52 protein-coding genes, 1 tRNA gene, 1 riboswitch and 2 other annotated features (2 of these 56 running past the window's edge) are annotated in these 57,671 nt (G+C 44.2%); of the genes, 6 read left to right on the forward strand and 47 right to left on the reverse strand.

Annotation, left to right across the window (positions count from 1 at the left end):
• From mreC to valS, 8 genes are all read right to left on the reverse strand, one after another.
• Positions 1 to 215, reverse strand: the beginning of a protein-coding gene (gene mreC, locus WA325_RS05895; protein ID WP_010335163.1) for a rod shape-determining protein MreC. 658 nt of this gene lie to the left of the window's left edge; only the first 215 of its 873 coding nucleotides appear in the window; it begins with the start codon at positions 213 to 215; its stop codon lies beyond the left edge, outside the window.
• Between the two features lie 30 nt (positions 216 to 245).
• The gene (gene mreB, locus WA325_RS05900) at positions 246 to 1,259 is read right to left on the reverse strand and encodes a cell shape-determining protein MreB (RefSeq protein WP_010335164.1); all 1,014 of its coding nucleotides are present in this window, start codon (positions 1,257 to 1,259) and stop codon (positions 246 to 248) included.
• A 91-nt stretch (positions 1,260 to 1,350) separates the two neighbouring features.
• Positions 1,351 to 2,046, reverse strand: coding sequence for a RadC family protein (gene radC, locus WA325_RS05905; protein ID WP_024122357.1), 696 nt, complete (start codon positions 2,044 to 2,046; stop codon positions 1,351 to 1,353).
• A gap of 37 nt (positions 2,047 to 2,083) precedes the next feature.
• Positions 2,084 to 2,653 (reverse strand): Maf family nucleotide pyrophosphatase, encoded by a 570-nt coding sequence (locus WA325_RS05910; RefSeq protein ID WP_024122358.1) that lies wholly within the window; start codon positions 2,651 to 2,653, stop codon positions 2,084 to 2,086.
• Between the two features lie 151 nt (positions 2,654 to 2,804).
• Positions 2,805 to 3,803 (reverse strand): SPOR domain-containing protein, encoded by a 999-nt coding sequence (locus WA325_RS05915; RefSeq protein ID WP_105953484.1) that lies wholly within the window; start codon positions 3,801 to 3,803, stop codon positions 2,805 to 2,807.
• Positions 3,804 to 3,935: 132 nt separating this feature from the next.
• Positions 3,936 to 4,682: a prepilin peptidase gene (locus WA325_RS05920; protein ID WP_336183314.1), complete on the reverse strand. Its 747-nt coding sequence runs from the start codon at positions 4,680 to 4,682 to the stop codon at positions 3,936 to 3,938.
• A gap of 141 nt (positions 4,683 to 4,823) precedes the next feature.
• Positions 4,824 to 6,116 carry a bifunctional folylpolyglutamate synthase/dihydrofolate synthase gene (locus WA325_RS05925; RefSeq protein WP_336183315.1) on the reverse strand — a complete coding sequence of 431 codons (1,293 nt, stop codon included), beginning with the start codon at positions 6,114 to 6,116 and terminating at the stop codon, positions 4,824 to 4,826.
• Between the two features lie 59 nt (positions 6,117 to 6,175).
• Complete coding sequence (gene valS, locus WA325_RS05930) at positions 6,176 to 8,818, reverse strand: valine--tRNA ligase (protein ID WP_105990277.1); 2,643 nt, start codon at positions 8,816 to 8,818, stop codon at positions 6,176 to 6,178.
• Positions 8,819 to 8,877: 59 nt separating this feature from the next.
• Positions 8,878 to 9,100 (reverse strand) — a binding site (T-box leader).
• 166 nt (positions 9,101 to 9,266) lie between these two features.
• Here valS and WA325_RS05935 point away from each other — a divergent pair.
• On the forward strand, positions 9,267 to 9,458 hold the full coding sequence (locus WA325_RS05935) for a hypothetical protein (RefSeq protein ID WP_024122364.1): 192 nt from the start codon (positions 9,267 to 9,269) through the stop codon (positions 9,456 to 9,458).
• A 19-nt stretch (positions 9,459 to 9,477) separates the two neighbouring features.
• On the opposite strand, the gene cotN is transcribed toward WA325_RS05935, so the two are convergent.
• The 8 genes from cotN to hemA form a co-directional block, all read right to left on the reverse strand.
• Positions 9,478 to 10,503 (reverse strand): spore coat protein CotN, encoded by a 1,026-nt coding sequence (cotN, locus tag WA325_RS05940; protein WP_336183317.1) that lies wholly within the window; start codon positions 10,501 to 10,503, stop codon positions 9,478 to 9,480.
• A gap of 32 nt (positions 10,504 to 10,535) precedes the next feature.
• The gene (locus tag WA325_RS05945; RefSeq protein ID WP_336183318.1) at positions 10,536 to 12,743 is read right to left on the reverse strand and encodes a LysM peptidoglycan-binding domain-containing protein; all 2,208 of its coding nucleotides are present in this window, start codon (positions 12,741 to 12,743) and stop codon (positions 10,536 to 10,538) included.
• 134 nt (positions 12,744 to 12,877) lie between these two features.
• Positions 12,878 to 14,170 carry a glutamate-1-semialdehyde 2,1-aminomutase gene (gene hemL / locus WA325_RS05950; protein WP_227597953.1) on the reverse strand — a complete coding sequence of 431 codons (1,293 nt, stop codon included), beginning with the start codon at positions 14,168 to 14,170 and terminating at the stop codon, positions 12,878 to 12,880.
• Positions 14,171 to 14,199: 29 nt separating this feature from the next.
• A complete protein-coding gene (gene hemB, locus WA325_RS05955; RefSeq protein ID WP_024122369.1) occupies positions 14,200 to 15,174 on the reverse strand; it encodes a porphobilinogen synthase in 975 nt (324 codons plus the stop codon).
• Complete coding sequence (hemD, locus tag WA325_RS05960; protein ID WP_248337254.1) at positions 15,171 to 15,959, reverse strand: uroporphyrinogen-III synthase; 789 nt, start codon at positions 15,957 to 15,959, stop codon at positions 15,171 to 15,173. The genes hemB and hemD overlap by 4 nt, the downstream gene beginning before the upstream one ends.
• Complete coding sequence (gene hemC, locus WA325_RS05965; protein WP_103671732.1) at positions 15,949 to 16,890, reverse strand: hydroxymethylbilane synthase; 942 nt, start codon at positions 16,888 to 16,890, stop codon at positions 15,949 to 15,951. Before hemC ends, hemD begins: the two co-directional genes overlap by 11 nt.
• A gap of 36 nt (positions 16,891 to 16,926) precedes the next feature.
• Positions 16,927 to 17,757, reverse strand: a complete 831-nt coding sequence (locus WA325_RS05970) for a cytochrome c biogenesis protein (RefSeq protein WP_010335178.1) — start codon at positions 17,755 to 17,757, stop codon at positions 16,927 to 16,929.
• A gap of 7 nt (positions 17,758 to 17,764) precedes the next feature.
• On the reverse strand, positions 17,765 to 19,132 hold the full coding sequence (hemA, locus tag WA325_RS05975) for a glutamyl-tRNA reductase (RefSeq protein ID WP_044156696.1): 1,368 nt from the start codon (positions 19,130 to 19,132) through the stop codon (positions 17,765 to 17,767).
• A gap of 230 nt (positions 19,133 to 19,362) precedes the next feature.
• Here hemA and WA325_RS05980 point away from each other — a divergent pair, with 230 nt between their 5' ends.
• Entirely contained in the window at positions 19,363 to 19,860 is a 498-nt protein-coding gene (locus tag WA325_RS05980; protein ID WP_105953476.1) for a hypothetical protein, read from the forward strand.
• Positions 19,861 to 19,883: 23 nt separating this feature from the next.
• On the opposite strand, the gene yihA is transcribed toward WA325_RS05980, so the two are convergent.
• From yihA to ilvB, 13 genes are all read right to left on the reverse strand, one after another.
• Complete coding sequence (gene yihA / locus WA325_RS05985; RefSeq protein WP_010335181.1) at positions 19,884 to 20,471, reverse strand: ribosome biogenesis GTP-binding protein YihA/YsxC; 588 nt, start codon at positions 20,469 to 20,471, stop codon at positions 19,884 to 19,886.
• On the reverse strand, positions 20,468 to 22,792 hold the full coding sequence (gene lon, locus WA325_RS05990; RefSeq protein ID WP_105953475.1) for an endopeptidase La: 2,325 nt from the start codon (positions 22,790 to 22,792) through the stop codon (positions 20,468 to 20,470). Before lon ends, yihA begins: the two co-directional genes overlap by 4 nt.
• 179 nt (positions 22,793 to 22,971) lie before the next feature.
• A complete protein-coding gene (gene lonB, locus WA325_RS05995; protein ID WP_105953474.1) occupies positions 22,972 to 24,630 on the reverse strand; it encodes an ATP-dependent protease LonB in 1,659 nt (552 codons plus the stop codon).
• Positions 24,631 to 24,782: 152 nt separating this feature from the next.
• Positions 24,783 to 26,045 (reverse strand): ATP-dependent protease ATP-binding subunit ClpX, encoded by a 1,263-nt coding sequence (gene clpX / locus WA325_RS06000; protein WP_024122377.1) that lies wholly within the window; start codon positions 26,043 to 26,045, stop codon positions 24,783 to 24,785.
• Between the two features lie 271 nt (positions 26,046 to 26,316).
• Positions 26,317 to 27,591 carry a trigger factor gene (tig, locus tag WA325_RS06005; protein WP_059293478.1) on the reverse strand — a complete coding sequence of 425 codons (1,275 nt, stop codon included), beginning with the start codon at positions 27,589 to 27,591 and terminating at the stop codon, positions 26,317 to 26,319.
• Positions 27,592 to 27,818: 227 nt separating this feature from the next.
• A complete protein-coding gene (gene ddcA / locus WA325_RS06010; RefSeq protein WP_024122379.1) occupies positions 27,819 to 28,823 on the reverse strand; it encodes a DNA damage checkpoint antagonist DdcA in 1,005 nt (334 codons plus the stop codon).
• Between the two features lie 121 nt (positions 28,824 to 28,944).
• Positions 28,945 to 29,544: a 3-isopropylmalate dehydratase small subunit gene (gene leuD / locus WA325_RS06015; RefSeq protein WP_101861315.1), complete on the reverse strand. Its 600-nt coding sequence runs from the start codon at positions 29,542 to 29,544 to the stop codon at positions 28,945 to 28,947.
• A gap of 12 nt (positions 29,545 to 29,556) precedes the next feature.
• Positions 29,557 to 30,975: a 3-isopropylmalate dehydratase large subunit gene (gene leuC / locus WA325_RS06020; RefSeq protein WP_044154095.1), complete on the reverse strand. Its 1,419-nt coding sequence runs from the start codon at positions 30,973 to 30,975 to the stop codon at positions 29,557 to 29,559.
• Positions 30,976 to 31,026: 51 nt separating this feature from the next.
• A complete protein-coding gene (gene leuB / locus WA325_RS06025) occupies positions 31,027 to 32,124 on the reverse strand; it encodes a 3-isopropylmalate dehydrogenase (protein WP_336183319.1) in 1,098 nt (365 codons plus the stop codon).
• Positions 32,125 to 32,144: 20 nt separating this feature from the next.
• On the reverse strand, positions 32,145 to 33,701 hold the full coding sequence (locus WA325_RS06030) for a 2-isopropylmalate synthase (RefSeq protein ID WP_336183320.1): 1,557 nt from the start codon (positions 33,699 to 33,701) through the stop codon (positions 32,145 to 32,147).
• The gene (gene ilvC, locus WA325_RS06035) at positions 33,688 to 34,716 is read right to left on the reverse strand and encodes a ketol-acid reductoisomerase (protein WP_024122384.1); all 1,029 of its coding nucleotides are present in this window, start codon (positions 34,714 to 34,716) and stop codon (positions 33,688 to 33,690) included. Before ilvC ends, WA325_RS06030 begins: the two co-directional genes overlap by 14 nt.
• 23 nt (positions 34,717 to 34,739) lie before the next feature.
• The gene (gene ilvN / locus WA325_RS06040; RefSeq protein WP_105953470.1) at positions 34,740 to 35,258 is read right to left on the reverse strand and encodes an acetolactate synthase small subunit; all 519 of its coding nucleotides are present in this window, start codon (positions 35,256 to 35,258) and stop codon (positions 34,740 to 34,742) included.
• Complete coding sequence (gene ilvB / locus WA325_RS06045) at positions 35,255 to 36,979, reverse strand: acetolactate synthase large subunit (RefSeq protein ID WP_105953469.1); 1,725 nt, start codon at positions 36,977 to 36,979, stop codon at positions 35,255 to 35,257. Before ilvB ends, ilvN begins: the two co-directional genes overlap by 4 nt.
• Before the next feature lie 121 nt (positions 36,980 to 37,100).
• Positions 37,101 to 37,350, reverse strand: a binding site (T-box leader).
• A 450-nt stretch (positions 37,351 to 37,800) separates the two neighbouring features.
• Between ilvB and cotQ the strand changes: the two genes are divergently transcribed.
• Positions 37,801 to 38,124 carry an inner spore coat protein CotQ gene (gene cotQ / locus WA325_RS06050; RefSeq protein ID WP_336183321.1) on the forward strand — a complete coding sequence of 108 codons (324 nt, stop codon included), beginning with the start codon at positions 37,801 to 37,803 and terminating at the stop codon, positions 38,122 to 38,124.
• Between the two features lie 170 nt (positions 38,125 to 38,294).
• Positions 38,295 to 38,750, forward strand: coding sequence for a GNAT family N-acetyltransferase (locus WA325_RS06055; RefSeq protein ID WP_105953468.1), 456 nt, complete (start codon positions 38,295 to 38,297; stop codon positions 38,748 to 38,750).
• A gap of 195 nt (positions 38,751 to 38,945) precedes the next feature.
• Here WA325_RS06055 and WA325_RS06060 read toward each other — a convergent pair whose 3' ends face one another.
• Positions 38,946 to 40,214, reverse strand: a complete 1,269-nt coding sequence (locus WA325_RS06060) for a Kelch repeat-containing protein (protein ID WP_105953467.1) — start codon at positions 40,212 to 40,214, stop codon at positions 38,946 to 38,948.
• A gap of 262 nt (positions 40,215 to 40,476) precedes the next feature.
• Here WA325_RS06060 and WA325_RS06065 point away from each other — a divergent pair, with 262 nt between their 5' ends.
• Positions 40,477 to 41,304, forward strand: coding sequence for a YsnF/AvaK domain-containing protein (locus WA325_RS06065; protein ID WP_336183322.1), 828 nt, complete (start codon positions 40,477 to 40,479; stop codon positions 41,302 to 41,304).
• 57 nt (positions 41,305 to 41,361) lie between these two features.
• On the opposite strand, the gene WA325_RS06070 is transcribed toward WA325_RS06065, so the two are convergent.
• The 12 genes from WA325_RS06070 to sdhC form a co-directional block, all read right to left on the reverse strand.
• Positions 41,362 to 41,435: transfer RNA gene (locus WA325_RS06070), tRNA-Arg, on the reverse strand.
• 130 nt (positions 41,436 to 41,565) lie between these two features.
• Positions 41,566 to 42,075 (reverse strand): YfcE family phosphodiesterase, encoded by a 510-nt coding sequence (locus WA325_RS06075; protein WP_024122391.1) that lies wholly within the window; start codon positions 42,073 to 42,075, stop codon positions 41,566 to 41,568.
• A gap of 14 nt (positions 42,076 to 42,089) precedes the next feature.
• A complete protein-coding gene (locus WA325_RS06080) occupies positions 42,090 to 42,686 on the reverse strand; it encodes an XTP/dITP diphosphatase (RefSeq protein WP_101863450.1) in 597 nt (198 codons plus the stop codon).
• A gap of 12 nt (positions 42,687 to 42,698) precedes the next feature.
• On the reverse strand, positions 42,699 to 43,436 hold the full coding sequence (rph, locus tag WA325_RS06085; RefSeq protein ID WP_044154054.1) for a ribonuclease PH: 738 nt from the start codon (positions 43,434 to 43,436) through the stop codon (positions 42,699 to 42,701).
• 110 nt (positions 43,437 to 43,546) lie between these two features.
• Positions 43,547 to 44,647, reverse strand: coding sequence for a GerMN domain-containing protein (locus tag WA325_RS06090; protein ID WP_024122394.1), 1,101 nt, complete (start codon positions 44,645 to 44,647; stop codon positions 43,547 to 43,549).
• Positions 44,648 to 44,762: 115 nt separating this feature from the next.
• Positions 44,763 to 45,581 carry a glutamate racemase gene (racE, locus tag WA325_RS06095; RefSeq protein WP_105953464.1) on the reverse strand — a complete coding sequence of 273 codons (819 nt, stop codon included), beginning with the start codon at positions 45,579 to 45,581 and terminating at the stop codon, positions 44,763 to 44,765.
• Positions 45,582 to 45,588: 7 nt separating this feature from the next.
• Positions 45,589 to 46,029 carry a MarR family winged helix-turn-helix transcriptional regulator gene (locus tag WA325_RS06100; RefSeq protein WP_003222521.1) on the reverse strand — a complete coding sequence of 147 codons (441 nt, stop codon included), beginning with the start codon at positions 46,027 to 46,029 and terminating at the stop codon, positions 45,589 to 45,591.
• Between the two features lie 239 nt (positions 46,030 to 46,268).
• Positions 46,269 to 46,493, reverse strand: a complete 225-nt coding sequence (gerE, locus tag WA325_RS06105) for a spore germination transcription factor GerE (RefSeq protein WP_003184172.1) — start codon at positions 46,491 to 46,493, stop codon at positions 46,269 to 46,271.
• A gap of 115 nt (positions 46,494 to 46,608) precedes the next feature.
• Entirely contained in the window at positions 46,609 to 47,052 is a 444-nt protein-coding gene (locus WA325_RS06110; protein ID WP_105953463.1) for an acyl-CoA thioesterase, read from the reverse strand.
• Positions 47,053 to 47,111: 59 nt separating this feature from the next.
• Positions 47,112 to 47,873 carry a succinate dehydrogenase iron-sulfur subunit gene (sdhB, locus tag WA325_RS06115; RefSeq protein WP_024122397.1) on the reverse strand — a complete coding sequence of 254 codons (762 nt, stop codon included), beginning with the start codon at positions 47,871 to 47,873 and terminating at the stop codon, positions 47,112 to 47,114.
• A gap of 2 nt (positions 47,874 to 47,875) precedes the next feature.
• Positions 47,876 to 49,636 carry a succinate dehydrogenase flavoprotein subunit gene (gene sdhA, locus WA325_RS06120; protein ID WP_105953462.1) on the reverse strand — a complete coding sequence of 587 codons (1,761 nt, stop codon included), beginning with the start codon at positions 49,634 to 49,636 and terminating at the stop codon, positions 47,876 to 47,878.
• A gap of 33 nt (positions 49,637 to 49,669) precedes the next feature.
• The gene (sdhC, locus tag WA325_RS06125; RefSeq protein ID WP_003237652.1) at positions 49,670 to 50,278 is read right to left on the reverse strand and encodes a succinate dehydrogenase cytochrome B558; all 609 of its coding nucleotides are present in this window, start codon (positions 50,276 to 50,278) and stop codon (positions 49,670 to 49,672) included.
• 292 nt (positions 50,279 to 50,570) lie between these two features.
• Here sdhC and WA325_RS06130 point away from each other — a divergent pair, with 292 nt between their 5' ends.
• Positions 50,571 to 51,017, forward strand: coding sequence for a YslB family protein (locus WA325_RS06130; RefSeq protein WP_059293467.1), 447 nt, complete (start codon positions 50,571 to 50,573; stop codon positions 51,015 to 51,017).
• Positions 51,018 to 51,061: 44 nt separating this feature from the next.
• On the opposite strand, the gene WA325_RS06135 is transcribed toward WA325_RS06130, so the two are convergent.
• The 5 genes from WA325_RS06135 to WA325_RS06155 form a co-directional block, all read right to left on the reverse strand.
• Positions 51,062 to 52,291 carry an aspartate kinase gene (locus WA325_RS06135; RefSeq protein WP_336183323.1) on the reverse strand — a complete coding sequence of 410 codons (1,230 nt, stop codon included), beginning with the start codon at positions 52,289 to 52,291 and terminating at the stop codon, positions 51,062 to 51,064.
• A 125-nt stretch (positions 52,292 to 52,416) separates the two neighbouring features.
• Positions 52,417 to 52,596, reverse strand: a riboswitch (Lysine riboswitch).
• 64 nt (positions 52,597 to 52,660) lie between these two features.
• Positions 52,661 to 54,433 carry an excinuclease ABC subunit UvrC gene (uvrC, locus tag WA325_RS06140; protein WP_336183324.1) on the reverse strand — a complete coding sequence of 591 codons (1,773 nt, stop codon included), beginning with the start codon at positions 54,431 to 54,433 and terminating at the stop codon, positions 52,661 to 52,663.
• A 135-nt stretch (positions 54,434 to 54,568) separates the two neighbouring features.
• Positions 54,569 to 54,883: a thioredoxin gene (gene trxA, locus WA325_RS06145; protein ID WP_003222500.1), complete on the reverse strand. Its 315-nt coding sequence runs from the start codon at positions 54,881 to 54,883 to the stop codon at positions 54,569 to 54,571.
• A 305-nt stretch (positions 54,884 to 55,188) separates the two neighbouring features.
• Positions 55,189 to 56,676, reverse strand: coding sequence for an alpha-N-arabinofuranosidase (locus WA325_RS06150; protein WP_227597988.1), 1,488 nt, complete (start codon positions 56,674 to 56,676; stop codon positions 55,189 to 55,191).
• A 204-nt stretch (positions 56,677 to 56,880) separates the two neighbouring features.
• A protein-coding gene (locus tag WA325_RS06155; RefSeq protein WP_305934557.1) for an electron transfer flavoprotein subunit alpha/FixB family protein crosses the window boundary here: on the reverse strand, positions 56,881 to 57,671 show its 3' portion. The gene runs 187 nt beyond the window's last position; the window shows 791 of its 978 coding nt (coding positions 188-978); its start codon lies off the right edge, out of view — the gene reads right to left on this strand; the stop codon is at positions 56,881 to 56,883.

A 57,671-nucleotide genomic window follows, 5' to 3' on the forward strand; every position in this document is an offset into this window, starting at 1 on the left:
TTTTCTTCGTATGTGTTTTTTAAATCACTAATGTTCTCAAATATCCCTGCAAAAAATTCGGCAGGCGTATGAAAAATGTTTTGAAATACTCCCGTCGTATCACCGATCAGTTTCTCAGGCCAGGTGGTATTACGGCCGTCCTTCAGCGAAAATCCAATCATAGCCACCAATATGATAATACACAGAAGTAATAGCATTAACCGTTTATTCGGCATCGTGTTACACCTCTTCTATTGAACTCCCGATTATCTTGTTTTTCCTTTGAAAAGATGGATGTGCTCCAGTGCTTTTCCTGTACCGATCGCTACACAATCAAGCGGGTCTTCAGCGATAAGGACCGGCATTTTTGTTTCTTCGCTGATGACTTTGTCCAGATTACGAAGAAGCGCTCCGCCGCCGGTTAACACAATACCTCTGTCCATGATATCTGCGGCAAGCTCAGGCGGTGTTTTTTCAAGTGTGCTTTTCACTGCCTCTACAATGGTTGACACAGTGTCACGCAAAGCATTAGAAATTTCTTTTCCAGTAATTTCGATCGTTTTCGGCAGACCTGTCAGCAAGTCACGGCCGCGGATTTCCATTTTATCGGATTCTTCTGCGGATTCAGCAGAGCCGATATCCATTTTAATCGCTTCAGCAGTGCGGTCCCCGATCATCAGGTTGTATGTTTTTCTGATGTAGTTGATAATCGCATCGTCCATTTCATCACCGGCAACGCGGATGGATTGAGATGTTACAATACCTCCGAGGGAAATAATCGCAACTTCTGTCGTTCCGCCCCCGATATCAACAACCATGCTACCAGTCGGTTCCCAAACCGGCAGATTGGCGCCGATAGCCGCAGCAAACGGTTCTTCGATCGGATACGCGTCACGCGCTCCTGCTTGTCTTGTCGCATCGATAACAGCACGCTCTTCAACCGCAGTAATGCCGGATGGCACACAAACCATCACATAAGGTTTTCTGGCAAACATGCCTTTATTTTTAATGGCTTGATTGATGTAATATTTCATCATGGTAGCCGTTGTTTCATAATCAGCGATAACGCCGTCTTTCATCGGGCGAAGAGCCACTACGTTTCCAGGAGTCCGTCCGATCATATTTTTCGCATCATTTCCGACAGCAACAATCGATTTCGTATCCGTTTGCAGAGCAACGACTGACGGCTCTCTCACAACAATTCCTTTACCTTTTACAAAAACAAGCGTATTCGCAGTTCCAAGATCTATACCAAGGTCTCTTGTACCAATTCCAAACATATGTATGTATCTTCCTTTCTTAAAGCAAAAATACCCTAAAGGGAAAAACTCATAAACTCTATTATAGCTTAATTCGACGAAAAAAAAAGTGTTACAAATATCCTTTTTCCTTTAAACTCACAAATTTTTTGTCGCCAATCACCAAATGGTCAAGCAGCTCGATGCCAATCAGGTTTCCGCATTCAAACAGCCGTCTTGTCACTTCAATATCTTCCCTGCTCGGCGTCGGATCCCCCGAAGGATGATTGTGGATACAAATAAAGGAAGCAGCAGATCGTTTGAACGCTTCTTTAAATACCTCCCTGGGGTGGACAATAGATGAATTCAGACTTCCGATAAAAACAGTGCGTTTATGGATGACTTGGTTTTTTGTATTTAAATATAAACAGACAAAATGCTCCTGGGTTAAAAAGCGCATATCCTCCATGACCAGGTTTGCGCCGTCTTCCGGGGAGCGGATTACAAAATGTTCTTCATTGGCTAGTTTATGAATACGGCTTCCCAGTTCAACTGCTGCCAGTATTTGCACAGCCTTCACCAGACCGATTCCCGGGATGCTGGACAGCTCCTCAACGGAAGCTTCTTTCAGCAGACGCAGCCCGTCAAACGAGCGCAGAAGCCTGTTTGAAAGGTTCATAACAGATTCGTTCTTTGTGCCTGTCCGCAATAAAATAGCCAAAAGTTCGTTGTTTGCTAAGTTCTCGGCTCCGACTTTCAGCAGCCGTTCTCTAGGTTTTTCTTTCTTTGGGAAATCTCTGAGTTTTAATGGCAGATCGTGTATGATCAAGCCCTCCTTTTCTTTCCCTTCCCGTTTATAAAAATCGTCAGGCTTCTACATCAAAATCCTTCAGAACTCTCATTGTTTTTGATATAGGGAGCCCTACGACTGAATAATAATCTCCGTCTATTTTTTTTACAAAAAGTGCGCCTTTTCCTTGGATTCCGTAAGCACCTGCTTTATCCATCGGCTCTTTCGTTTCAATATAAGTCCAAATATCTTCTTCACTGAGGGGCCAAAACACAACCTCTGTCTTATCATAGAACGTTTCGCTGTGATTTGCGGCTTGAATACTGACAGCGGTTATCACTGAATGACTACGGCCGGAAAGCCTGCGAAGCATTGCAGCGGCTTCTTCTTGATCTTGCGGTTTGCCAAGGCACTCACCGTCAAGACATACCATTGTATCAGCACCGATTACGATTGCGCCCGGATTGAGATCGGCCACAGCCTTAGCTTTTTGTTTTGCCAACCATTGGACGTTTTCTTCAGGTGAAAAGTTTCGATTTAATTTTTCCTCTACTTCACTGACAATAATGGTGTAGGGAATCTGAAGCAGATCGAGGAGTTCTTTTCTTCGCGGAGATTGTGATGCAAGTATAAGCGGCTTAGCCATGGTCGTCATCCTTTCAGGGTTTGCTTAAGAAAAAAAGATACTCATTTATCCTACCAAATCATGAGGCTCGCCACAATTTCAGAAAAATAACTTTTTCATGACAAAATAAAAAAAAGCCTGTCACTAAGGACGAAGGCTCAGGCACTTTCTATTATTTAATTACGGCTAAAAGCTGCTGCTGAGCCTTCCATCCGGCTTCAGCACTTGGGTCCTCTAATTCCTTTAACGCCTGCAAAACTGCTTTTTTCTCTCCCGTTTCAGCCGCTTCTGATTCACCGAGCGACTTTTCTATTTTTTTAACACTTGCTTTTGTGATATCTTCTCCGAGAATCGCCTTCGCAGAGAGCTCTGCTGTTTTCTTGAAAGAATCTGTCATATCCGACTCTATTGATAAGGATAATTCCTTGCCTCCCCAAGCTTCAAAATCGCTGTCGATCAAAAGCTGCCCTAACTGCTGTGATACAGCCTTATCATTTGCCAGTCCCGCAATGACATACGTGTACCCGTCATCCTTCGACAGGGAGACGGCGGAATATCCTTTTTCAGTCAGCTGTTCAGTTAACGTCTCCGCACCCTTTTCATTTGAAAACTTTCCTGCTTGAACTGCATATGTTTTATATGTACCTTCCGTTTGTGCCGCTTGTTTTTCTCCGCCGGTGCTTTGTTTCTCCGCAGATGTATCTCCTGCTTTTGCCGTCTGGCTGCCTAAAGAATCATCTAAGGAGGCTGGCGCCGACGCTTCTTTATTGCCTGATATATTCAATGCGAATAGCCCTAAGCCTGTGCCTAAAACCGCCGCAAAGGCAATTGTCGCCGCCACTCTTTTTACCGGCTTGGCCGACCCTGACTTTCCTTTTGAATAGAGCTTCGATTTCTTCTTTTGATAAGGCGGTACAACTTTGGGGTCATCTTTAAACACCTTATCCTCGTCTGAATCCCAGTTGAATTCATCTTCATCAGTATGTTCATGGGATGCCGCAACCTCCTGCTCCGCCTTTCTCTTTTCCTCCCAATTTGAAAACGTCATGTTTTTTTCTTGCTCTGTCTCCGGTGTCTCTTGTTCGTAAACTGTTTCTTCTTTTCCATTAATCGTCACCTTGAGGGCTTTTTCTTCCGCTTTACTGATTTTTTTTTGCTTCCTTTTTTTCAATTCTGCTTCCTCCCTTCATTTGTGTGACCGTTCTTGTGGCTTTTCATGCTACACACTTTAGCACAGGCGAAAAAAAAAAGAACAAGACTTTTGTCGTCTTGTCCAAAAAACGTTCGTCAAATTTTTCATCAGTCAGCCTAACGCCGTTTTGACATAAAAGGAAATGATAGAGTCACCGTATAAATAAGCGAAAATACTTCCTGCCGCAATTGCCGGGGCAAAGGGAATCGGCTGTTTTCTGGCCAACCTTCCGAACAGTACAGCGGCAGCTCCGTATAATGCGCCTATAAGAACAGAGAAGAAAAAAGCGGCAGCAAGCATTTTTACACCAAGCACAAGGCCAATAACGGCAAATAATTTAATATCCCCTCCCCCTATTCCTCCATGAGTGATGACGGCAATAAAGGCCAGTAAAAGAAAACCGGCAGCCGCGCCTATAAAGCCTTCATACCAAGAAAGAAGCGGAGAAATAATTCTGCCAGCCGCCAGAAAGGGAAGAAAGAATAGCAATATGCGATTTGGAATCAGCATAAAGTGAATATCTGTCACAGAAACAATAATTAGAAGAGATAGAAACACCAACGCAACAATCAGTTCCCAAGACAAACCGAAACGAAATCCCGCGGCTGCAAATAAACACGCTGTCGAGAGCTCTGCCGCCGGGTACATAAGAGAGAGCTTTTGGCCGCAGCTTTTGCAGTTGCCTTTTTGCAGAATAAAAGATAAAACAGGGATTAATTCCGTCGAGGTTAGGGTTCGACGGCAAAAGGAACATGCTGAACGCGGACTTATGATGGATATGTGCAAGGGGATACGGCATCCAACCGTATAATAAAATGAACCGAGGATAAGGCCGAGGACAAAAAGAATCGGAATCATAGACAACACACCTTTACTATCTTTAGGATTATGCTATGGATTGTAGCACAGCAAGCATATTGATCTATAATAAGCAATTTTAGATTTTGACAGAAAAAATCCCGGCAGAATATTATTATTGATTCTGCCGGGCCAAAGTCATTACAGCATTCTTTTTCGAATGTCAGAAATAAAATAAAGTGATCCCGTAATGAGTACGATATCATTTGAGCCTTTTTTGCTTTCTATTAATTTGATCACATGCTCCGGATCTTCATTCCAGCTTTTGCTGCTGATTTCACTAGCATCATACAGATCTTTCGCAAGAGAAGCACGCGGAAAATCAAAAGAAGCAAAATGAATCGAGTGCGCGATCGTTTCCAGTTTCTTAATCATGTCATGATACGGCTTATCCTTTAACGCACTGAACACCACACAAATGTCGGAATCCGGGAAACGCTGCTTCATCGTTTCAGTCAGCTTATCGATCCCTTCTTCATTATGGGCGCCGTCTAAATATACCGGCGGATGTTCCTGAACCAACTCTAATCTGCCCGGCCAAGCAGCCTTTACGAGCCCGCTTCTTAACGCAGCACCACTAATTTCAGCAATGTTTTCCCTGTTAAGCCACTCGGCAGCCAAAATGGACAATGCCGCATTTTGTCTTTGATGCGTACCGATGAGAGATGTTCGAATATCTTCATAACACGTTTCTCCGGTTTTTAAAGAAAACTGTTCTCCTGCAGGGAGAGCCTTTTCATTATAAATCCTGCTTGTATCATGCAATGACTGAAAAGGAGCAGATTTTCGTTCAGCTTCATGCCGGATTACCTGTAAGGCTTCCGGCTGGGTAACGGCTGTCACGATCGGAATGTCTTCTTTTATAATCCCGGCTTTTTCGCCTGCGATTTCTTCAATGGTGTTTCCTAAGATGTTCATATGGTCGTATCCGATGCTTGTGATGACGGTTAAAAGCGGTTCGACAACATTAGTAGAATCGTACCTTCCGCCCAGACCTGTTTCAAAAATAACAAAATCAACCTGATGATACGCAGCAAAATATAAAAATGCACAAGCCGTCATAATTTCAAATTCTGTCGGCTGACCGTGTTCAGTTTGATCAAGCTCTTCAACGATCGGCTTCACCTGATTAACGAGTGTGACCCACTCCTCATCTGTAATAGGTGTGCCGTTTACGCTGATGCGCTCATTAAATGTGATGATATAAGGCGATGTAAACGTACCGACAGTGTATCCCGCTTCTTGCAGCATAGAACGGATAAAAGCGACAGTTGATCCTTTGCCGTTTGTTCCCGCCACGTGGAGCGCGCGGATTTTCTTTTCAGGATGGTCCAATCGCGCCATCAGCTGCTTCATTCGATCAAGACCAGGCTTCACTCCGAATTTTAGACGGCTGTGAATCCAGCTGCGCGCTTCTTCATATGCAGTAAACAATGATAATCCCCTCTTTTATAAGACAAGGCGGTTTCTCAAGAAACCGCCTCGGCTTTTCATTAGCCCTTCAGCTCAGCCATTCGTTTTTGAACAGCGTCACGCTTTGCCACATAATCTTTCTCTTTCTCACGTTCTTCATCAATTACGTGCGCAGGCGCTTTTTTTATAAATCCTTCGTTTCCAAGTTTCTTTTGGACACGCTCGACTTCTTTCGTCAGCTTATCGAATTCTTTTTGCAGACGGGCGATTTCTTCATCGATATTAATTAAACCTTCAAGCGGAAGTATGACCTCTGCTCCTGTGACAACTGCCGTCATTGCTTTATCAACAGCTTCGATATCTGTACCGATTTTCAGCACGCTCGGATTTGTAAAGCGTTCCACATAAGAACGGTTTGCTTCGAGACGGGCTGCGACCTCGTCCGTGCTCGCTTTAATGTACAATTCAACTTGCTTGCTCATCGGTGTGTTTACTTCGCTGCGGATATTACGCACAGAACGGATCAGCTCAACGAGAAGCTTCATGTCAGCAGCAGCTTCAGTGTCTGTATGCTCAGGCACAACAACAGGCCATGTGCTTACAGTAATGGATTCTCCTTGGTGAGGCAGGTGCTGCCAAATTTCCTCCGTTAAGAATGGCATAAACGGATGGAGCAGGCGCATCGTTTGATCCAGAACATAAGCAAGGATGGAACGGGTTGTTTTCTTAGCCGCTTCGTCTTCTCCGTATAGAGGAAGCTTCGCCATTTCAATATACCAATCACAGAAATCGTCCCAAATAAAGTTATATAAATGGCGGCCGACTTCACCAAATTCATATTTATCAGCTAGCTGTGTCACACTTTCGATCGTTTCGTTTAAACGCGTTAAAATCCACTTGTCAGCTACTGATTTCTCACCTGAAAGATCAAGCTCTTCATATGTCATGCCGTCCATGTTCATTAACGCGAAACGAGAAGCGTTCCAAATTTTATTGGCAAAATTCCAAGTCGATTCCACTTTTTCATAGCTGAAGCGAAGATCTTGGCCAGGAGAGCTTCCAGTCGCCAGGAAATAGCGAAGGGAATCGGCTCCGTACTTGTCAATCACGTCCATCGGATCGACACCGTTGCCAAGAGATTTACTCATTTTTCTGCCTTGCTCATCACGGATTAAGCCATGGATTAAAACATCTTTAAACGGACGTTCGCCAGTAAATTCAATCCCTTGGAAAATCATGCGTGACACCCAGAAGAAAATGATGTCGTAGCCTGTAACGAGAACGTCTGTCGGATAATAGCGTTTAAAGTCTTCAGCTGTCAAATCAGGCCAGCCCATAGTGGAGAAAGGCCAGAGCGCAGAACTGAACCATGTATCCAGCACGTCTGTATCCTGCTCCCAATTTTCGCTGTCCTCCGGCGCTTCAAGACCGACATATAACTCGCCGGTTTCTTTATGATACCAGGCAGGAATGCGGTGGCCCCACCATAATTGACGGGAAATACACCAGTCGCGGATATTTTCCATCCAATGCAAATACGTTTTTTCGAAGCGGTCAGGAACAAAGTTGACTTTTTCTTCTTTCTCCTGCAATTCAATTGCTGCATCAGCAAGCGGCTGCATGCGCACAAACCATTGGGTAGAAAGATATGGCTCAACAACCGCTCCGCTTCGTTCACTATGTCCGACAGAGTGCAGATGGTCCTCGATTTTGAAGAGAACGCCTGCCTCTTGTAAATCTTTAACGAGCTTTTTGCGGCATTCAAAGCGATCCATGCCTTGATATTGCAGCGCATTTTCATTCATCGTGCCGTCTTCATTCATGACAAGAATACGCTCTAAGTTATGGCGGTTGCCAAGCTCGAAGTCGTTCGGATCATGAGCAGGCGTAATTTTCACTGCACCTGAACCAAATTCCATATCAACATAGTCATCGCCGACAATCGGTATTTCACGATTTGTGATAGGCAGAATAACCGTTTTTCCGATAAGGTGCTTGTAGCGCTCATCTTCAGGGTGAACCGCAACGGCCGAATCACCAAGCATCGTTTCTGGACGTGTCGTCGCGATTTCAATTGAACCTGATCCGTCAGCAAGCGGATAGCTCATGTGATAAAACGCGCCTTGAACATCCTTGTAAATGACCTCAATGTCTGATAAAGCTGTTTTTGTTGCCGGGTCCCAATTTATGATGTATTCGCCTCTGTAGATCAAGCCTTTTTCATAAAGTTTGACGAATACTTCGCGAACCGCTCTGTTTAAGCCTTCATCAAGCGTGAAGCGTTCACGGGAATAATCAAGGCCAAGCCCTAATTTCGCCCACTGGCTGCGGATGAAGTCAGCATACTCTTCCTTCCACTTCCACGTTTCTTCAAGGAATTTCTCACGGCCTAAATCGTATCGGCTTGTGCCTTCTTCACGAAGTTTCGCTTCAACTTTAGCCTGTGTCGCGATACCGGCGTGGTCCATACCAGGAAGCCACAGTACATCATAACCCTGCATGCGTTTCATTCTTGTTACAATGTCTTGCAGCGTGGTATCCCAAGCGTGGCCAAGGTGAAGCCTTCCTGTTACGTTTGGCGGCGGAATAACGACAGAGTACGGCTCTTTTGTCTGATCGCTGCCTGCTTCAAAAAACTTACCTTTTAGCCAAAAATCATATCGGTCTTTTTCAACCGCAGCCGGATCGTATTTCGTCGGCATTGTTTGTTCATTCGTTTCCATCATAACCCTCCAGCATGTTTAAAATGGCTGAGAACGAAAAAAGAGCCCTTCATCCTTGGGAAAAGGACGAAAAAGCTCTTTCGCGGTACCACCTTTTTTCATGAACCTTGTCAGTTCATGCGCTTCAACGGATAACGGGGGTTTCCCGAATTTCTCTACTCTTCTTTCAAGAAATTATGCTCCCGGGCGACCTTCCAATCAGACAACATAAGAAGCCTTTCAGCAAGCGGCTTCTCTCTCTGCATGCGTCTTTCTTGTACTCTTCCCGTTCTAAGCAGGTGTATCTATCAGCTCATTATATACTTTATTTATGTTCTTTATTATAGTAAAAGTGTTTTTGATTCGTCAATCATCTTTTCCAAAAATACTGCTTCCTATACAAGATGGGCAGGCACCTATTGACCAAGTATACATATGATGCTTGTAAATGCGTAGAGGAGGATGCACCGTGAAGAAACGTTTCAGCTCTTATTCCCTGCCGCCGTGGGTCAGGCAAATTCGGCTTGTATCCGCGCAAGTGATTATCCCGATTACGATTTTCCAAGGTATCAGAACCATTTTCTTTCCGACAACCTTTGATGTCTTGCTGCTCGCAATATTGATTCTGTTAGCCTGTGCGCTTCATTTGGAATGGATATAAACAAACAAGTCCGCGCCAATTAAGACGTGGACTCGTTTTCCGCCTGAAATTTTTTCTCTTGTTCAATTTGATGGATTTTCATCACAAACGGCTCAATATTTTTCATTTGCCAGTATGCCTTTAATAAATGTGTACATTCATCTTTTTCACGCCGTCTTTTCCCGGTCTGATAGCGGTTCAGCACTTTGTACACCGCTGCCGGATAAGCCATGTAACTGAGAAAAAGACTGATTTCAGCCTCATGCAGAGGAAATGCTTTCGTATATGCATAAAACCAATCGACACACTCCGGACAAGCTTTTGGAAAACCGCTGAACATTCGTGTGTAAAAGCCGAGCAAGTCGTTATGCGGCGGCCCCACAGACGCTCTCTCAAAATTCGTAAAGTATCCGGTCCCTGCATCATTGTACAGAAAATGGTGAATAGACAGGCTGCCGTGGGTAATGACAACTCTTGAGGAGCCTTTTTCTTTTGCCGCTTCATACCAGTCCTTAATCCGCTCAAGCGCAAAGTTTACGGCGGAAATGGTTTCTGAATAATAGGTTACAGCCTGCAATTCAAAGGGGGAAAGGTACCATTCTTTCTCAGCTCTGTCTACAAACTGTTCATAAATGATCTTTTCATTTTCCCACTTTTTTCTCGTTTGTTCATAGTGGCGTTCAATGTCTTCACGCCTGACCTTGATTTCCTGCGCAGTTCTCTCGTGAAGGCGGGCTGTTTCTCTAAATAGATAGGCATGTTTCTGATCCTGCTCTTCCTCTTGGTCAAATTGGAGCCAAGGCATTAAGTAATAGGAGTCTCCAGTTTGTACGCCTCCGAAGAAAAACTCTCCCTCATTTGTTCTGTAAATGGGAACAAAGGAATGAAAGCCTTTTTCCTCAATTGCCACCATTTGATCTGTAAAATGTTTGCCGCGAACCGATTTCATTTTTTTCAGCGCAAATACCCCATAATCTGAATACACTTTCCACACACGAGAACTGACTGGCTCAATAAATTGAGCCGTCAGTCCGTATTCCTGAAGAACCGATTGGACATCTTCCATTCCATTCACCACATTTTCCGATCGCTTACGGCTTACGCATGGCTGCTGTTGTATTGAGGGATATAAAGAATCTGCCCTGCTTTCAATTCATCATCCAGCGCCAAAGAATTCATCCTGATCAGCTGCTGGGAGGTAATGTCGTATCGTTCGCATAAACGTTCAATGGTATCTTCCTGCTGAACAATACAGATTTTCATTCTAGAAAACTCATCTTCTTCTCTTGTAAAGAGTTTTGTTAAATAAAGAGAATTATGATTTTCCTTTGTTTCAGTTTCCTTTGTTTGAGCAGCAGGAACAGTCCCAGCAACAGCATCTGTTTCCTTCCTTTCAGGTTCGGAAGTGTCTGGCAGCTGGTAAGAATGAAAAGACGCCTCTTCCTCAGGTTCTTCAGGTGAAGGTGTTTTTCTCACTTCAATTTCAAAGCTTTCTTTCTTCTGCTCTTCTTCCTCCAGCAGCTTAGGCGCTGAATAAAAGGAATGCTCTTCTGAATCTTGTTCCGGCAGGAAGGTACGGTAGGCCGGCGTAAGCTCTTCTTCCTGAGATTCCCCTTCAGCACTTATCTTTTGATTAAAATGCAGGGTTGGAGCTGCTGCTTCTTCCTTTAAAAGTGCAGCTGGCGCTTCTTCCTGCTCTCTGCTTCCTTCTAAAGAAACAACGTCTTCACGTATAGTTTCCTGGACTTCCTCCAGTTGTTCTGCATCCTGTCGAGGTGCAGGCTCTATGTGATCCGATAGCTCCGATTCTGTTTTTTGGGATTCTTGACGCAGAGCATGCTCAAGAATAGGAGAATCTGGTTTTTCTGTTTTTTCTTCACCACGCTCAGCCTCTTGCTGAAGCTCAGCTTCTACAGCAGGTGATATTTCCGCCGCTGAAACAAGCGGTTCTGACAGTTCAGCCTGCTCTTCTTCCGCCTCTGCTTTTTCGCGGATCTCTATTCCTGAAGCAGCCTTTGGGGAATCTGCTTCTATTGTTTCCGCTTCCTCACGAAGCCTTGCCTCTGAAAGAATGAGCTCCGGCGGCTTCGCTTCTTCCGCATTTATATCTTTGCTGCCCTCTGGTTCTAAAGCAGCTGATTCTGATCGTACAGTTTCTTTCTCTTCATTCGCCTGCTCTTCACGAAGCCTCGCTTCCGAGACAACAAGCTCTGACGGCTCGGCTGGCGCTTCTTCCGCCTTTATATCTTCGCTGTCCTCTGCTTTTAAAGCCAATGGCCCTGACCGCTCAGCTTCTTCCTCTTCATCTGCTTGCTCTTCACGAAGCCCCGCTTCCGAGACAACAAGCTCCGGCGGCTCAGCTGACGCTTCTTCTTCCGCTTTTATATCTTCGCTGTCCTCTGCTTTTAAAGCCAATGGCTCTGACCGCTCAGCTTCTTCCTCTTCATTTTCCTGCTCTTCACGAAGCCTCGCTTCCGAGACAACAAGCTCTGGCGGCTCAGCTGGCGCTTCTTCCGCCTTTATACCTTCGCTGTCCTCTGCTTTTAAAACCAATGGCTCTGACCGCTCAGCTTCTTCCTCTTCATTTTCCTGCTCTTCACGAAGCCTCGCTTCCGAGACAACAAGCTCCGGCGGCTCAGCTGACGCTTCTTCCGCTTTTATACCTTCGCTGTCCTCTGCTTTTAAAGCCAATGGCTCTGACCGCTCAGCTTCTTCCTCTTCATTTTCCTGCTCTTCACGAAGCCCTGCTTCCGAGACTAGAAGCTCCGGCGGCTCGGCTGGCGCTTCTTCTTCGCTGGCCTCTGCTTCTAAAGCAAATAGCTCTGGCGGCTCAGAAAAACCTTCATCAGGAGCTTCATAGAGAGGAATGTCTTGCTCCCTGTCTGCTGTGTCATCAAGAAGGCCTTCTATTGCTAAATCAGCCTGGATCGTCAGGATGCGCGAGTCTGTTAGTTGATAGTCAAATGCATCAATAAACACAAAAACTTCATGTAGATGACTGACTTTATTTTTCGGGATGGTAATATCGACAGGGAAACAATGAGTCAATTCCGCAGTTCCATCCTCTCTCGTTCTGACCTCTTCGACAAACCGCTTATCGGTATAAAACTCTTCAGTATTTTTGCTCTGATCTATGTTGTACTCACCTGTAAGTTCAAGCGATCCTCTGATTGAAACGTAATCATTTACTTCCTGAACCCTAATATCAGGATCTAATGAAATGGAAAGCAGTTCAGAAACTTCCTGTCCTTTTTGGAAACAGATCGATTCTTCTACAGAAAATTGCAATCGATGATTTTGCGGCAAGTTCATATCCTCCTTTCATCTAATCCTTAAAATTAGATGTCACTAAAGGTGTATGTATGAAATGGAGAAAATATGAATGGGGAAGCATAGAAAAACCGGTACAAGGATGTCCTTGATACCGGTTTTTATCGTACTTATCCGCGGCTGATCTCAGCGAATACGTTCTCAGCTGCCTGAATTGTTTTTTCAATATCTTCATCAGTATGAGCCGTCGAGAGGAAAAGCCCTTCAAATTGAGACGGCGGAAGGAACACACCTTCGTTTGCCATTCCTTTATAATACTTGGCAAACAGCTTCAAATCCGATGCTTTGGCTGTTTCATAATTGATGACAGGTTCATTTGTAAAGAAGAAACCGATCATTGAACCTGCGCGGTTAAAGGTATGCGGAATACCGTGCACCTCTGCCGCTTTTGAAATGCCTTCTTCCAGCCTGTCGCCTTTTTTCATAAAGGTCTTGTATGATTCAGGCGTGAGCTGCTTTAATGTTTCGAGTCCAGCCGTCATCGCAAGCGGGTTGCCTGACAGCGTACCTGCCTGATAAATCGGACCGCTCGGAGCGATCCGCTCCATAATTTCGGCTTTACCGCCATAAGCGCCGACAGGCAGTCCGCCCCCGATCACTTTTCCTAAGCAAGTCAGATCAGGCGTTACGCCGAAATAGCCTTGGGCGCATTTGTAATCGACCCGGAAACCAGTCATGACTTCATCGAAAATCAGCAGCGTGCCGTACTGTTCAGTAATATCACGCAATCCTTGCAGGAAGCCTTCTTGCGGCGGAACTACTCCCATGTTTCCGGCAACCGGTTCTACGATGACGCCTGCAATATCTTCACCGAACTGTTGGAATGCAAGCTTTACACTTTCTAAATCATTGTACGGAACGGTGATGGTGTTTTTCGCTATTCCTTCAGGTACGCCCGGACTGTCAGGCAGACCGAGTGTTGCCACTCCTGAACCCGCTTTAATCAGCAGAGAATCTCCGTGTCCATGGTAACAGCCCTCAAATTTTAAAATCTTATTGCGGCCTGTATATCCTCTTGCCAAACGAAGCGCGCTCATGGTCGCCTCGGTTCCTGAGCTGACCATCCGTACAATTTCTACTGACGGCACTCGGTCAATGACGAGCTTCGCCAATTCATTTTCCACCTCAGTCGAAGCCCCGAAGCTTGTCCCGTATTCAGCCACTTTTTTGAGGCTCTCTACAACGCGGTCATTTGTGTGTCCTAAAATTAAAGGCCCCCATGACAAGACGTAATCAATATACTCATTTCCATCAATATCATAGATTTTAGAGCCTCTTCCGCGCTCCATAAAAATCGGGTCCATGTCTACCGATTTAAAGGCGCGAACGGGGCTGTTTACACCGCCCGGCATGAGTTTTTGCGCTTCTTTAAAAGCCGCTTTTGATTTTTCATAGCTTCTCATCTGCCTCAACTCCTGTCAACTGATTAAAATTACTCCGCAAGCCATTTTGCTGCGTCTTTTGCATGATACGTAATAATCAGGTCGGCACCAGCACGCTTCATGCTTGTCAAAATTTCTAAGACAATCTCTTTTTCCTTGATCCAGCCGTTCTGAGCTGCAGCCTTCACCATAGAATACTCTCCGCTTACATTATAAGCCACAAGCGGCAATGTAAACTCATTTTTTACATCCCGCATGATATCCATATAAGAAAGTGAAGGTTTCACAATCAGGAAGTCCGCGCCTTCCTCAACATCTGATTGGGCTTCACGGAGTGCCTCAAGACGGTTGGCAGGGTCCATTTGATACGTTTTGCGGTCGCCAAATTGAGGCGTGCTGTTTGCTGCATCACGGAACGGACCGTAAAACTCACTTGAATATTTCACGGCGTAAGACATGATCGGAATATTGATGAAGCCTTCTTTATCTAACGCTTCTCTGATAACCGTCACAAATCCGTCCATCATGTTAGAAGGCGCAATGATATCCGCTCCGGCTTTTGCTTGGCTGACAGCTGTCTGTGCCAATAGCTCCAAGGATTCATCATTCAGGATCTGTCCGTCTTTGACGAGACCGCAATGTCCGTGATCTGTATATTCACATAGGCATGTATCAGCAACGACAACCATCTCAGGGAAGTGCTTTTTAATTTCGGCAATTGCTTCTTGCACAATCCCGTGGTCATGGTAAGCTTGCGTTCCGCAATCATCTTTTTCTTCAGGTATGCCGAAAACAATGACGGATTGAATTCCGAGACTGACCAGCTCAGCCACTTCATCCTTTAATAGATCTAAAGATACATGATAAACATCAGGCATTGATGGAACAGCTTTTTTTCCTTCTAAACCTTCAACGACAAAGATCGGATAAATAAAATCAGATGGATGCAGACGAGTTTCTTTCACCATCTCTCTCATTGCTTTTGATGACCGCAAACGGCGGTGTCTGTTAAATGATTGACTCATATTCTATCTTCCTTTCTAGACATGCGGCACATTAAATCAAGCATGCCGTCAATTGTAAATGTATCAGGCATATACGACGTGATTCCGTACGACAGCAGAGCGTCCCTCGTTAACGGTCCGATGCTGATGCAGGCCGTCTGGTGCGCCGGCCATTTTTTTATTCCTTCTCCCAAAACATGCATAAATGTATGTACGGTTGATGAGCTTGTAAATGTCACATAATCAAATGAATACTGATTCGCGGCATTTTTTAATTCCTCGATGCCATCTTCATCAGGAACAGTTTCATATACGACCCATTCCTTCACCTCAAAGCCAAGAGGCGTAAGCTCTTTTTTTATCACATCGCGAGATAAATTGCCTTTTATGACTGTAATCCGTTCTGACGGTTCGGCATGCTGCTTAAGAGCGTCCGCCAATTGTTCTGCAATATAGTCATGAGGCATTACATCAACCGATACGTTGTACGATTCTAAACGGCGTGCGGTTTTTTCACCAACAGCCGCAATTTTTTTATGACTGGGAACAATAAGCTGATTTTCTTTCAGATAAGAAAAAAAGAAATCCGCTCCATTTACACTCGTAAACACAAGCCAGCCGGGTATGGTTAGATCTATTCGCACCTGTTCCGCCAGATCATTCGGCAGAGCTCGGCGAAACGTGATCAATGAGGCCAATACCGCTTTTCCGCCAAGCTGCTCCACTTTCTGCCGAAACGATTTTGCCTGTGTCTTATTTCGGGTGACAAGCACTGTTTTTCCTTTCAAAGGAAAATCATTTACCATCCTCATCAAGCTCCCGTTTTACGCGATCGATTAAATCTTTAGCGCCTTTATCAGTCATGAGAGCTGCACAGCGCTTACCGACTTCCTCCGGATTGTTTCCGGTGACGGTTTCTTTGAAAATGATTTTTCCATCAGGCGAAGCCACAAGCCCTGTCAGTTCAATTTCATCCTGGCCGTTTATCACCGAGTAGCCGGCGATCGGCACCTGACAGCCGCCCTCCATCGCGTTTAAGTAGGCACGTTCTGCCAGTACAGTCCGTTTTGTGTACTCATCCGTAAACTGAGAAAATAACGTTAAAAGCTCTCGATCGGATTCGCGGCACTCAATTGCAAGAGCGCCTTGGCCAACAGCCGGAAGACAGCGCTCAGGCTCAAGAAATTCAGTTACGACATCCTGCTTCCAGCCCATTCTGGAAAGCCCTGCTGCTGCTAAAATAATTGCGTCATAATCTTCGTTTTCCAGCTTTTGAAGTCTCGTATCTATATTACCTCTAATCCATTTAATTGTAATGTCAGGGCGCTCAATCAAAAGCTGCGCGCTTCTTCTTAAACTGCTTGTGCCGATTACAGCACCTTCCTTCAATTCAGAAAGCTTTACACGATTCTTTGAAATAAGAGCGTCACGAGGATCTTCCCGTTCAGGAATACAGCCGATCACAAGGCCTTCAGGCAAAACGGCAGGCATATCCTTCATGCTGTGAACCGCCATATCAATGTCTTCGTTTAAAAGCGCTTGTTCGATTTCTTTGACAAACAGCCCTTTCCCTCCCACTTTTGACAGGGTAACATCAACAATCCGGTCACCCTTTGTGACGATTTCTTTTATGTCAAAAGCAAAAGAAGGATTGATTTCCTTCAGTTTGCGAATCACCCATTTTGTTTGGGTCATAGCGAGTTTGCTCCGTCTGGAACCTACTTTTATCGTTCTCATTTTTTCTTTCCTCCCGAATCTGCTTGGGCACATTATTTAACTGAACCAATGGAATTGAGACAGGCTTCCGAGCAGGAAATAATTGATCATCAGCACGAGAAAACAAGCCGTATTCCACAGTGCGGCGACCTTCCCCTGAAGCTCTTTAATCAGCCTGATATAGAGATAATAGCTGTAGAGAAGCAGGACGACAAACGAACCAAGCACTTTGGCGTCGAACCAATACAGCGTTTCTAGAGACACATACGCCCAAATGACACCAAGAATCAAACTCAGCAAAAGCATCGGAACTCCGATAACATTCAGAACATACGCCATATAATCAAGCTTAGACAAATCTTCTATTCTCAACAGCCACTTTCCCCATTTTTTCTTTTTTAAGAGATGATATTGAAACAAATAGAGCACAGAAAATACAAAAGAAAGGGAAAAAGCGCCGTAAGAAAGAATCGCCATTGTAATATGAATTACTAACAGCTCCGATACGAGCTGACCCGAAAAAGCCGCTGACTGCTGCTCCGTCGGTGAAAATGTATGAATGGCGATCATAGCAAACCCTATTACATTTGTAAAAAACACAATAAAATCAACACGCAGCAGCTTTGTCAGTACAAGTGACAGTGTGACAAGCACCCAAGCATAAAAATAAAGCGCCTCCGTCACATTTAATACCGGAAACCGCCCCGTCACCCACATAAAGTAGGCTAAATACACGGTTTGCAGAGTCCAGACAATAGAAAGCAACCAGAAGGCCATTTTCCCAGCCTTCCGGTTGTGTTGAAGAAAATCTATAAAATAAAAGAGTACACTTAATGCGTAAATGACGATTGTCCCTTCATTAAGTCTTGCCATTGCAGTATCAATCATTCAGCTTTCACTCACTTACAAGTGGGGCAAACCCCGCTCTTGATTCAGCCTTCTTATAAGAATGGACCTTTTGGCTGCCTTCAACGCTTTTGATCATTTGCCGGCCCGCAGCTTCTTCTATATCAAAAATCTGCTTAAACAAAGCCAGCTTTTCTTCAGAATCAGCCTCTGCCGCAAGTTCTTTCACCTTTAATATCGGGTCGCGGAGCATTTGATTAATGATACTTTTCGTATGTTTATTCAAAAGTTTTTTCTCTCTTGTCGTCAAATGAGGCAGCTTCCGTTCGATGCTGTCCATCGTTTCAGACTGGATTGCCAGCGCCTTTTCACGCAATGCGGAAATGACGGGCACTACACCGAGTGTATTCAGCCATTGTTTAAATTCAACAATGGTTTCTTCAATTAACAGTTCAACCTTCTCAGCGGTTTCTCTCCGCTCTTTCAGGTTCGCTTCTACGATCCCTTCAAGATCGTCTATATCATAAAGGAAGACGCCTTCTAGATCGTTCAAAGCGGGATCCAAGTCTCTTGGCACGGCGATGTCCACCATAAATAAAGGACGGCCTTTGCGAAGCTTATTCGCGTTTTCCATCATTTCTTTAGACACAACAAAATCACTCGCACCGGTAGAGCTGATTAAAATATCGGCTTCTGCAAGCGCGCTTTCAAGCTGATTTAAGCTTCGCGCTTCACCGGAGAAACGGTCTGCAAGTTCTTTCGCTTTCAAGTATGTTCTGTTAATGACGGTCACTTTTCCGATTCCCTGTCCGTGCAGATTTTCGGCTGCAAGCTCGCCCATCTTTCCTGCACCAAGGATCAATATATGCTTACTTGAAAGGTTTCCGAAGATTTTTTTCGCAAGCTCAACGGCCGCATAGCTAACAGACACTGCGTTAGAGCCAATGTCTGTTTCGGCGTGAGTCCGTTTACCCACTGTAACCGCCTGCTTAAACAACTCATTAAAAATCGTGCCGATCGTTTTTTCTTGCTGAGCTGTTTTGAAGCTGTCGCGCACCTGGCCGAGAATTTGCGTTTCACCGATCACCATAGAATCCAATCCGCAGGCTACACGGAACAAATGCTCAACAGCCGCATCGCTTTCATAAAATCTTAAAAACGGCGACAGGTCTTCTTTGCTTAAGTGAAACCAGTCAGCTAAAAATTTCTTTATATAATAACGGCCGGTATGGAGCTGGTCGACTACCGCATAAATTTCAGTGCGGTTGCAGGTAGATACGATGATATTTTCGAGAATGCTTTTCTCTGCTTTTAGCTGCACCATCGCTTCTGCAAGCTCATTCGGCTGAAAACTTACTTTTTCACGTATCTCAATAGGGGCGGATTTATAATCTACTCCCACAACAAGTATATGCATAGCTTTCCTTACACCCCCAACACCCAAACTTTAATTTATAATCATTCTAACATAGAATTCATTATTTATAATAATTATAACATAGTTTCTTTCGCAAAATGTGAACAGATTTCAAAAATATTGTGCTATATTAGAAAAAGCTTCACGAACAAAATATGTTCCTATTGACAATACCAAAAACAGCAGAAAATTACTCAAAATCAGCTCTAGAAAACAAGAAGGTGATATGCATGAAACAAAAATCAATTTTATTTCCTTGTCTGCTGCTCGCCGCATCCGTTTACGCATGGCTTGAAAGCGGCCAAGCCGAACTGTTTTCAGGACAGGATCAATGGCCTGTTCTTCTTATGCTGTTAGGCGCAGCCTTTATATACCAAGGAAAAAAAGAAGCTGTCTCCCCCCATTTCTTTATCGGCTTGCTTCTCTTCGGAATCGGTTTGCACTTTTTCGCTAAGCCAAAGTGGACATGGTGGCCGGATGATTTTGAAATGCTACTCTTCATGGTCGGCTTCTCACTGCTCGTTTCAACCGTTCAGAAAAAAGAATATGTATATGAAGCTGTTTCGATGATTTGTTTTTCCCTGTTTCTTTACTTTTTCAAACAGATTATGGCATGGCTCGAGTCTGCGCATATTCCCACGGCCCTGCTGAAAGAGTATTGGCCGTTTGTATTTATCGGAATCAGTTTATTGTTATTATTGATAAAACGAAAAAAATCTATACGATAAATAAAACCGGCAGAGAGTATTCTCTACCGGTTTATCATTTTTTTGATCACTCCCCAAGCTTCGTCTTTCCCCTTTTTCGTTTCTGAGGAGTAGAGAATCAGCTCGTCTTCCGGATCAATATTTAATGTCTGTCTTACAACCTTCGCGTGTTTGTCCCATTTTCCTTTCGGGATCTTATCGGCTTTTGTAGCGATAATAATAACAGGAATGCCGTAATACTTTAAGAATTCATACATCTGCACATCATCATTAGACGGTGCATGCCGCAAATCAACGATCTGCACCACTGCTTTCAATTCCTCGCGTGTCGTAATGTAGGTTTCAATCATTCTTCCCCAAGCTTCACGCTCGGATTTTGACACTTTGGCAAAACCGTAACCCGGTACATCAACAAAATGCAATTCGTCATTAATAATGTAGAAATTTAATGTTTGTGTTTTTCCCGGTTTTGATGATGTTCTCGCAAGATTTTTACGATTAATCAATGAATTGATAAAAGATGACTTTCCAACGTTCGATCTTCCGGCCAGTGCAATCTCCGGAAGCCCCCCTTCAGGGTACTGTTCAGGTTTAACTGCACTGATTACGATTTCTGACTTTGTGACTTTCATTTCTTCTCTCCTACTAAGGCATGTTCCAAAACGTCGTCTAAGTGAGATGCCAATATAAAGGTAAGCCCCTCTCTGACGCTCTCTGGAATATCCTCTATATCTTTTTCATTATCTTTAGGCGCAATAATGGTCGTCAATCCCGCTCTATGTGCCCCGAGTGCTTTTTCTTTCAGTCCGCCGATCGGAAGCACGCGTCCGCGGAGCGTAATTTCGCCAGTCATTCCGACTTTACGCGATACAGCCCGTCCTGTTAAAGCAGAAACAAGCGCAGTCGCCATTGTGATACCGGCAGACGGACCATCTTTAGGCACCGCACCCTCAGGAACATGTATATGAATATCATACTTCTCATGAAAGTCAGGTTCAATGCCAAGTTCTTCTGTTTTTGAACGCACGTAGCTGAAAGCCGCCTGAGCAGACTCTCTCATGACATCGCCAAGCTTACCCGTCAGGATCAATTTTCCTTTCCCTGGAGAAAGCGATACTTCGATCGACAGCGTATCTCCGCCGACAGTTGTATAAGCCAGCCCCGTGACGACGCCCACCTGATCTTCCGTTTCTGCTTGTCCATATCTGAAAATTCGTTTTCCGATAAAGTCATGAAGATTTTTCTCCGTAACTGTAATCCGTTTTCTATCTTCAGAAACAATGGCTTTTGCGGCCTTGCGGCAGATGGCAGCAAGCTGGCGTTCGAGGTTTCTCACACCTGCTTCTCTCGTATAATAGCGAATAATATCAAGAATGGCCTGATCACGCAGCTGCAGGTTGCTCTTTTTGAGCCCATGCTCCTTGATCTGCTTCGGAAGAAGGTGATCTTTCACAATTTCAAGTTTTTCCACTTCCGTGTAGCCCGCAATATTAATGATTTCCATTCTGTCTCTAAGCGGTCCCGGGATTGTCGCTAAATTGTTAGCCGTAGCGATAAAGAGCACTTTTGACAGATCAAAGGTCTCCTCAATGTAGTGGTCGCTGAAGGTGCTGTTTTGCTCTGGATCAAGCACTTCAAGCATTGCGGATGACGGATCGCCTCTGAAATCAGAAGACATTTTGTCAATTTCGTCTAATAAGAAGACCGGATTCAGCTTGCCGGCTTTTTTCATGCCTTGAATAATACGTCCCGGCATTGCCCCGACATATGTCCGTCTGTGCCCGCGAATTTCTGATTCGTCGCGCACCCCGCCAAGTGAAATTCTGACAAATTTCCGATCCATACTTTTAGCAATCGATTTGGCCAAGGACGTTTTTCCGACCCCTGGAGGTCCAGCCAAACAGAGAATCGGACCTTTTAAGGATTTTGTCAGCTTCTGAACAGCCAAATACTCTAAAATACGCTCTTTCACTTTTTCAAGTCCGTGATGTTCTTTGTCCAAAAGATGTTCAGCCTCTTTTAAATCAAGCTTATCTTCTGTCTCATCCGTCCATGGGAGAGCGACCAGCCAGTCAATATAATTGCGGATAACAGAACTTTCGGCAGAACTGGACGGAATTTTTTCATATCTGTTTAATTCCTTAAGAGCCGTTTCCTTCACATGGTCAGGCATGCCCGCTTCTTCGATTTTTTCGGTCAGCGTTTGAACTTCACCTGTTTTGCCTTCTTTATCGCCAAGCTCTTTTTGGATCGCCTTCATCTGTTCGCGCAAATAGTATTCCTTTTGCGTACGCTCCATTGAACGTTTGACGCGCTGGCCGATTTTTTTCTCGATCTCAAGCACTTCTTTTTCATTGTTGATAAAATCAATGACCTTGTTCAGTCTGTCTTTGACATCAGCCGTTTCTAATATATCCTGCTTATCCTTTAGTTTAAGAGGCAGGTGAGAAGCAACAATGTCTGCCATTCTGCCCGGCTCTTCGATATCAGTAACCGCGGCGTACGTTTCGGCTGAGATTTTTTTAGAAATTTTTATGTACTGATCAAAGTGGTCCAACAAAGTCCGCATCAGCGCTTCGTCTTCTGTATCTTTTGAATCATCTTCATGGATCAGCTGAATGTCTACTGATGTATAATCTTCATGCTCATTGTATTCAATGATCTGGGCGCGCTGTATGCCCTCCACCAGCACACGAATCGTACCGTTCGGAAGCTTCAGCATTTGTTTAATTTTCGTATAGGTGCCGACAGTAAAAATTTCGTCTTCACCCGGTTCGTCTATCGAAATATCCTGCTGAGTAGCTAAAAATATCATATGATCATGCATCATTGCCTGTTCAAGGGCCTGAACCGACTTGTCACGTCCTACATCTAAGTGCAAAACCATTGTCGGGTACACTAATAAACCTCTTAAAGGGAGGAGCGGGATGCTGCGTTTTAATTCTTCTGCCATGTGACTGACACCTCCGTGACTTTAGTATGAACCATTATAATACAACTTTTTCATCCTTGTACAATAAACGGCATGGTTTCATTTTCTATAACACAGTCTCCTCGTAGTATACCCTTTCTTTCTGATCTGAAAAAGGAAAAGATGTCCTTCATGAAAAAAACCCTATTTTAAAAATAGGGTCAGACCGATTCTTTATTCATTTGCATGTTAAACGGTTTTTGTTCAGTAGGCGGGTTCACTAAAATTTCATCAAGCACTTCCTGGAACGTTTTCACCGCCACAATTTTGATTCCTTCAATCTGTTTTAAGATCGATTGCTGATTTTCATGCGGGATAACAACTTTTTTGGCACCGGACTGTTTTGCCGCTTTAATTTTCGGAATCACGCCTCCAATCGGTTTTACAAGTCCGTTTAGACTGATCTCGCCTGTCATGGCAACCGTGTTATCGATCGGAATTTTATGAACGGCTGAAAAAATTCCCGCCGCCATGGCAATACCTGCTGACGGCCCGTCAATCGGAATGCCGCCCGGAAAATTAATGTGGATATCATAGTCTGAAGGCTTCATTCCCATTGTACGCAGTACGGTTAGCACATTCTCAACCGAGCCCTTTGCCATGCTTTTCCGGCGAATTGATTTTGATTGGCTGCCGATGCTTTCTTCTTCTGCTATTCCGGTAATGTTAATTGACCCTTTATCCTGAGCCGGTGTTACGTTCACTTCGATTTCCAGCAGCGAACCGCTGTTAGGGCCATACACTGCAAGCCCGTTTACGATGCCGATTTGCGGTGCAGAGCCGATTTTCTGCTCGTGCTTAGGGGTAAGCTGGCTGGAATGAATGACCCATTCTATATCCTCAATGGTGATGTCCTTCCGATCTTCGGTTACCGCCATTCCCGCCGCGATTTGAATCATATTGACGGCTTCACGGCCGTTCCGCGTATAGCTGGTCAGTAAATCAAGCCCCTCTTCAGAAATATTCTTTTCAATCTTATCCACTGCTGTTTTGGCAACTGATTTCAGCTCATCTTTCTCAAGCTCGCGGAAAAATACCTCTAAACAGCGGGATCGGATTGCCGGAGGGATTTCATTGGGCATTCTTGTTGTCGCACCGATCAGACGAAAATCAGCTGGAAGCCCATTTTTAAAAATATCGTGAATATGGTTCGGTATTTGTGTATTTTCTTCGCTGTAATAAGCGCTGTCTAAAAAGACTTTCCGGTCCTCAAGCACCTTCAGCATTTTATTCATTTGAATCGGATGCAGCTCCCCAATTTCATCAATAAACAATACACCGCCGTGGGCATGCGTGACAGCCCCCTGCTTCGGCTGCGGAATACCCGCCTGTCCCATCGCTCCGGCCCCTTGGTATATCGGATCATGTACAGAACCAATGAGCGGATCGGCAATTCCTCTTTCATCAAATCGAGCCGTTGTCGCATCGAGTTCCACAAAAACAGCCTGCTCTTTAAAAGGTGATTGCTTATGTTTTTTAGCTTCCTCTAACACAAGCCTTGCAGCAGCTGTTTTTCCGACTCCCGGCGGTCCATAGACAATGACGTGCTGGGGATTCGGTCCGCACAACGCGGCTTTTAACGCTTTAATCCCGTCTTCCTGACCGACGATATCTTGAAAGCTTTTAGGGCGCACCTTTTCAGATAACGGTTCGGACAGGCTGATAGCCCGCATTTTGCGAAGCTGCTCCATTTCCTTCTTTGATTCCTTATCTATCGTGACTTTTTGTGTCCTTTGATTTTTAAGCAAATTCCAAAAATACAAACCAATGATAATCCCAAAAAACAGCTGAATAAATAATGCGATCCCTGTCCAACTCATGGTGGTCCCTCCTGAAAAACAATTTATGTATCCAATTCATTCCTCTGGTTGCTAGTATCTCCCACAAAAGAGGGGAATAAACGTTTTCCGGAAGAGTTTACACAACAAAAAAACCTCCTGATTGTTACCACTCAGGAGGTTCATTTTCATTTTTAAGCAGACGTTTTGTCTTGGCTAACCTCAGTACCGTCCTTTAACAAAAGGCGAGGCGGTTCTCCATGCGTTACAGTTGCCCCAGTAATCACACATTTTTCAATGTCATCACGGGAAGGCAGGTCAAACATCACATCAAGCATAATGCCTTCAATGATGGAACGGAGTCCGCGTGCTCCTGTCTTACGCTCAATTGCTTTTTTAGCAATTTCAGACAGCGCTTCTTCTTCAAACTCAAGCTCAACATTATCAAGCTCAAGCATTTTTTTGAATTGCTTCACAAGAGCGTTTTTCGGTTTTGTTAAGATCGCAACCAACGCTTCTTCGTCAAGCTTTTCAAGGCTTGCAATAACCGGAAGACGTCCGATGAATTCCGGAATTAATCCGAAACGGAGCAAGTCTTCTGGAAGCACTTTTGAAAGAAGGTCTTCTTTCTCCAGATCTGCAGCCTTATTATCTGAACCGAAGCCAATCACTTTTTGTCCTAAACGGCGTTTGATGATTTGTTCGATACCATCGAAGGCACCGCCGCAAATGAACAAAATGTTTGTTGTGTCAATTTGAATAAACTCTTGATGAGGGTGCTTACGTCCGCCTTGAGGCGGCACGCTCGCCACAGTTCCTTCAAGAATTTTCAGCAATGCCTGCTGCACGCCTTCACCTGACACATCACGTGTAATAGACGGGTTTTCAGACTTTCTTGCCACTTTATCGATTTCATCAATATAAATAATGCCTTTTTCCGCTTTTTCCACGTCATAGTCAGCAGCTTGGATGAGTTTCAAGAGAATATTCTCTACATCTTCACCTACATATCCAGCTTCTGTCAGGGACGTAGCGTCAGCAATCGCAAACGGCACATTTAAAATACGGGCTAAAGTTTGCGCAAGAAGGGTTTTACCGCTTCCTGTCGGGCCGATTAATGAAATGTTACTTTTCGAAAGCTCGACATCGTCCACTTTGCTGTTGGAGTTGATGCGTTTGTAGTGGTTATACACCGCAACAGCTAGTGATTTCTTCGCCTGATCCTGACCGATTACATATTCATTCAGAATTTCACGAATTTCCTGCGGCTTCGGCACATCTTTAAATTCTACTTCTTCTTCTGTTCCGAGTTCTTCCTCCACAATTTCAGTGCAGAGTTCGATACATTCGTCACATATATATACACCAGGTCCAGCTACAAGCTTACGAACCTGATCTTGTGTTTTTCCACAGAACGAGCATTTTAATTGTCCTTTTTCCTCGTTGAATTTAAACATTCTTTCACCCCTTAATCTTGTCTCACTTTTTCTTTTACCGGCAGAGCAAAAGAAAATGATTCTTGAAACGAAACGAGTATGTATTGCATTTTACCATACTTTCCAAAAAGACGGTAACATTGTGTTTCTGACTTGCACATTCTATATGTATGACAAAAAACAGCCTGCATTAACTATATTGCCCCAAGAAAAAGAGATATATCATAATTGTACAAAACAAGGCACGAATCATTCGCGCCCTGTTTTATTATTACTATTATTATGCACCATATTAACGGTTTTCTACAAGAAAATCAATTGCTTTGCGAACTTTTAAATCTTCTTTCATCGCGTCAGTAGAACCGATGGCTTGTTTGATATTTTCAACAGGCATGTTGTATGCTTCAGCCATTTTAGAAAGCTCAGCATCAACTTCCTCATCTGTTACTTCAAGGTTTTCCGCTTTCGCAATCGCCTCAAGAGTCAGGTTAGATTTTACGCGTTTTGCAGCATCTTCTTTCATTTGCTCTTTTAACGCAGCTTCGTCTTGGCCTGAGAATTGAGTGTAAAGCTCAAGGTTCATGCCTTGCATTTGAAGACGCTGTTCGAATTCTTTCAGCATGCGGTCAAGCTCAGTGTCGATCATCGCTTGAGGAACATCGATTTCAGCGTTTTCAGAAGCTTTCAGAACAAGCTCTTCACGCAATTTAGCGTCAGCTTCGTTTTCTTTTGCTTCTTCTAAACGTTTCTTCGTTTTTTCAGTCAATTCAGCAAGTGTTTCCACTTCTTCATCGATATCTTTTGCGAATTCATCATCAAGCTCAGGAAGCTCTTTCGCTTTGATTTCGTGAATTTTCACTTTGAAGACAGCTGGTTTGCCGGCAAGATCTTCAGCGTGGTACTCTTCAGGGAATGTTACTTCAACATCCTTCTCAGCACCTGCTTCAAGGCCAACTAACTGATCTTCGAAGCCAGGGATGAATGAACCTGAACCCACTTCAAGTGAATAGTTTTCAGCTTTTCCGCCTTCGAATGCTTCGCCGTCAACGAATCCTTCGAAGTCAAGAACAACTGTGTTTCCTTCTTCAACAGCGCCTTCTTCTTTTACAACAAGCTCAGCTTGACGCTCTTGAAGCGCTTTTAGTTCGTTTTGAACATCTTCGTCAGTTACAGCTGTGTCGTCTTTTTCGACGCCTAAGCCTTTGTATTCGCCAAGCTTCACTTCAGGTTTCACTGTTACTTTTGCAGTGAAGATTAAGCTTTCGCCTTTTTCGATTTTTTCAACATCGATTTCAGGACGGTCTACAGGCTCGATTCCAGCTTCTTCAACCGCTTTAGGGTATTCTACAGGAAGAAGAATATCCAAAGCATCTTGGTAAAGAGCTTCTACGCCAAAGCGCTGTTCGAATAAACCGCGTGGAATTTTCCCTTTACGGAATCCAGGAATTGAAACTTGCTTAACTACTTTTTTAAATGCATCATCAAGTGCCGTTTTAAATGTTTCAGCATCAACTTCAACCGTTAAAACGCCTTCGTTGCCTTCTTGTTTTTCCCATTTTACAGACATGTGTTTCCCTCCAAAAATCTATTCAGGTTGTGTCGGTCTTCCATTCTAAAGCAATCATTCGGCTTCGTCCATCAAAAACGAAGCTGCCAAAGATCAGAATCATTATGTATACATTTTAATAATGAACTGTAAAGCCTGTCCAACCGTATTTCTTATAACCCGTTATACACAAATACAACCATTATATTATAACATAACACATACCGCTTTCAACTATATGGCGTGATTTACAAATAAGAAATTTCTTCAATATCTTTAATCATTGTGCACGCTTCATCAAGTTCTCTGTCGGTAAACTCATACATCATATGCAGCTCTTCTCTTTCAATCTCAATCCCATGCATTTCATAGCCGACTTTATGCAGGGCCGCCGCCCAAAGATCTGCAGACAGCAATTTTGGCTGAAATGGATATAAAACATACAAATGTCTTCTCCACAGTTCTTCTACCGCTGCATACAGGGTTGGATTTTCATTCCCAAGCGTTTCATCCAGCACACGGAGAACGCGGTGCAAAATCGGGGAGGCGTCAGGCGGGACAGTCTCGCTCGGCTCGATTGTCATGGAGTCGCCGAATTTTGTAATGTGGACCGGTTTGCTGTAGTCGTGTTCCGCCATTAACATCACGATCATCGTCTTAATAATCGGGTGAGCAGCGGGATCTTCAAGAATTGTTTTTAACAGCCCCGTATACTTTGCTACATTGCGGTCTTTCAATGAATGGATCAAATTCATTTGTTCCTCTGGGCTGGCTAACACTTTCTCCGTGTCGATCACATCTTCATACTCTTCGGCCCAAGCCTCGTCTTCTCGCTCCGGGTCGGTCATTTTGCGGCTGAAATCAAGCAGTTTATAAAATTGCTCGGCGCTTTCCGCAGGCAGCTGATTTTCCTCCAGGACGGCCTCAATCGTGCTTTTTACTTCTTCGTATTTCTTAAGCTGAATTAAGATCGTCATGTATACTTGTAAAACCGTAAAATACTGGCCGTATCCTTCTTTCAGCATCTTTTCGCATACACGTTTTGCCTCTTCCAATTCGCCCAGCTCCAAAAAGCAAATGGCCATGCCCAAGTGAAGATCTGATTCAGTATCATCATATTTCATTGCTTCTGAAAACAGTTCCAGCGCCTCTTGATACTTTTTCTCCTTCAGCGAGGACATTCCTTTTTCCACCAGACGGTCTTTCAAATGAGGAAAAGGAATAATTTTTGCGTTTTTCTTGTCATGCGTCATACCTATATTCCTTTCAGGCATTTATTTTGTTCAAGTGTATCAACACCCGTACACAAAAACAAGAAAGGAAAGGTTCTGCCAGACAAAAAAAGCTGCCGGACAAATTGCCGGGCAGCTTTTTTTAAGCTTGTAGCCATGAACTTCTCTGCGACTCAAATTGCTTGATTTCATCTTCAAGTAAAAGCGTTAATGAAATTTCATCATAGCCGTTGATCAGCATTTCTTTCCAATGCGGATCGACTTCGAATGAGATCTGATTGCTTTCGCTGTCGTGAATAAGCTGATTTTCAAGATCGACTGTCATTTGCAGTGACTGATTTTCGTATTGTCCGACAAGCTTTTTCCAATTGTCATACGGCATGCGAATCGGCAGCATACCGTTTTTAAAGCAGTTTTGGTGGAAAATATCAGCAAATGACGGTGCGATAATGATTTTAAAGCCGTAATCATCAAGCGCCCACGGAGCGTGTTCACGCGATGACCCGCAGCCGAAGTTTTCTCCCGCTATTAAAATGGACGCCCCTTCATAAGCCGGCTGGTTCAGTTCAAATTCCGGGTTCGGTTCACCATTCGCATCGTATCTCCAGTCAAAGAATGCAAAACGGCCGTAGCCCGTTCTTTCAATTCTCTTTAGAAATTGTTTCGGAATGATCTGGTCTGTATCAACATTAATACGATTTAATACGGCCGCTTTCCCCGTATGTGTTTTCAAAGGTTCCATCTCGTGCACTCCTTACACAACTGTTTTTTCCTGATAAAACTTTCTGACATCCACGAAATGGCCGTGAATGGCGGCCATCGCAGCCATCGCAGGGCTGACGAGATGTGTTTTCGCGCCTTTTCCTTGTCTGCCCTCAAAGTTACGGTTAGAGGTTGACGCACAGCGCTCTCCTTCAGGAACAACGTCATTATTCATGCTCAAACACATGCTGCAGCCTGATTCTCTCCATTCAAATCCAGCGTCTAAGAAGATCTGATGAAGCCCTTCCTTTTCAGCCTGAAGTTTTACGCTCTGAGATCCAGGCACGACGATTGCTCTAACACTTTCAGCCACCTTTTTCCCTTTGATCATATCGGCAGCCTGGCGGAGGTCAGTCATGCGTGAATTTGTACAGGAACCGATAAATACGTGCTCCACTTTGATGTCTTCAATTTTCTGATGAGGAGTCAGCCCCATATATTCATAAGCGCGAATCGCTTCTTTTTTGTCGTCTTCCGCTGAAAAGCTTTCCGGCGCCGGAACTTCCGAATCGACAGGAAGAACCATCCCCGGGTTGATACCCCATGTCACCATAGGGGAAATTTCATTGCCGTCAAGCACAATTGATTTATCGTAAACAGCGCCTGGATCAGTGCGCAGTGCTTTCCATTCTGCTACGGCTTTATCAAATTCTTCTCCTTTTGGCGTATACTTGCGGTTTTTGCAATATTCAAATGTCACTTCGTCAGGCGCAATCAAACCTGCTCTTGCTCCGGCTTCAATTGACATGTTGCAAACGGTCATCCGCTCATCCATCGTCATGTTTCTGAATACTTCCCCAGTGTATTCAATAACGTAACCGGTGCCGAATTTCACACCGTATTTACCGATAACAGCAAGAATGACATCCTTTGCCGTTACCCCTTTTTGCAGTGTCCCGTCTACACGCACCTCAAGCGTTTTCGGGCGCTGCTGCCAGAGTGTCTGTGTAGAAAGAACATGCTCAACCTCACTCGTTCCGATTCCGAATGCCAGGGCGCCGAATGCACCGTGAGTTGAAGTATGGCTGTCGCCGCATACGATCGTTTTTCCCGGAAGCGTTAAGCCAAGCTCAGGCCCGACTACATGAACAATCCCCTGATCTACGCTGTGAAGATCGGCAAGGCGTACGCCAAACTCTTCGCAGTTCCGCTCAAGCGCTGTCACTTGGCGTTTCGCAACTTCATCCGTTATCTCAAAGCGATTGACGGTTGGAATGTTGTGATCCATCGTTGCGAATGTATTTTGCGGTCTTCTGACCTTTCTTCCCTTTTGTCTCAACCCTTCAAATGCCTGAGGGGATGTCACCTCATGGATGAGATGCAAATCAATATAGAGAAGATCCGGTTTTCCCTCACCATGTTTTACAATATGCTGATCCCAAATCTTTTCGATGATCGTTCGAGGCATCATCTTTATTTCCTCCCTCTACCTATGAACTAAGACCGCTTACACCATAAGCTGTCACACGTTAGAAATTGTATTTTCACTCATTAATGCCGTCTTTACTTCCTCTGTAATAGCCTGAGTGCTGCTGTATTCTTCGCCTCTTGCCAAGTCTCTTGTTCTTTTTCCGGAAGTAAGAACCTGATTGACTGCATCTTCTACAGCTTTCGCTTCTTCTTCAAGCCCGAAAGATGTTCTCAAAAGCATTGCCGCTGATAATATCGCCGCGAATGGATTTGCCATCCCTTTCCCTGCTATGTCAGGTGCTGAGCCGTGTACAGGCTCGAACAGATGGAGTCCTGAGCTTGATAAGCTGGCTGACGGAAGCATTCCGAGAGAACCTGTTAGCATGGACGCTTCGTCGCTTAAAATGTCACCAAACATATTTTCAGTCACCACGACATCAAATTGATTCGGTGCATAAATCAGCTGCATAGCCGCGTTATCAACGAGCATATGCTCAAGTTTCACATCAGGATAGTCTTTTGCGACGTCTTCAGCCACTTCCCGCCACAGCCTGCTTGATTCAAGAACGTTCGCTTTATCAACAGAGGTAACCTTGCCTTTTCTGGCAGCCGCCATTTTAAAGCCTTCTCTGATCACGCGTTCAATTTCTTCCCTCTTATAAAACAGTGTGTCTACCGCTTCTTGCTCACCTTCACTGTTTACATAGCGTTTGCTCGGCTGGCCGAAATACAAACCGCCTGTCAGTTCACGAACGATAACGAAATCAACGTTATCAATATATTCTTTTTTCAAAGGCGAAGCGTCAGAAAGGCTTTCAAACACTTTCACAGGCCGTAAATTCGCAAACAGGTCAAGCTGTTTTCTAATGCTGAGCAGACCTTTTTCGGGTCTCAGCTCCGAAGGGTTTTGATCCCATTTCGGGCCGCCGACAGCACCAAGCAAAATAGCATCAGCCTTTTTACAAATCGCAATGGTTTCCTCTGGGAGAGGGTCGTTGTGTTCGTCAATTGCCGCTCCTCCAATAAGGCCGTATTCATATTCAAATTCATGGCTGAAGCGTTCGGCAACACTTTTCAGCACGTCTGTCGCTGATTCTAATACTTCAGGGCCGATCCCGTCTCCGGGCAATAGAGCAATCCGTTTCTTCAAATTAACCGTTCTCCTTTCTTTTATGATCCGACAACTGTATGGTTTTGCAGTCCGTTCATATTAGACTGGAAAACCAATTGACGGTTGACTGCGTTCAGATAGGCTTTCGCCGAAGCTTCTAATACGTCTTGCGCTATGCCCCGCCCTGCTGATTCTTTTCCGTTTACTACTACTCTTACATAAACCTGGGCAAATGCGTCTTCGCCTTTTCTATTGGACTGAATGCGGTAGTCTAAGAGCTCCACATCTTTATCAATACAGCGTTCAAGGGTATTGTATATCGCTTCCACGCTTCCGGCTCCTGTTGCCGCTTCCTGAATAAGCTGGGCGTTTTCTTGATTTTTCAAAGAAACCGTAGCCGTAGGGACCTGAGATGTTCCATAATGGACTTGCAGAGAAAGAAATTCATACCCAATCTTGCGGTCTGTTACTTTTTCTTCTAAAATAAGAGAGACAAGATCCTCATCAGTGATTTCTTTTTTCTTCTCAGTCAACTCTTTAAACATCGTAAAGAACTTATTAATCTCTTCACTATCAAATTGGAATCCCAATGCAGTCAGCCGGTCTTTAAATGCATGGCGTCCTGAATGCTTGCCTAGGACAAGCGCATCTGCCGTTACACCGACAAGCTCTGGTGAAATAATTTCGTATGTTGATTTTTCTTTTAAGAAGCCGTCCTGGTGGATGCCTGATTCATGAGCAAATGCATTGTCGCCCACTACCGCTTTATTTCGAGGAACAGCCATACCTGTGAACTTGCTTACTAAATCACTAGTGCGTTTTATTTCATTTAGCGTAATGCCTGTTTCGACTTGATAGAAATCTTTTCTGATATGAAGGGCAACTGCAATTTCCTCTAATGCAGCATTTCCGGCTCTTTCACCAATTCCGTTAATCGCACATTCAATTTGATCAGCGCCATTTTCGATCGCTGAGAGAGAATTGGCGACTGCCATTCCCAAATCATCGTGGCAGTGAGCTGACAGCTTCGCTTGATGAATGTTCGGAACGTTCTCTTTCATATATTTAAAGATATTCCCGTATTCTGCCGGAGCCAAATAGCCGACTGTATCCGGAAGGTTGATGACACTGGCCCCTGCGTCAATCACTTTTTCTACGATTTCCGCTAAAAACGGCAGTTCAGTTCGGCAGGCATCCTCAGCAGACCATTGAACAATCGGGAAACGCTCTTTTGCGTATTTCACCATTTCAACCGCTCTTTCGATGACCTGTTCACGCGTCATTTTCAGCTTGTGTTTTAAATGAATGTCCGATGTGGCAATGAATACGTGAATTCTTGGCTGAGCACCGTCTTTTAACGCTTCCCATGCAGCATCAATATCAGCTTTTACACAGCGGGCAAGACCTGTCACAGAACAATTTTTTATGGTTCTTGCGATTTCCTGCACAGCTAAAAAGTCACCTCGGGACGAAGCGGGAAATCCCGCTTCAATGATATCTGCCCCGAGTCTTTCGAGCTGCTTTGCTATGGCAAGTTTCTCCTGTGTATTTAAGTTTACTCCAGGGGATTGTTCACCATCACGAAGCGTCGTATCGAAAAAATTAATTTTGCGCAACGGAGACCACCGCTTCCTTCTTCTTGCCTTGTTTGACAAACGGCATCATTTCACGAAGCTTTCTTCCCACCACTTCGATTTGATGTTCGTTTTCGCTCGTATTTATTGCGTTGAAACGAGGGCGGTTTACTTGGTTTTCTACGATCCATTCTTTTGCAAATGTTCCGTCTTGGATGTCTTTTAAGACTTCTTTCATTGATTCTTTTACTTTTGCGTCTACAACACGCGGTCCGGATACGAAATCTCCCCATTGAGCAGTATCAGAAATAGAGTATCTCATGCCTTCCAAGCCTTCTTCATACATAAGGTCAACGATCAATTTCAGCTCATGAAGACATTCAAAGTATGCAAGTTCCGGCTGATAACCAGCTTCAGTTAATGTTTCAAATCCAGCTTTTACAAGGGAAGTTAATCCTCCGCAAAGTACAGCTTGCTCACCGAACAGATCCGTTTCTGTTTCTTCTTTAAATGTCGTTTCCAAAACGCCTGCTCTTGCTCCGCCGATTCCTTTTGCATATGCCAAAGCTTTATCTTTCGCTTCACCTGTCACATCTTGATAGATCGCGAACAACGCCGGTACGCCTGCTCCTTGCTCATATGTTCTTCTAACCAAATGTCCAGGACCTTTAGGCGCTACCAAGAATACGTCAACATCTGCCGGTGGAACAATTTGGTGGAAATGAACGTTAAATCCGTGAGCGAAGACCAATGATTTGCCTGCAGTCAGCTCATCTTTGATTTCAGCTTCATATACTTTTTGCTGCTGTTCATCCGGAAGAAGAACCATAATGATCTCAGCTTGAGCCGCAGCTTCTTTTACTGAAAATACTCGATGTCCGTCTTCTTGCGCCTGAGTGAAAGATTTTCCTTGTCTGACACCGACAATCACGTCAATTCCGCTTTCTTTCAGGTTCAGCGCGTGTGCATGCCCTTGTGAGCCATAACCGATAATCGCTACTGTTTTCCCAGCCAATACGTTCTCTTTGATATCACCGTTATAATATACTTTTACCATTTCAATCTCTCCCTTGTTTTGTTTTATACAATAGATATTGTTTTATTGGATGACGCCTTTTGCTGAGTGCCCCTCGCAAAAGCCGTTGTACCTGTTCTCGCAATTTCTTTGATGCCATATGGTTTTAGTAATTCAATCAGCGCTTCAATTTTGTTAGATTCGCCAGTCACCTGTACAACGATGCTGTCTCTGCTGACATCAACGACAGAAGCTCTGAACGGCTCTATCATTCCGTGAATCTCTGTCCTCGTTGACGGTGCGGAAACGACCTTGATTAAGGCAAGCTCCCTTTGGACAATTGATTGATTTGTGATGTCAGTGACTTTCAGCACATCAATTTGTTTGTTAAGCTGTTTTGTCAGCTGTTCAACATCATTTTCTCCTTCAACGTGAACGACAAAGGTAATTCTGGAAACGCCGCTTGTTTCTGTGTGTCCAACTGTAATGCTTTCAATGTTGTAATGTCTTTTTGTAAATAGACCGGTGATCCGGTTTAACACGCCGGAACGGTTCACCACAGTCAATGTGATAATTCTTTTCAAGGTTTCACCCCCACCATTTCATGCAGCCCTTTCCCCGGAGCCACCATCGGGAATACTTTTTCTTCTCTGGCAACCCGCACGTCAATGACAACCGGTTCTTTTGATGTTAATGCCTCTTCCAGCTTTTCTTTCGCTTCCGCTTCTGATGAAATTCTCATGCCTTTAATGCCGTATGCTTCCGATAATTTGACAAAGTCAGGCTGAGAAGCGAATTTAGATTCTGAATAACGTTCTTCATAGAAAATTTCCTGCCACTGTCTGACCATCCCGAGACAAGCGTTATTTAAAATCACAACTTTGACCGGGAGATTCAATTCGCGAATGACATCGAGTTCTTGGAGCGTCATTTGAAAACCGCCGTCTCCGAGCACCGCCACCACGGTTGCATCTTTATCAGCCAGCTGTGCGCCGATCGCTGCCGGAAGGCCGAATCCCATCGTGCCAAGTCCGCCTGATGTCACCCATTTATCTGCCTTTTGGAACGGATAGAATTGCGCTGACCACATTTGATGCTGGCCCACATCCGTTGCGACAATAGCCTCGCCTTTTGTAAATTGATGAATATATTCAATCAATTTCTGAGGTTTAAAGCCTTCTTCTTCATTGTCTACGTACCAGAGCGGATACTCTTCTTTCCACTCGGCAAGCTGTTTTTTCCATTCGCTTGAATCGCCTTGTTTGCCGTTTTGTTTGATCAGCTCTTGCAGGACAACTTTGCTGTCGCCGACAACCGGAATTTGCGTTTTCATGATTTTTCCGATTTCAGCCGGATCAATATCAATGTGGGCAATCTTTGCGTTTCTTGCAAAATGCTTCAGGTTTCCTGTGACGCGGTCATCAAAACGGGCGCCGATGCTGATTAAAAGATCACAGTCATGAAGGGCCATGTTCGCTGTATAAGTGCCGTGCATACCCGCCATCCCCAAGAAAAGCGGATGGTCTGCCGGGAAACCCCCAAGTCCTAAAAGCGTGTGTACAACTGGAATTTGCTGCTGCTCGGCATAATTTTTTAATTCTTCTGACGCTTTTCCGTGCAATACGCCCGCACCCGCTAGGATAACCGGTTTCTTTGCGCTGCTTACGGCTTCCACAAGCTTGCGGATCTGCAAATAATTCGGCTCCGTTGTCGGCTGATATCCCGGGAGATTCATCTCGTGATCATAGCTGAATTCCCCTTCAATTGCTGCAACATCTTTCGGAATATCGATTAGTACAGGTCCCGGTCTTCCCGTTGTCGCAATATGGAATGCTTCTTTAATGATGCGCGGCAGATCTTCCGGCTGGCGGACCTGATAGCTGTGTTTTGTAACCGGCATTGTAATTCCTAAAATGTCCGCTTCCTGAAAAGCGTCGCTGCCGATAACGGAGGTTGCCACCTGCCCTGTAAAGACGACTAAAGGCAGTGAATCAATCATGGCATCCGCAAGTCCAGTAACAAGGTTTGTCGCTCCCGGTCCTGATGTCGCAATAACGACCCCTGGTTTTCCAGAAACTCTCGCGTATCCTTCTGCTGCATGAATGGCGCCTTGCTCGTGTCGGGGAAGGATATGTACCATTCCTGAATTGTACAGTTTATCGTAGATTGGAAGTACAGCTCCGCCCGGATAACCGAATATCATTTCTACTTTTTCTTTCTTTAATGATTCAATCAGCATTAACGCTCCGCTCATCGTCTGTGTACATTTGGCAGATGCTGAATCCACCTGTACATTAGTCCCCATTTTTAGTTCCTCCTTTTGGATTTTCATCCTCTAAAGATCATCATTTATTAGCTTTACAGCTGATTATTCAATAAAAAAAGCCCTTCCGCCCACAATCAGCCGCGCAGTGAATGCGATAGCCAAAAGGGGCGAAAAGGCTCTTCTTTCCGCGGTACCACCCTTGTTTACGGCCTTTTATACGGCCGTCTCATGGATATTCCTATCCGTTTTAATAACGAGTAAACATCATCGTTCACCCGGCCAAGTCCTACTGTGATTTCAGACTGGCACTCTGAGGCGAGTTCACCTTGTAAAGCTTCGCCGGTTCTCAGCTAATCCGGTTCTCTGTGGAAAGCTTTTTCAAGGCTACTTATCCTCATCTGCGCTTTTCATATTCAGTCTCTTGAACAGTTTTTCTGCCGTCCAAGAAGATCGTTTGTTTTTCATTTTTTTAGAATCCTATTGCAATCATTTGTGCTTGTGAAACTTGTGTTTATCTTTTGTTGAACTCATATTACGCCGCTTTGGACGCAGTGTCAACAGCATTTTTTAAAATTATTAGACAATTTAGATTAATCAAACTATACTGTATACGCTTTCATTATTGGTATATAAGGCATTTCAAAAGATAAAAGTTTTTGTAATTTTTTTATTAATCTATCAAGTTTACACTCGAATTTTTCAATTTCATATAAACATGTCACATAATATGACGTGTTTTTGTTTCGATGAGACGTATATATGGAAGATCTTCTGGCAAAAAACAATTTCAGTTCGGATAGGCTCTTTCATTATTTTTCGTCATACACTGGTGTTATCTTGCAAAGAAAAGGTGATACGAGATGAATAAATCATTTGCAGACATCCAAGGATTTCCCGGGGGTTTTCCAAGCTTTCCCCAGCCATTTTATCCGGCAGCTCCCAGCTTTCAGCAAGGCCATCAGCCATTTGGAGGCTTTGGATACGGACAGCCGTACAGCCAGGCATACAGCCCGCTAAGCACCCCCTCTGCTATGTACTCCTCATTTCCATATGCTTCAGGATTTTACGGACAGCAATTTTCAGGTGCCGGCTATAGCGGCCATGGCGGCGGTTTCAGTATTCCCGCAACGCACGCCGGAGGATTCAGCGGAGCATCTGGAGTACATGGAGGATTTCGATATTAAAATATCATGAGGTGCCGAACATCTATGTTCGGCACTTGTTAATTTATTCATCTTTAATAAAGTTAATAGACTGTAAGGTTTCCTATCTTACTATTTGGAAGCAAAAAGGATATATTTTAAGATAAAGGATAAGTATGTTCAGAGTTACGGTTTTTGAGGAGGAATTCATTTTGCATATTAAAGTAGATGATTTGACCGGACATCAAGTGATCGAATTAGTGAGTGAGCATTTACATAGCATGACTCTCATGTCTCCGGCTGAAAGTATTCATGCCCTGGACATAGAAAGGCTGAAAGAACCTGAGATTACATTTTGGAGCGCTTGGGACGGCAATGAATTAGCCGGCTGCGGAGCACTTAAGGAACTGGACAGCCGGCATGGAGAAATTAAGTCGATGCGAACCTCTTCTTCCCATTTAAGAAAGGGCGTTGCCAGCAAGGTTCTTCAGCACATTATAGTAGAAGCCAAGCGGCGCGGCTATCAGCGATTGAGTTTGGAAACGGGGTCAATGACTTCTTTCGAGCCGGCAAGAAAACTTTATGAAAGCTTCGGTTTCCGGTATTGCCAGCCGTTTGCAGACTATATGGAAGATCCGAACAGCGTGTTTATGACAAAGGAATTGTGAAATATAAAGGATAGATAAGTGCGGGACTATGTTTCTGTCTTATCTATCTTTTTATATTGTGGTTACAATTCATCTTCTGCTATCTAGGCAGCATCTTACATTAGCACTCTGCTACGTTTTTCCTTCTGCAGACAACTTTCTCGATTGCTTATCACACAAAAAAACCATCCAGCATTGTACTGGATGGTTAAATTATTATTTATATTTATTCACTTCATACATCAAAATATTTTTAAACACAACATAATCCTTTTTACTTTCAAAAGGCCCTTTGTTGTTGTCATGCTCATCAATTTCATAAAAGCCCGGTCCCTCTCCAGCATCACGCTGCTTATACCATTTGAGGAAACCGTTCACTTCTTTCATGGACAGCTGATATTCTTTTTGCAAACCGTTTACCATTGTAATAACAAGGAGGGCGTCTCCGTCTTCTGCTGAATTATCCTCAGAAGGTGTTGTTGTTGATCCTTTATCCTTATCTCCCGGATTCTCAGCCCCATCGGTTGGTATGTTTAAATCCTTTAATGAAATTGACATAACTGATTTAAATTTAGAGGATGCACTTCCAGTAAAACTGGATGTTTCCTCTCTTCCACCAATTACATAAAGAGTATCATCAATAATGGCAGAAGAATGAGCCATTCTGTAGGGGACTTTAGGGTTTGTCACAGCTGTAACTGATTGACTTTTGGGATCGTACACCTTTATTCGGTTTACACCTCCAGTCATCAGAATTTTTCCTTTATAAGCAAGCGCAGAATAATATCCTGCTGTGAATCCTTTACCATTTTCTGCCCATGTGTCTTTTTCTGGATCATAAACATAAACGATTTGGGGAATATAATGCGTTCCGCCAAGAATATATAGTTTATTATCAATTACTGCTGTAGAAGCTCCGGTTACTGCTCCGGTTACTTCATAATTTAATTTTTGTTTTTTCTCCCATTTCTTCGTTTCTAGATCATAACTGTAAGTCGTTGCATACGAGTTACTTGCAGAACCTACAACATAAATTTTCTTTCCAATAGCTTCTGCATAAATCTTATAGGCTGGAACCATTTTTTCAAAGGGTAAGTCACCCAATTTTTCCCACGTATCTTTTTTTGGATCATATACATCTACTGTCTTGACAGCTCCATCGTTTGACATTCCGCCCAAGACATAAATTTTCCCATCCACTGTAACAGTTGCAGCTCCTCCCCTCTCTGTGGGCATGTCGGCTTTTCTTGTCCATTCATTTGTTTTAGGATCGTAGACAAACGTTTGGTTCCCATAAGTACCTGGTTTTTCCGTTCCGCCACCTATCACATATATCTTTCCATCTACTACACCGCTGCTTGCGCCGACACGCGGCTCAGGCAAATCTGCTCTTTCTTTCCATTCAACTGTTTCCGCACTAACTGTTTGGAGCGATTGAAACAGTGTAATCACGAATAAGAAAAAAACAATGAACCATTTTTTCAAAAGATAACACTCCTTTATTTGTTTTTCCACATAACAAATATCGGCATGACTATAAATTTTTCCATATCCGTATCCAAATATTTATTTTTCAGGAAATTCATATAATAAAAAGCTTATTCTTTTAAAAAGAAATAATATAAATTAATCTTTATGCAATTGCCGAAAACCGTGAGTGTTTTCGATTTTGTTTATTTTAAAACGTAACGGGAATTAAAGACGACAAGAACGATAAAATTTTATTTTTACAGAGGAGGAGATTAATATGAAAAAAAGTGTAGTTGGTGTATACGAAACTCCGCAAGAGACCATTGCAGTAATTGAAGGCTTACTAACAAAGGGGTATGATTCTGACGATATTTCTGTTGTCACAAATCGCCGGGATACCGATTATCTCGAATCCCGTACAGGGACAGAAGTAAATCAAGCCCTTGAAGCAAATGATAGCGATTCTGAATCCTTTTTCGATAAACTGAAAGATTATTTCACAATGGATGATACTGGCGCGCACAGCAAAGCATTATCAGACCTGGATATCTCAAATGATGAAATAGACAAGTACCAAGAGGATCTGGATGACGGAAAGCTTCTCGTAGCCGTCGATACAGACGCAGACTTAGATGCGACTATTGATAACGGCAATGCCCTTTCAGGCGGCTTTGCCAATACAAATGAGACAGTAGATTATACAACAAAAGAAGAAAAAACCATGCCGCTTCGAGAAGAACAGCTGAACGTGGATAAAGAAGATATCCAAACCGGAGAAGTGGAAATCGGAAAAGAAGTCAAAACAGAACAAAGAGATATGGACATTCCGGTAAGACATGATGAAATTTACGTTGAACGCCGTCCGGTGGATGAAAACACGGCAGACGCTTCTCCCGTAAATGACTCAGAAACGGTCAGGGTTCCTATCGTTGAGGAAAAGCTTGAAGTGACAAAAAAACCCGTTGTTACGGATGAAGTGGTTGTCGGAAAACGGACTGTCGAAGAAAACAAACATATTTCCGAAACTGTGAAAAAAGAAGAACCGCGTCTGAATAAAGAAGGAAATGTCCGCGACCTGGATGATGATACGTTAAATAACAAATAAAAATCATCATAAACAAAAACCTCAAATCCTTTAAGGATTTGAGGTTTTTTCTTGGTACGTCCCAGGAGAGATTCGAACTCCCGACCGACGGCTTAGAAGGCCGTTGCTCTATCCAGCTGAGCTACTGGGACACGTTTTGTTTTTTTGTTTTCGCTTTAACTATCAGCGACAAGATTTATTATATATGGGATGCAATGATAAGTCAACGGTTTTTTAGAATTTTTTTCATGAGGAAGAAAATTTTCTTCCTCATGTGATATTTCATAGGGTTACCCGGTGTTGCAAATCAATGATTTCATCGCCTGCTTGGTTATAAAAACGCACTGTTGCTGTATCATTTTCTAAAGACAGTATAGCATAGCTTTCTGTGCTGCGCACTCTTGGAAGGCGGATGCTGCCGGGATTAATCAGCAGTTTTCCGCGCAGCATTTCGCTTCCTGCGATGTGTGAATGCCCGAAGCAAATGATATCCGCTCCGAGCTCCTCTGCACGATAGTATACGTTTAATAAGGTCTGTTTAATACCATGAAGGTGTCCGTGCGTAACCAATATTTTTTTGGAACCGGCCGTCAGCAGGAGCTCGTCCTTAAAATCGCCGATAAAATCACAATTGCCTTTTACAACGGAATAAGGCTCTAACGCCGGATGGCCGGTTTCAAGCTCAGAGTCTCCGCAATGAATCATGAGATCAACATCCGCTTCATGACGTTTCGCTATGGTTTGAAGCTCCTCTTCAAGCCCATGGCTGTCACTGATAATCAGCACGTTCATATATAAGCTCCCCCTTATGCCTCCAACAGCTTCGACAGCTTTTTAAGCGCGTCAGCCCTGTGGCTGATTTTATTTTTTTCATCACTTGTCAGCTCGGCCATAGTTTTATCTTTATCTTTGACGATAAAGATCGGGTCATAGCCAAATCCGTATTCTCCTCTCGGCTCTTCGGCAATATACCCTTCAACATGACCTTCGACTGTTTTTGTTTCCTCTCCCGGAATACTTACGGCAAGCGCGCAGCGAAAACGTGCCGTACGCTGTTCTTTTTCGATGCCTCTCAGCTCGCTCAGCACTTTATCGATATTCGCCTGGTCATCTTTCTGTTCCCCTGCATAGCGTGCTGAATAGACGCCGGGACGGCCTCCTAAATTATCAACGGACAAGCCAGAGTCGTCTGCAATGACCATTTTGTTCACTGCTTTCGCCACCGCTTCCGCTTTTAGAATCGCATTTTCTTCAAACGTATGGCCTGTCTCTTCAATTTCATCTGTAAACCCGATTTCAGCTAATGATTTTACCTCGTACCCTTTCGGCTCAAGGATTTCTTTAAATTCCTTCACTTTTCCCGGATTGTGAGTTGCAATAATTGCTTCTTTCATGATGATCAAGCCTTTCTGTCATTATTTCAGTTCTGGAAGTGAATCGCCCAGCACTTCTTTTTGCTTGTCAATCAGTTCCTGAATGCCTTTTTCTGCAAGACCGAGAAGCCCATTCAGATCCTCACGTGAAAAGGTTGCCTCTTCCCCTGTTCCCTGAAGCTCCACAAAGCGGCCGCTGCCTGTCATGATGACATTCATATCAACTTCAGCAGCAGAATCTTCTTCATAATTTAAATCTAACAAAATTCCCTGCTCTTTATCAATTCCGACAGAGATCGCTGCCAGGTAATCAGTGAGCGGGTTTGTTTTAATCGTTCCTGCTTTGAGAAGCTTGCCAACCGCAATCGCCATGGCAAGAAACGCTCCGGTAATGGAAGCCGTTCTCGTTCCTCCGTCCGCCTGAATGACGTCACAGTCAATCCAAATCGTACGTTCGCCCAGTTTCTCTAAATCAACGACTGCCCGAAGCGCGCGGCCGATCAAACGCTGAATTTCCATCGTTCTGCCGGAAATTTTTCCTTTGGAAGATTCTCTGATCGTTCTTTGATTTGTAGCCCGCGGCAGCATGCTGTATTCAGCTGTAATCCAGCCTTTGCCTCCGCCCCGCAAAAACGGCGGTACGCGATCCTCTACAGATGCGTTGCAGATTACTTTTGTATTCCCCGCTGTTATTAGAACAGACCCTTCCGGATGGCTGATAAAGTCCAAATCAAACGTGATTGGACGCAGCTCATCATGTTGTCTTCCGTCATGTCTCATGTTTTACCTCCGATTGTATGTACATAAACCATTTTTGTCCCGGAATTGAATAAAGAAAGAGGCAGCCGGAACGCTAACCTCTTTCTTTCTAGTATATCAAAAATCCCAATTTAAAAACTACCCGTATTCACTTGAGACGGTCTGGATACCGCTTCTGAAAGTTTTTCGCCTTTTTCGTTCACAAGCTCGGCTTTTCCGTTCACTTTAACGGATACGCTTTTTACATCCGGCTGTTCTGTTAAAGTCAGCACAATGCTGTTGAGCACTTCTGAGGAAATCATTTTCGTCTTTTCATCTGCGCTTCCGAAAATGGATTGATTAAAATCTAGCGTTACACGTCCATCTTTGATTTTCGGCTTACTGACCAATTTCACATCTTCGCTGAAATCCGTTAACAGGCCGCTCGCCTTGCTCGGGCCCTCAGCCAGTTCATTAATAGCGGCTGTAATGTCGTCTGTTTTAGAATTGTCAATTCGTTTCGTTACCGGCACGTAATACTCACTGTCATCGGTTTCCGCCAAATAGTAGACTGTCAGCGGATGTGTAGCAGTGAGATCATTGACGCCTGCTGTTTCCAAATTAATCCCGTCCTTACGGCTTAAATCGTCCGAGATCGGCGTGCCGCCTACAGGCATCTCCTTAAGTTCGTGCCCGTTGATTCTCAGCTTCACTTTGTCTATTGAACTGAATTGAGTCAGCGTCCACGTCACCGATTGAACGATTTTCTGTTCATCTTCCTTCTTATAGTTTTTAAATTCCTTTGAGAAGTCCGCTATAGCAGTGCCATCTTTTTTGATGTCTACGTTAACAGTTGTGTCAGCCGGCAAAACGGCTCTGAAGCCATTCGGCAGAATCTCTGACACAGGCCCGCCCTGCACAAGGTATTCAAGCGCCTGCTTAGCCGTTCCTTCACTTTTCGGAAGAGGCATCGTTTGCGCAACGACATAACCGTTTTTATCAATGAGATAAAGCTCCCTCATCACTGTAGAAGAGTCCTGATTCGCTTTTTCGGTATCACTTTTTTCGTTTTTTGTTTTTTCGGCTGCTGTTGTATTTGAATCGGTCCCCGCTTCATCATTTACGTATGTAACGTCTTGAGGCGGATCGATTTCCTCAGCTGTCTTATCGGATTGAAATAAACCGCACCCGGATAAAAGCAAGGCAGAGGTGAGACAAGTGGCACCAATGACTGCAGGTCCTTTTTTCAGCATACTTTTCCCTCCTAAGGCTGTTTGTACTACTATGTATACGAGCCTCTGCGGGAAATAGACCGATGAATTCCATTAAAAACAGAAAAAACCCGCAACATGCCGTTGCGGGGCAAAACTATCTTCTAATTGGTTCTCGCAAAGAGATGCATTCTACGTGACCTACTTCATGGCCAAACCAGTCATCTGCTATTTTCGCAAACTGATCCCGTTCTCCTGTAGTAAGGAATTGATGATCTGGGGTAAACGGAGATTGATTCAGCAGTCCTTTATACGATAGAATCGTACTCACTTCCCGGGCTGTTTCATCACCTGACGAAATAATATTCACATGCTCTCCCATATATCTTTGAATCGCGTCTTTTAAAATAGGATAATGGGTGCAGCCTAAAATCAGCGAGTCAATCGATGTATCTTTTAACGGAGATAATGATGTTTTGACAATCTCGTCTGCTGTTTTGTCAAGAAACTTTCCGCTTTCCACAAACGGCACAAGCAGCGGACAGGCAAGATTTTCGACCTTCAGTTCGGCATTTAATGCCAGAAGGGCTTCTTCATAAGCATTGCTCTTAATGGTGTTTTCTGTGCCGATTACACCGATATGCTGATTTTCCGTCACTTTTATCGCGGCCCGAGCACCAGGCTGGATCACCCCGACCACCGGAATCTCAACGTCGCGCTGGATGTCTTCCAGTGCAATTGCTGTCGCGGTGTTGCAGGCGATCACCAGCATCTTAATGTGGTGGTTTTTCAACAGATAATGTGTCAGCTCCCGCGTGTATTGAAGCACTTCTTCTTCAGGACGCGGCCCGTACGGACACCGTTTTGTATCCCCAACGTAGATTATATTTTCTTTTGGTAGCTGTCTCATGATTTCCTTTGCAACGGTTAACCCGCCAACCCCGGAATCAATGACTCCTATTGGTTGTTCCAACAAAATCGCCTCATTTTCTCTTCATTTCATGCTGCAGTTTCATCAATGATTTTTCGAAGATGGCTATTTCTTCATCTGTAAACGTTTCGAACATATCACGCAGGTATTCCTGTCTTTTTGTAATGACCTCTTGGATAATGCGTTCCCCTTCAGGCAGAAGGTGTATCCTGACGACACGTCTGTCCGCCGGGTCCTTTACCCGCTCGACAAGCTCATTTTTTTGCATACGGTCGATGAGATCCGTCGTCGTGCTGCATGCCAGATACATTTTCCCCGATAGTTCGCCGATTGTCATGTCTCCTAATTCATAAAGCCATTGCAGACCGACAAATTGCGGCGGCGTGATCGCGTATTGGTTTAGGATTTCTCTTCCTTTTTGTTTAATGATCGCGGCGATGTGGCGGAGCGACTTTTCAATGTCCGCAACATGCTCCAAAGGTTTTGATGTCATTTGTCCATCCCTCACTCAAGGATCTCTTACGCACAAAAGCGTTCCGTGTCTATTTTCCTTCTTTTTTAAAGAAAATGCAAGACTCGCGGGACGAGAAATAGAGGGACATTAGGCAAATGAAAGCAAATTGAAAATCTCGTTTTATATCGTATCATCCTGGTTTAATATAGGAATCCGGAACTTTTCAAACAAACAGCAATAACCGGCTCCCTCCTGAAAAGAAGGAATACCGGCAAGGATTAAAGCTCTAGCTCACCCATTCTAAGAAGCTCAACAACGGCTTGCGAACGCCCTTTCACACCTAATTTCTGCATGGCATTTGAAATATGGTTTCGAACGGTTTTCTCACTGATAAATAGCTCGCTTGCAATCTCCTTTGTTGTCTTATCTTGAACGAGCAATTCGAACACTTCTCTTTCTCTTTTCGTTAGCAGCGGCTTCGATTGAAATTCTTTCTCCTTCAAGTATTGTAACCCTCCTTGCTAAGGTGAGAGCGAATCTGAAACGAATGGGTTTTGATATAGTCAAGATATCATATGTCAGGAGGGCGCAGGAGGTGACGTTTACAGAAGAATTAGTTTATGGTGTATGGAGAAGCTTTTCTTTCTCCTCATTCGTCCAGCTGACAGCCTTTCCGCTTTCCTTCGACACTTGAACCATGACAACAGCTCCGGTGAAGCAAGGCTCCCCTACGCTGTTTTCTCCGAGGTAATGCAAGGTGAGGGATGAACTGCCGACAGCGCTTGTTTTTACATAAATACGCAAGTCTTCATAAGGCATAACTTGGCGCAGATAATCACATTGCTGACTGGCGACGACTGTCATGGTTTGCTTATGTTGTTTCATCATATTCAGATTTTTAAAATAAGATATCCTCGCTTCTTCAAAATAGATGAAAGGGATTACATTATTCATATGCCCAAACATATCAGTCTCAGAAAATCGTACAGATACTTCATTAAAAAAAGAAAAGGATTCTTTCCATTTTTGAAACGGCACGTCAATGTAAGCAGGAAGCTTCATTTCACTCATCTCCTTATTGTTTAAAAAAACCTCTCCCATGCGGAAGAGGTTTTTTCATCTTATACTCTGTCGCTTCCGAAGAAATTGCGGAATGCTTGTAAGTTTGTATCCCTGTTTAAGGCAGCGATAGAAGTGGTAAGCGGAATGCCTTTCGGGCAGGATTGAACGCAGTTTTGCGAGTTGCCGCAATCTGCAAGGCCTCCTTCATCCATCAGCGCTTCCAGCCGGTCGGATTTGTTCATGGCTCCTGTCGGATGGGCGTTAAACAGACGGACCTGAGACATCGGAGCAGGCCCCATGAATTTCGATTTGCTGTTTACATTCGGGCAGGCTTCCAGGCAGACACCGCACGTCATGCATTTTGATAATTCATATGCCCACTGGCGGCGTTTTTCCGGCATTCTCGGTCCCGGTCCTAAATCGTACGTGCCGTCGATCGGTATCCACGCTTTTACTTTTTTCAGAGAATTAAACATTCTGCTGCGGTCAACCTGCAGATCACGCACGACCGGGAATGTTTTCATCGGTTTTAAGCGGATCGGCTGTTCAAGCTGGTCAACAAGCGCCGTACAAGACTGGCGGGGCTTTCCGTTTATAACCATTGAACATGCGCCGCACACTTCTTCAAGACAGTTCATATCCCATGTGACAGGAGTTGTCTTTTCACCTTTCACGTTAACCGGATTCCGGCGGATTTCCATTAAAGCGGAAATGACGTTCAGGTTCGGGCGGTATGGTATTTCAAATTCTTCATCGTAAGGCGTGCTGTCGGGTGTATCTTGACGTGTGATAATAAATCGTATGGTCTTTTTCTCACTCATGATTATTTCGCCACCTTCTTCTTCGAGTAATCCCGTTTCCGAGGCGTTATCAGTGATACATCGACATCCTGATACTCAAACTCAGGCGCTTCATACAGGCTTACATGTTTAGCCATTGTTGTTTTGAGCCATTCATCATCATTACGCTCAGGGAAATCCGGTTTATAATGGGCGCCCCTGCTTTCATTACGGTTGTAAGCACCCAGTGTAATCACCCTGGCAAGCTGAAGCATGTTTGAAAGCTGGCGTGTAAACATAGCTCCCTGGTTGCTCCATTTTGTCGTGTCATTGATGTTAATCTTTTGATACCGCTCCATTAACTCCTGAATTTTGTCATCTGTTTTCAACAGCTTGTCGTTATGGCGGACAACCGTCACATTCGCCGTCATCCATTCCCCGAGCTCTCTATGGAGGACGTACGCATTTTCGTTTCCGTCCATATTCATAATCTCAGCCCATTTTTCTTCTTCTTTTTTCACGTGGGCATCGAATATCGATGAAGACATATCCTCTGCGGAAGATTCTAAGCCGTTTACATATTTCACAGCATTCGGTCCGGCTACCATTCCTCCGTAAATCGCGGAGAGCAGGGAGTTTGCTCCCAAGCGGTTGCCTCCGTGCATGGAGTAATCACATTCCCCAGCGGCAAACAGTCCCGGGATATTTGTCATTTGATCGTAATCTACCCATAAGCCGCCCATTGAATAATGAACCGCAGGGAAGATTTTCATCGGGAGTTTGCGCGGGTCGTCTCCCATGAATTTCTCATAAATCTCAATGATGCCGCCGAGCTTAATATCAAGCTCTTTTGGATCTTTATGAGACAGATCGAGATACACCATGTTCTCGCCATTGATGCCGAGTTTCTGATTCACACACACATCAAATATTTCGCGTGTCGCAATATCACGCGGCACCAAGTTTCCATATGCAGGATATTTTTCCTCGAGGAAATACCACGGCTTACCGTCTTTGTATGTCCACACACGTCCGCCTTCACCGCGCGCCGATTCACTCATCAGCCTTAATTTATCATCCCCCGGTATAGCTGTCGGGTGGATTTGAATGAATTCTCCATTTGCATAATACGCTCCCTGCTGATAAACGATCGATGCAGCAGACCCTGTATTAATCATGGAGTTTGTGGATTTACCGAAAATGATTCCCGGTCCGCCTGTCGCCATAATGACAGCGTCAGAACGGAAGGATTCAATTTGCATGTTTGTCAGGTTTTGCGCGACAATTCCGCGGCAGGTTCTGTCATCATCTAATATAGCGCCAAGGAATTCCCAGCCTTCGTATTTTGTGACCAGACCGGCAACCTCGTATCTGCGCACTTGCTCGTCCAAAGCGTAAAGCAGCTGCTGGCCAGTCGTCGCACCTGCATAAGCTGTTCTGTGGTGCTGTGTACCCCCAAATCGGCGGAAATCAAGCAGCCCCTCAGGCGTCCGGTTAAACATGACGCCCATCCGGTCTAATAAGTGGATGATTGATGGCGCCGCTTCACACATCGCCTTAACCGGCGGCTGATTGGCAAGAAAGTCTCCCCCGTACACAGTATCGTCAAAATGTTCCCACGGAGAGTCGCCTTCCCCTTTTGTGTTGACTGCTCCGTTGATGCCGCCTTGGGCACAAACTGAATGAGAACGTTTCACAGGAACGATGGAAAACAGCTTAACCGCCATTCCTGATTCCGCTGCTTTGATTGTCGCCATGAGGCCGGCAAGACCCCCGCCGACTACAATAATGCTTGTTTGACTCATGATAGCCCCTCTCCCTCTAGTAATCTAGTACTCTTATACAAATGCAAAAATCGCTTTTAAGCCTACGTATGACAGTGCAACAAAGATAATCAGCGTAACGTACGTCGAAATTCTTTGAGAACGTGGCGTTACAGTGATGCCCCACGTGACAGCAAAAGACCATAAACCGTTCGAGAAGTGGAAAATTGTCGATAAAACACCTACAATGTAAAAGCCCAGCATAGCCGGCGAGCTCAGGATATTCGCCATCATGTCGAAATTGACCTCAGCGCCCATCTGTGCAGCAATGCGGGTTTCCCACACATGCCAGCTCACAAAAATGAGAGTGATGATACCGGTTACACGCTGCAGGACGAAGAGCCAGTTTCGCATATAGCTATATTGTCCCGCGTTATTTTTCGCAGTAAACGCTATGTACACACCATAAACTGCATGATAAATTAAAGGTAAGAAGATAATAAAGATTTCCAGAGCATACCTGAAAGGCAGACTATCCATAAAATGAGCAGCATTATTGAATGCTTCCGCGCCCCTTGCGGCAAACTGGTTGACGACTAAATGCTGAATCAAAAAGATGCCGACCGGTATGACGCCAAGCAAGGAATGCAATCTTCGAAAATAAAACTCTCTGTTCCCAGACATTACTTTACCCCCTGTTTGATAAGTGCGAAATGTGCTAAATCTCTTCCCCCACTTCTTTCAATTGTAAGCACTTTATTAAGATTTATTGACAATTTCATTTTACTCCTACCACAAAAGGGCGTCAAGAAAACGCGTACATAAATTCTAATTTTCCGAATTGATTAGTTGATTCAAAAATTTTATTTTATCAATATATAATTCTTTCTTAATTTTTCATGAGAAATACAGGATCATTCTGTAATCCTCCCCCCTGTTTGGGCTATAATAAACGAAGGAGAGAGGGGAGACAGATATGAAGTCTAAATATGAAGCATCTATACACAATTTAAAAGAAATTGAAATGAACGCCTATGCCTATGAACTGATACGAGAGATTGTTCTCCCAGACATGCTTGGCCAAGATTACTCTTCCATGATGTATTGGGCAGGGAAACATCTCGCCCGTAAGTTTCCTCTTGAATCATGGGAGGAATTTCCGGCTTTCTTTGAAGAAGCAGGCTGGGGAACCCTCACAAACGTTAGCGCAAAAAAACAGGAACTGGAATTCGAGCTTGAAGGGCAGGTTATTTCCAATCGGCTTAAATATCAGAAAGAACCGTGCTTTCAGCTGGAAGCTGGCTTCATCGCCGAGCAAATTCAATTGATGAATGATCAGATTGCCGAATCATACGAACAAGTAAAAAAGAGAGCCGATAAAGTGGTTCTGACTGTCAAATGGGATATGAAAGACCCGGTGTAATGAAAAAGGCGGTGACTGCATGAGTCCCGCCTTTTTGGTTGTCATTACACAGCTGAAGGGTGTTTCGAGAGCTCGAATGCATCGTGCAGTGCTTCCACCGCTTTTACCATGTCATTTTCGCTCACTACTGTTGAAACTTTGATTTCAGATGTGCTGACCATTTTGATTAATATGTTTTTTTCCGCCAGTACAGCAAACATTTCAGCCGCTACACCAGGATTTGATACCATGCCTGATCCGACAATGGATACTTTGGCCAATTTGCTTTCTGTCTCGATTTTTTCGAATTCCAGCGCATCTTTGTACTCTTCAAGTACGGCAACAGTCTGGTCCGCGTCTTCGGATTTAACAGAGAAGGAAATTCCGGTCTCATGGTCTCCCGCCTGCGTTTGGATAATGATATCCACGTTAATGTTTCTTTTTGCAAGAGTTGTAAAAATAGTAGACAAAGTGGTCAGGCCACTTGTCAGCCCGTAGATGGTTACCCTTGTGATTTGATCTTCGAACGCGATGCCTCTGACGATAAGATTCTGCTCCATGGATGATTCCTCCTCAATTAATGTTCCCGCTTCTGTTTCTGTACTTGAACGCACTTCTAACGGCACTTGGTAATTTTTTGCGAATTCAACCGCTCTCGGATGAAGAACACCCGCGCCTAAGTTGGCAAGCTCCAGCATTTCATCGTAAGAGATGCCGGCAAGCTTTCTCGCTGATTTCACATAGCGCGGATCGGTTGTAAACACGCCGGGCACGTCCGTATAAATATCACATTTATCCGCTTTTAATCCGGCAGCCAAAGCCACTGCTGTTGTGTCTGAACCGCCTCTGCCCAATGTCGTGATTTCACTGTCGTCTGTCATGCCTTGAAACCCTGCCACAACAACGACTTTTCCTTCCTGAAGCTGGCCTTCTAACACGGATGTGTTCATATCCGTAATTCTGGCGTTGCCATGGACGGCCTCCGTGCGGATCCCCGCCTGCCATCCTGTATAGGAAACGGCGTCATAGCCTTTTTCCTGCAGCGCCATGGAAAGCAAGGAAATGGTGACCTGCTCGCCTGTTGCCAGCAGCATATCCATTTCACGTTTGCTCGGCTGATCAGTGATGTCTTTTGCAAGGCTGACCAATGCGTCAGTGGATTTCCCCATAGCTGATACGACAACAACGACTTGATGGCCTTTCTGTTTTTCCGCAATGACGCGATTTGCTGCATTTTGAATTTTTTCGACTGAGCCGACGGAAGTACCTCCGAATTTTTGTACAATGAGACCCATGTATAACCACCCTTTACATTTTGGTTCGTGCGGGTGAGGAGAAAGAGCGCTTTGTCCACAATAAAAAAAGCAATGAGAGGAATTGCTCTCATTGCTTATCAATTAATCATCACGATGATTATGAACAACGAGATAGCCCTCCAAGAAAATGATTTCTTGACAGCCTTACATTTATTCAATGCACGGCCAGCAAATAATACCGATGGGGTTTTATTTACTTCGGCGACGCTCCCCTTTCAGCCTTTTTCTCAGAATCCATCTTTCTCCAAAGGCTTACTCTTGAAGTTCGCACCTCTATCTTCACCATATTACACGATCTAATTATGAAATTAGTTCACATTTTATCAGAACTTTTTCAAAAGGACAACATTATTTTTGCAATTTATCATAAAGCAGCTGTGCCGCCGCTGCGGGTACACCCGCTTTTTTGATGTCCTCGAGGCTTGCTTCCTTCATTTTTTTGACGGAACCGAAATGCTTTAACAGCATTTTCTTTCTTTTTTCTCCAATTCCGGGTATATCGTCTAGCACAGACTGGAACGCGCTTTTCCCGCGGATTTGCCTGTGGAAGCTGATCGCAAACCGGTGCACCTCATCCTGAATTCGCTGAAGCAGGTAAAATTCCTGGCTGTTTCGTTCAAGATAAACCGTCTCCAGCGGATCGCCGATTAATAAATTGGAGGTTCTGTGTTTATCATCCTTCGCCAAGCCGGCAATCGGGATATCCAAGCCCAGTTCGTTTTCTATGACGTCACGGGCCGCGTTGATCTGGCCTTTCCCTCCGTCTATAATGATCAGGTCAGGGAGCGGCAGGTTTTCACGAAGCACTCTCATATATCTTCGTCTGACAACCTCTCTCATTGAGCCGTAATCATCAGGCCCTGTGACAGTTTTGATTTTGTATTTGCGGTATTCCTTTTTGTATGGTTTGCCGTCGATGAAGACAATCATCGCCGAAACCGGGTTTGTCCCTTGTATATTCGAGTTATCGAACGCTTCGATTCTGTGCGGGGTATAAATATTTAAGGCGTCACCAAGTTTCTGCACAGCACCGATTGAACGCTCCTCGTCACGTTCGATTAAAGAGAATTTTTCTTTAAGCGCGATTTTTGCGTTTTTATGTGCCAGCATAAGCAATTCTTTCTTCGACCCTTTTTTCGGCTGATGGACGTTTGTTTCCAGCAGCTGCTCAATCATCGATTGATCGACGCTGTCCGGCACTAAAATCTCCTTCGGCAGAAAATGGTTGTTTTTTGAATAAAACTGCCCGATGAAGGTAAGGAACTCTTCATCTGCTTCCTGATAAAGCGGAAACATACTGACGTCACGTTCGATGAGTTTTCCTTGCCGTACGAAAAAGACCTGTACGCACATCCAGCCTTTATCATAAGCGTAAGCGAATACGTCACGGTCGACTAAGTCGTTCATCGTCATTTTTTGTTTTTCCATCGTTGATTCGATATGGGCAATTTGGTCACGAAGCTCCTTTGCCCGTTCAAATTCAAGGTTCTCAGCCGCCTCAAGCATTTTCTCTTCTAGCTCTTTTTTAACGTCGTTATAGCCGCCCTTTAAGAAACGGGTAATATTCTCAACCAGCTCTCTGTTTGTCTCTTCAGAAATGTCCTTTACACAAGGAGCAAGACATTGTCCGAGGTGATAATAAAGACACACTCTGTCGGGGAGCTTTGAGCATTTTCTGAGAGGGTAGAGACGGTCGAGCAGCTTTTTCGTCTCCCTTGCGGCCTGCACATTCGGATACGGTCCGAAATAGCGCCCTTTGTCTTTTTTGACATTGCGGGTGACAATCAGCCTTGGGTGGCGTTCATGGGTGAGTTTTATAAAAGGATAGGTTTTATCATCTTTCAGCATGACGTTATATTTCGGATCATGCTTTTTGATCAAGTTCATTTCTAAAATTAGCGCTTCAAGATTGGAGGACGTCACGATATATTCAAAATCCTCGATTTCCGTCACAAGCCTCTGTGTTTTTGCGTCATGGGACCCGGTAAAGTAGGAGCGCACTCTGTTTTTCAGCACTTTTGCTTTTCCTACGTAGATCACTGTCTGCTGACGGTCCTTCATTAAATAACACCCGGGCTGATCGGGAAGGAGGGCGAGTTTTTCTTTCAGTTGTTTGTTCATATGTTACCCTTCCTTATAGTTAGTCCTTTGCTTCCAGTTTAACACGAACAGGTGTTTTTCTCCATGGTTCACGATTGGCGAATAAAAAAAGCGATCCCTCAATTGGAATCGCTCTGGCATGTAAGCAGCCGAAAATTAAAGATGTTTGTTTACAAGCTCTTGAAGCGCTTCTTTCGGTTTGAAGCCTACAGATGTTTCAACAACTTCTCCATCTTTTAAGACAAGAAGTGTCGGGATGCTCATAACGCCGTATTTGCCTGCTGTTTCTTGGTTCTCATCTACATCGATTTTTACGATTTTCAGTTTGTCGCCCATTTCTTGATCCAATTCTTCAAGAACAGGTGCAATCATTTTACAAGGTCCGCACCAAGGAGCCCAGAAATCAGCAAGTACGACGCCTTCGCTTGTTTCAGCTGAGAAAGATTGATCAGTTGCTTTTACGATAGCCATTATTGAATTCCTCCAATTGTGAAATGATGATTTTTAGTATAGCATCTCCCATTCGTTCACGCTATTTAAATGCTTATAAATTATTTTTTCCTGATCACAATCGGTTTACTCATAGAATGGGGCATTAAAACACGAATCTGATAATCGCTCCGATCACCACGATTGCGCCGATGATCATTAAAATTGTACGAAGCATAGGACAACATCCCTTCTATAACCGTCATATACTTTACCATGCCCTTTTGGAGCTGTTTCAAAACAAAAAAGAGCGCTGTCCTCTAGTGGATCGGCGCTCCTTATTTTGTTTAAGAATCAGTCCGTAATGTGAGTAAGACAACTGCCATTGGCGGCAGCTTTGCTTTCAATTTGTTTTTATTTACAGAATAACGGCTGAACGATTCAGGTTTTACGTGCTCCGGATCATCAAACGTGTTATGGGCGTTCATCTTTTCAGCAGTCAGGATAACGCCGGAATGATCCACAGCCTTGTCAAGACCTCTCAGCTCGATCTCCACCTCTGCTTTATTTTGATGATCAATGTTACAGATGCTGACGTTTATATCGCCCTCAGCATTTCTTGATGCTGACACACTGATTTGAGGCAGCGTTTCTCCCTTCCATTCATAGTCAGCGGACGTTGTTTCAGTATCTAAAAGAGAGGCATCCTGATGTACCTTAAACATGTCAAATACATGGTATGTCGGCGTTAATAGCATCCGTTCTCCCTCAGTCAGAATCATAGCTTGAAGAACGTTTACCGTCTGCGCGATGTTGGTCATTTGCACCCGGCGGCAATGCTGATGGAAAATGTGAAAGTGAGAAGCTGCGACCAGCGCGTCACGAATCGTGTTTTGCTGATATAAAAAGCCTGGGTTCGTTCCTGGCTCAGGGTCAAACCATGTGCCCCATTCGTCAATAATCAGTCCGACCCGCTGTTCCGGATCATACCGGTCCATAATTGTGCCGTGTTTTTCAATCAATTCATCAATGTATTTGGCCTTTTTCATCGTGATGAACCATTCGTCCTCTGTAAATTCTGTGGCCGATCCTTTGCCCTTCCAGAAATCTCCCGGAATCGTGTAGTAATGAAGGCTTAGCCCATCCATCAGGCCAGCTGCTTTTTTCATAAGCACGTCCGTCCAATTAAAATCATCGACGTTTGCACCGCCGGCAATTTTATAAATTTCATTGCCACTGTAATTGCGGACATACGTTTGAAAACGGCGGTATAGATCGGCATAGTACTCAGGGTGCATGTTGCCGCCGCAGCCCCAATTTTCATTGCCCACCCCAAAATATTTCAGCTTCCAAGGCTCTTCTTTTCCGTTTTGTTTTCTCCAATCCGACATTGGCGTGCCTTCTTTAAAGGTCATATATTCGATCCATTCCGCCATTTCCTGAACTGTTCCGCTTCCTACATTGCCGCAAATGTAAGGTTCGCACTCAAGCAGCTCGCACAGCATCATAAATTCATGTGTCCCGAATTCATTCGATTCAACTGTGCCGCCCCAATGAGTATTGAGCATCGTCTTGCGGTCACCCACACCGTTAGCCCAATGATATTCATCCGCAAAGCAGCCCCCCGGCCATCGGAGGACAGGAATACGCAGCTGTTTCAGCGCTTCTAACACATCTTTTCTTATACCGTTTATATGAGGAATGCTTGATTCCGTTCCGACCCAAATCCCTTCATAAATCCCTCTTCCTAAATGCTCAGCAAAATGACCGTATATATTTTTGTTGATCGTTCCTTTTACAATATCCGTTTGAATCACTGCTGTATGTTCAGACATGCTTGATCATTCCTTTCATACAAATATGAAAAGCACCACAGTCAAATATAGGATCTGTGTTTTGTCTGAGGAGCCAGCATGAATGTAAGCGCTTTTAAAGCAACCTTATTATATATGTCCGTACATGTCAACGACTTTTTTTATCACTAAATATTTGTACGTATGTATTAAAAACCCCGAACTTTTGCAGTCCGGGGCTTCCCTTTATGAGTGAATATTCAGCTGTTTGAATTCTTCAGTCAGTAATGGGACGACTTCAAATAAATCTCCTACAATACCGTAATCAGCTATTTTAAAAATATCGGCTTCAGGATCTTTATTGATGGCGACAATTACCTTGCTGTTGGACATACCCGCCAAATGCTGGATGGCACCGGAGATTCCGCAGGCGATATACAAATCGGGAGTGACAACTTTTCCGGTCTGTCCGATTTGAAGAGCATAGTCACAATAATCAGCGTCACACGCCCCGCGTGAAGCGCCGACTGCTGCGCCCAGCACCTCGGCAAGCTCCTGCAGCGGCTGAAAGCCTTCCTTGCTTTTTACGCCGCGGCCGCCCGCAACAATGATTTTCGCTTCAGAGAGATCAACGCCGTCCGCTGTTTTTTTGACGATCTCTTGTATGACGGTACGGAGATCCGTAAGGGAAACTTCGATGCTTTCAATGCTGCCTGCCCGGCTGGCGTCTTTTTCTAAGGCTTGAATGTTGTTTGGACGAATCGTCACAAGCGTCATCGGATCCGTGGAAATGACACGTTCAAATGCCTTCCCTGAGTAAATCGGTCTTGTGAAAACAACGTTCTCTCCGGTAACGCTTACATCTGTAGCGTCAGAAATCAATCCCGTTTGCAGCCGGGCTGCAAGCTTCGGTGACAGATCCTTCCCCATTGCAGTGTGTCCGCATACGACCGCATCAGGTTTTTCCTTTTCAATAATGGTTCGCATCACTTGGCTGTATCCGTCTGCCGTATATGTCTTGAGCTTTGGGTCCTCAG

This window comes from Bacillus sp. 205(2023), assembly GCF_037027485.1.
Lineage (GTDB): Bacteria > Bacillota > Bacilli > Bacillales > Bacillaceae > Bacillus > Bacillus halotolerans.

Excerpts from the sequence above, each read along its gene's own strand:
- mreB (WP_010335164.1), bottom strand. The coding sequence starts at position 1,259 with ATGTTTGGAATTGGTACAAGAGACCTTGGTATAGATCTTGGAACTGCG.
- WA325_RS05910 (WP_024122358.1), bottom strand. The coding sequence starts at position 2,653 with ATGGCTAAGCCGCTTATACTTGCATCACAATCTCCGCGAAGAAAAGAA.
- WA325_RS05920 (WP_336183314.1), bottom strand. The coding sequence starts at position 4,682 with ATGATTCCGATTCTTTTTGTCCTCGGCCTTATCCTCGGTTCATTTTAT.
- valS (WP_105990277.1), bottom strand. The coding sequence starts at position 8,818 with ATGGAAACGAATGAACAAACAATGCCGACGAAATACGATCCGGCTGCG.
- cotN (WP_336183317.1), bottom strand. The coding sequence starts at position 10,503 with ATGGAAGATGTCCAATCGGTTCTTCAGGAATACGGACTGACGGCTCAA.
- hemL (WP_227597953.1), bottom strand. The coding sequence starts at position 14,170 with ATGAGAAGCTATGAAAAATCAAAAGCGGCTTTTAAAGAAGCGCAAAAA.
- hemB (WP_024122369.1), bottom strand. The coding sequence starts at position 15,174 with ATGAGTCAATCATTTAACAGACACCGCCGTTTGCGGTCATCAAAAGCA.
- hemD (WP_248337254.1), bottom strand. The coding sequence starts at position 15,959 with ATGGTAAATGATTTTCCTTTGAAAGGAAAAACAGTGCTTGTCACCCGA.
- hemC (WP_103671732.1), bottom strand. The coding sequence starts at position 16,890 with ATGAGAACGATAAAAGTAGGTTCCAGACGGAGCAAACTCGCTATGACC.
- WA325_RS05970 (WP_010335178.1), bottom strand. The coding sequence starts at position 17,757 with ATGATTGATACTGCAATGGCAAGACTTAATGAAGGGACAATCGTCATT.
- hemA (WP_044156696.1), bottom strand. The coding sequence starts at position 19,132 with ATGCATATACTTGTTGTGGGAGTAGATTATAAATCCGCCCCTATTGAG.
- WA325_RS05980 (WP_105953476.1), top strand. The coding sequence starts at position 19,363 with ATGAAACAAAAATCAATTTTATTTCCTTGTCTGCTGCTCGCCGCATCC.
- yihA (WP_010335181.1), bottom strand. The coding sequence starts at position 20,471 with ATGAAAGTCACAAAGTCAGAAATCGTAATCAGTGCAGTTAAACCTGAA.
- lon (WP_105953475.1), bottom strand. The coding sequence starts at position 22,792 with ATGGCAGAAGAATTAAAACGCAGCATCCCGCTCCTCCCTTTAAGAGGT.
- lonB (WP_105953474.1), bottom strand. The coding sequence starts at position 24,630 with ATGAGTTGGACAGGGATCGCATTATTTATTCAGCTGTTTTTTGGGATT.
- clpX (WP_024122377.1), bottom strand. The coding sequence starts at position 26,045 with ATGTTTAAATTCAACGAGGAAAAAGGACAATTAAAATGCTCGTTCTGT.
- tig (WP_059293478.1), bottom strand. The coding sequence starts at position 27,591 with ATGTCTGTAAAATGGGAAAAACAAGAAGGCAACGAAGGCGTTTTAACG.
- ddcA (WP_024122379.1), bottom strand. The coding sequence starts at position 28,823 with ATGACGCATGACAAGAAAAACGCAAAAATTATTCCTTTTCCTCATTTG.
- leuD (WP_101861315.1), bottom strand. The coding sequence starts at position 29,544 with ATGGAACCTTTGAAAACACATACGGGGAAAGCGGCCGTATTAAATCGT.
- leuC (WP_044154095.1), bottom strand. The coding sequence starts at position 30,975 with ATGATGCCTCGAACGATCATCGAAAAGATTTGGGATCAGCATATTGTA.
- ilvC (WP_024122384.1), bottom strand. The coding sequence starts at position 34,716 with ATGGTAAAAGTATATTATAACGGTGATATCAAAGAGAACGTATTGGCT.
- ilvB (WP_105953469.1), bottom strand. The coding sequence starts at position 36,979 with ATGGGGACTAATGTACAGGTGGATTCAGCATCTGCCAAATGTACACAG.
- cotQ (WP_336183321.1), top strand. The coding sequence starts at position 37,801 with ATGAATAAATCATTTGCAGACATCCAAGGATTTCCCGGGGGTTTTCCA.
- WA325_RS06065 (WP_336183322.1), top strand. The coding sequence starts at position 40,477 with ATGAAAAAAAGTGTAGTTGGTGTATACGAAACTCCGCAAGAGACCATT.
- WA325_RS06075 (WP_024122391.1), bottom strand. The coding sequence starts at position 42,075 with ATGAACGTGCTGATTATCAGTGACAGCCATGGGCTTGAAGAGGAGCTT.
- rph (WP_044154054.1), bottom strand. The coding sequence starts at position 43,436 with ATGAGACATGACGGAAGACAACATGATGAGCTGCGTCCAATCACGTTT.
- WA325_RS06090 (WP_024122394.1), bottom strand. The coding sequence starts at position 44,647 with ATGCTGAAAAAAGGACCTGCAGTCATTGGTGCCACTTGTCTCACCTCT.
- WA325_RS06100 (WP_003222521.1), bottom strand. The coding sequence starts at position 46,029 with ATGACATCAAAACCTTTGGAGCATGTTGCGGACATTGAAAAGTCGCTC.
- WA325_RS06110 (WP_105953463.1), bottom strand. The coding sequence starts at position 47,052 with ATGAAGCTTCCTGCTTACATTGACGTGCCGTTTCAAAAATGGAAAGAA.
- sdhB (WP_024122397.1), bottom strand. The coding sequence starts at position 47,873 with ATGAGTGAGAAAAAGACCATACGATTTATTATCACACGTCAAGATACA.
- sdhA (WP_105953462.1), bottom strand. The coding sequence starts at position 49,636 with ATGAGTCAAACAAGCATTATTGTAGTCGGCGGGGGTCTTGCCGGCCTC.
- sdhC (WP_003237652.1), bottom strand. The coding sequence starts at position 50,278 with ATGTCTGGGAACAGAGAGTTTTATTTTCGAAGATTGCATTCCTTGCTT.
- WA325_RS06130 (WP_059293467.1), top strand. The coding sequence starts at position 50,571 with ATGAAGTCTAAATATGAAGCATCTATACACAATTTAAAAGAAATTGAA.
- WA325_RS06135 (WP_336183323.1), bottom strand. The coding sequence starts at position 52,291 with ATGGGTCTCATTGTACAAAAATTCGGAGGTACTTCCGTCGGCTCAGTC.
- uvrC (WP_336183324.1), bottom strand. The coding sequence starts at position 54,433 with ATGAACAAACAACTGAAAGAAAAACTCGCCCTCCTTCCCGATCAGCCC.
- trxA (WP_003222500.1), bottom strand. The coding sequence starts at position 54,883 with ATGGCTATCGTAAAAGCAACTGATCAATCTTTCTCAGCTGAAACAAGC.
- WA325_RS06150 (WP_227597988.1), bottom strand. The coding sequence starts at position 56,676 with ATGTCTGAACATACAGCAGTGATTCAAACGGATATTGTAAAAGGAACG.